Genomic DNA, 57,671 nt, shown 5'->3' with positions numbered 1-57,671 from the left:
AAGCCGCAAAAACTGCGATACCAATATCAGATGTGATCTCTTTTCATCCATCACAAATGAGATTGGTCTCTTGTGAGTATTGAAAATTCCCAGTACATCGTACTTTCCCTGATGATTCGGATACAGCATATACCCACCTTCTTTCGGAAGGTTCTCGTATCCGTAAGCAATCGTTTTGTATCCGGATGACTTGTTCGACCAAGTGATCATCTCGTTTGCAAGAGCATATCTGTCTTCTACGGAATGCTTCTCGATATGCCTAAGCCAAATACTTGACTTAATAAGATAAAAAATAATTCTGTGAACATTGATTATGATTGTGTGATAAAAATTCCGCATCAGTGTGTTTTCTTTTCCTGTAGATTTTTAAAACAAGATCTTTTACCATATTCCATGAATTACTGCACTGTATCTTACATTTCGATATTCATTGTATCATATAATCTTATCTGTTAAAGACTTAAACCCATACTTTTCAAACTCGCTTTTTGCTTTATCCGTATCAATCCTTATCTTGAAATCATCAAGCGACTTATCAAATTCATAGTCCTTTCTGATGGTTGCAAGATCCTTGGATAAAAGAGCCAGCTCCTTATACTGGATCATCGCTTTAAGCGGACTCCTTGTTATTCCAAGCTCCTCTTTCCACATAGAATTAAGAGCCTTCTGTTCTTTGGCATCCGCACAAGCTTCTATCGCTTCGTAGATTTTTTCCATTGTTCCGTATCTTGCAAGAAGCGGCATTGCAGCACTGCTGACGCCTTTAACTCCGGGAATGTTGTCGCTCGTATCACCCTGAATACCCTTTAGATCCGGAATCTGCTCCGGACGAACTCCGTATTCGGAAAGACAAAGAGGTGGAGTGACTTCAAATGCCTTATCGGGTATAGACACCATCTTACTGTTAAATCCGTATTCGGCACCGTACTTGTTCAAAAGCTCATCGGCCGTTTCCTGCTTGGTCTGAATAAGCCACACTCTTGTATAATCATTCACGAGCTGAAGATAATCGTGGTCCTTGGTGATGATATATGAAGGTATCTCTTTCTCAAACCTCGCAGCAACGCTTCCGACAATATCATCAGCCTCATACTGCATGTCATACATTACCTGAAATCCCATATCCTCAAGGAGCTTCTCCATATTCACAAACTGCTCTTTCAGAGGTTCAGGCGTCTCACCGCGATTTCCCTTATAATCGGGGTATTTTTCCCTTCGAAACGTATTCCTCGTCATATCGAAAGCAAACATCATATGCGTCGGTTTCTGCTCCTTTATGATCTTGAGGATCGTGCGCATCATTCCGTACATCGCATTTGTGTACTGCCCCGCGTCATTATGCATTATCTGCGAAAAGAGCTTTTCCTTTTTCACAGGGTCTTTTTCAAACAAAAGAGCCTTCGGAAGGTTGCCGTAATAATTTGTGACCAGCATGGAACTTCCGTCTATAAGAATAAATTTTTGATTTTCACTCATACCAACTGTTTCTCCTTGCGAAGAACCATATCTCCGCTTACTGCTTTTTAGTCCTCATATATTCTCGCACGATACAGACTAAAGTTGCAAGCGTTATAAGTTCCGATAATCTCCACAAGAACGGTTCTCTGAACCAAATCTTTATCTTTCCGCTGTATCCCGCAGGAATTTCTACCCAAAGCTTCTTGTTATCTCCCCTAAATGCTTTAAGCTTTTTTCCGCCCGCTTTAGCGGCATAGTGTCTGTATCCCCAGAGAGGAGCTTCCGCAACAACCGGTTTTTCCGTGGGATTATCAACCTGTGCATAGACGGTAGTTCCGTTTTTTTCAAGTAACTGAGCCGTAGCACCGGAATTTTTCCTTATTATCATATCTTTCTCAGTCATCGGAATGTTTTTTTCAATACCGGGAATACTGAACTCGGCAATCATAACACTATCTATCTCCGCATCATCATACATTGTTATCGGATGCGCTGTATTTACAACATCTTCAAGAAGTGTGTTGCTCTGCATTACACAAGCAAAGCATATGACTGTCATCACAATATATGTCGCATTCTTTTTATCAAGCTTGCATATCGCATTCTTTGCAACTATCGCAAACCAGAAAACCACCATTCCACAGGAAACATCCAAAAAATGCCAGGGAAACTGCAAATTGGCAAGGATTTTATAAAGAACAGGCACATCCTGATAAAGCACAAAGTAAAGTATCGAGTTGGTGCTAAGCAGCACAAAAGCGATACTCAAAGCAAAAACTCTTACATATACAAAGGTTTTTTTCTCAAACTTTCCGGCAATAATAAAGCCGAGCGCTATTGCAAGAACGGCTGCCGAACATATCCCAAGTCCCAAAAAGCCGCCTGTATCAAGATCCATAGCCTGTGAATAGCCAAAGAATGTAACAAGGTCCCTGCCTCTTGCCCAGATCATGTCCGTTATACCGTTTCCGCTCACATTCTTTGATACCATGTAATCTACAAGCGGAACCACAAAATGAAGATTTAAAAGCACGATTGCGAAGGCCGCCTTCAGAAGCGGAATCAAAACATCTTTTTGTAATGTCTTTTCCACAAGTATAAGACAGAATATCGGGATCACAAGTGCCAGGATAAATGTCGAGAGAACATGGCAAGACAGCGTAAGCGTAACTCCGAGCGCAAGATATATATAAGCGTTCTTACTCTTCTTCGCATAGATTTCCCACAGCCCAAGTATCACAAGCGGCAAAAAGGTAAACGCACCAAATTCGCCGACCGTTGCGCCTGAGTAAACGCTGTGAAGTCTGAATCCAATAAGCGTGAAAAGAACCGATGAAGCAAGTCCGGCCTTTTTATCATCAGCTATTTTTCCAAAGGAATAATATGAAATAAATGCTGTCAGCGCATTTGTAAGAACAATATAGAACTTATATCCTGCCTGCAACGTAAACCCAAGATTTACCAATATTGCCGAAGGATAAAGAAGAAGATCTCCGTATCCCACACCTGCCGCGTAGCCATACCCCATATCCCACCCCGGATATATATGCACAGGAAACTGACCGCACTTAAGGCCTTCGCCCAGATATACGATTCGTCTGAGATGGTAAAAAATGTCATCACCAAAATAAAGCTTATCGCTAAGAAGCGGATAGCTCGCAAAAAGAACGGTAAAAAGAAGCACCCCGACAGTAAACGCTTTGTCCTCAAAGAAGCGTTTTGTCTCTTCTCTTTTTACCAAAATAAGATACAGTACAATATCAAGAACCATGAAGAGCAAAAGCAGTTTGACCGTCTCATAGAGTATTGTTTTGCCCCTTAAATATGTGATACGCACTTCATTTGCCAGAACAAAGATGCCGTCTCCGGTTTCATCCCTTTCAGGCCCCATCCTGACTTCAAAATCCGTGCCGTACCTAACCCATGAATTGAAACTGACGTCTGTCTTTGACGCAGGCAAGGCTACCTTATCGCAATAAGCAAGATGAGCAGCCTTTGTATTTGACACATCAAGGCACGCCTGAAGCGTTGTATAACATAAATGCCAGTTTATATCAGCATTTGAACTATAATTCACATAGATGTTATATATACCTTTTTCAAGACGCACCGGTTTGGTAAAAATAAGTGATTGAACTTTATCAGTGTGATCCGCGTATGCTCCGCTCGCACGTTCATATTTATTTGTTTCCGGATTCAAATAGTCAACCTGAAAATCATCCTGAGAAAAAAGGTAGCTCTCACTTCTGTTAAATCTGAAAACATTTATGGCAAGCAATAGCAATTCTACAATGACGATTGCTATAACAAGTTTCTTTTTATTATCAAAAAAAAATTTCATAAATCTCCATCTTTTACTCATACTGGGGTAATCCCCTCATTCATGACTTCTTTCACCGTCGAGCAGATGCATATATAATGCCATCATCATAGGCATAAGATAAAAAATTGCCCACGAATATCTGGGTTGATCCACAATCATCGGCGCAAGAACGATAAACAGCAAAGACAACCACAATGGCAGCATTGCAATACTGTAATATGTCTTTTTCTTGCTTTTCATAAAAAACGAAATCGCAAACATCATGAATACATATACACATAAATTGTTTAAAGTTGAAATGATCGGAAGCTTATTCAAAAATCTGTACATACTACATATAAATACTGCAAAGCCCTGAATCTGCGTGGGCACATGAACATCAAGCTTCTCCATCAAGTCCGGATCTGCAATGGCATTTCCGGTGTGACAACTTTCATTATATACGATATTATCAAAGTCCGGCATAAAGATGTAATAATTCTGATTCCACGTAGCCTCCAAATAGCACTCGGGATGCTTGAAAAACATAAAAAACCACACCTTGAAATATCTCATCATCTGCTGCATATTCTCGGCATGATACCCAGATTTTACATTATCTGAACATTCTACGGTATAATCGTCATATAATGTTTCAAGGTCAAGTATGTCTCCGATAGCTTCTCTCTCTTCATCAGTGAGTTCATCACTGTGATAATAGTAATATCTTGCCGTCTGTTGGAACAGAAGAGAATATGCATCCTGTTGTTGTATTTCCGTAATATTAAATATATTAATAACGCTCTTTTCTATACCGACAGATAAAACCAACGGAACAATGAACAAAAGCAGCATTGATACAACTTTTTTGGACTTCTCCTTTATCACTGAGATCACACAGTATATGACACATGCCAAAACATAGATATGTAGACCGTTTTTTCTGTACAGTGACATAAGTACCGCTCCGATTATCCAACAGCCAATAAGCTTTTTGTCTTCTACAATGCTAAATGCATGTTTTTTTTCTAAAACTATCTTTACAAAGCAGATTCCCCATAGTACGTATCCTATCATATGCGGATAATCCTTGATTGCCCATGCCGCATTTCCCATAAAGTAAGGTGTACATGCATAGAGAAACATAACTGACATTCTGAACCAAGCCGGCATTTTCCATTCCGAAAACAATTTAAGAGTTTGTGCAAGTACGTAAGACATTGCTGCAGCCTGAATCAGTACATACAGAAAGATTCCAATATTTGCGCTGCCAAATATATTCACGCTAAGTTTTGCAAGCAAACCGACACTCACCGTATGTACCACCGGCTGATCTGTAATAAAAGGCAGATATCCGAAAAATTCATTCAACTGTTTCCAGTTATCGGAACTTAGAGCTCCCGGATATCTGAAGATAAGATGAGGCAACCACATCAAAAAGATAAATAAAAAATATTGACCTACATTAAATTTATCAATACATTCCCTGAATTTACCGTTCGGTAAAACAATATCGTTTCTTTTCTCAAACAAAAAATACAGAAGATGTATTGCCGCCAGATATAAATAGTAGAACCCTACAGCAATTATAACGGCTTTTATTATATTGAATTTGGGAACCAGAAGACATGCTAAAGTGTCATTATATCTATAAGCCCTTCCGCCCGTATACATTAAAGCAAAAAAAACAGCAATGACCTTTTCACCGATTACAAATCGCGGACTAAAATCTGTATCTGCCTTTATCTTAAAAACTTTGTTGTATAAAACTAAAATAGCGGCACTGACAACCAATATATAAAACCCATTACCCGCAAACATATCACCTGCTTGTTCGAACAATTCAAAAAACGCGTTAAGAATTGAACTTGAAATATGCGATTCGTAAGGTTCTTTTGTATCCAAGCCTATAAAAAGAGAACAGGCAGAAAAAAAAGCCGCGAATAAACATTCTTTTCTAGATAATATCTTATCATACGGTATCATTTCTTTATTCATCGGATTCCCCTTAAACAATTCTTATTTACACCCTTCCGGATATTATTAACAGAGTACTTATACAAACCACGCATGCTCTATCCGCCTTGGTAATTATACTATAGTAACCAAGTAATGCAAACTTATATTCCGATGCAAAGCACGCAGATTCCGGCATTCCAATTTTTTCTTTATTAAGACTCAAAAACACAGATAAGCGCACTGTTCTTCACTACACTTATCTGTGTCTCATTTTGCATTTATCTTCAACAAAGCCCATTGCTCTTCAATCATCTTGGCGCTCTATATTTCCCCAAATCTGACTTTCGCATAAACCTTTATTGCCTCAACGCATTTCTCAAAGCCAAGCTTACTGCTGTCAAGACAAAGATCGTAGTTCATGGCATCTGTCCACTTGCATCCCGTGTGATGCTCATAGTAGTCAGCCCTGTACTTATCCTCTCTGGCAATGAACTTCTCAAGTTCTTCCCCTTCAAGGCTCTGCACCTTACCGGCCTGCTCCATCAGAAAATCCTGCGGAGCATGAACAAATACGCTTATAACATTATCATAATCTTTAAGAACAAAATTGGCCGCTCTTCCGATTATAACACCACCTGTTGTATCAGCGATCTTTTTGATGGTAGCCGCCTGAAAATTAAAGAGATTGTCAAAAGATGTAAAGTCTTTGCTGTCCGGCCCCAGTATTTCGCCGTTGTAGATATTTGCGGGCATCTTAAAAAAGCCTATTGTTCTACAACGCTCATCGGCATCCAGAAAAAGATCTTCATTTATTCCGCTCTCTTCGGAAGCAAGACGTAAAAGTTCCTTGTTATAATAATTGATTCCAAGTTCTTTGGCCAGCATTTTGCCGACTGTCCTTCCGCCACTTCCATACTGCCTTGCAATAGTGATAACAATGTTCTTCTTCATACGATACCCCCTACACTAAGCTGAATGAAGTCATACTCTCGCTTCGCTCGCCATGACACGTTCGCACTAGCTTCGATAAAACCTCAGCAAGTGCTCTCAGCCTACTCACCAAGATATGCCTTTTTAATCGCTTCATCATTTAAAAGATCGGCTGCGTTTCCTTCTTTTACAATCTTGCCTGTCTCAAGGACATATGCCCTGTTTGCGATTGAAAGAGCTTTTTTTGCATTCTGCTCAACCAAAAGAACCGTCACGCCGTCGTTGTTCACATCTCTTATGATATTGAAAATCTCATTTACAAATATGGGAGAAAGTCCCATTGAGGGCTCATCCATCAGGATAATGTCGGGATGAGACATGAGAGCTCTTCCCATTGCAAGCATCTGCTGCTCACCTCCTGAAAGAGTTCCCGCAAGCTGGCCCGCTCTTTCTTTAAGTCTAGGGAAACGTGTGTAGATCTTCTCAAGTGTCTCCTGAAACTCTGCACTGTTATCTCTGGTATATGCTCCCATCTTAAGGTTCTGGAGAACCGTCATCTCTGCAAATACTCGTCTTCCCTCGGGAACCTGAGCCATTCCCATGGACACAATCTTATGTCCGGGAATCTTGGTTATCTCCTCTCCCTTATATTTTATCAGACCTGCATCCGCTTTGATAAGTCCCGATAACGTATGAAGTATTGTAGTCTTTCCTGCGCCGTTTGCACCGATCAATGCCACAACTTCACCCTTATTTACTTTAAAGGAGATACCCTTTAGAGCCTGGATAACTCCGTAATATACACTTAGATCGTTTACTTCTAAAATTGATTCCATACAATACCTCTAATTTTTTATGGTAAATGCTCTACTCTGGGATATACACTAAGCTCGAAAAAACCTCGCTAAGTGTATCCCCATGGTTCGCACTAGCCTCGATAATACCTCGGCAAGTGCTCTACTCACCAAGATAAGCTTTTATAACCTCGGGATTAGACAAAACTTCTTTTGTTTCGCCCTGGCAGAGAACTTTACCAAAGTTTAGAACGGTAAGTTTCTCGCAGATTCCTGAAACAAGCTTCATATCATGCTCGATAAGAAGAATCGTCATCTCAAATTCTTTTCTTACAAGTGCGATAGTTTCCATGAGTTCTTTTGTCTCGTTGGGATTCATTCCCGCAGCGGGTTCATCGAGAAGAAGGAGCTTTGGATCTGTAGCCATTGCTCTTACAATCTCAAGTTTTCTCTGCTTTCCGTAAGGAAGATTTGATGCAAGAGTATCTCTTTCCCCGTCAAGATCAAATACCTTAAGAAGTCTCATAGCTTCATCATCTATCTGCTTCTCCACTTTTTTATATCTTCCTACATGAAGTATTCCTTCAAGAGTGCTGTATTTGAATCTCTCGGAAAGGCCAACCTTAACGTTATCAATAACAGACATCTGCTTGAAAAGTCTGATGTTCTGGAACGTTCTGGCTATTCCCGCATGATTTATCTCTATCGTATTTTTTCTTGTTATATCTTCGCCATCAAGTTTTATCTTGCCTTCGTTTGGCTTATACACGCCTGTCAGAAGATTGAACACCGTAGTTTTACCGGCACCGTTTGGTCCGATAAGTCCGTAAAGCTCGCCCTTTTCAATCGTCATATTAAAATCGTCAACCGCGCGAAGTCCACCGAAGGAAATGCTCAGATTGGTTACATCTAAAAGTGCCATTATTTCACCACCTTAAACCTTTTTCTTAATACCAAAATTGGCAAATGTTTTCTTTCTCCACTCTATTACCTTAGGTGACCAGTTCACGATCATCATCACAATCAGAACGATTGAATAGATAAGCATTCTATACTTGTTAAGGCCTCTGAGCAGCTCAGGAAGAAGGTACAATATGCAGGCAGCAACGACGCTTCCTCTGATGTTTCCGATTCCTCCGAGAACCACGTATACAAGGATCATAATAGATGCATTGTACCCGAAATACTGAGATGAAGCCGTAAGTGTCGTAATATTATGTGAATAAAGAACTCCTGCAGCACCTGCAATCGCAGCCGAAATGGTAAATGCGAGCATCTTATATCTTGTCACATTGATTCCCGATGCCTCTGCAGCGATGTAATTATCTCTGATTGCCATGATGGCACGTCCGTCTCTTGAATTGATAAGATTGAGCACTACCACAAGTGAAACAAGAAGCATTACTATTCCGATAGTGAAACTTGCATCATGCGGAGTTCCCGTTACACCCATAGCTCCGTTTATAACCATCTCTCCATCTTTCTCAAGATTAAGAGCCATCTGATTTTCCATGGAAAAATGCATTCCCGTGCTATCTACACCTATGTAAAAAGCATTTATTACATTCTTTATGATCTCGCCAAAAGCAAGTGTAACGATCGCGAGATAATCACCTTTAAGCCTGAGTACGGGAATACCTATAAGAAATCCGAACAATGCCGCAAAAGCTATACCTATAACAAATGCGATAAGAAATCTCGGACCGGAAGGTATCTTATCTGCTGTGATCTTTGAAAAAGCAGCGCTTGTGAATGCACCGATGCACATAAATCCGCAGTGTCCGATACTGAGCTCACCCAATATACCGACGCAAAGATTAAGTGCCACTGCGATTATCGCATAGTATGTCATCGGAACCAGAAGTCCCTTGATATGATTTGTAAGATTTCCGGTTGAAGCAAGTGCCTGAACGATAAGGAATGTTGCAACAACGATTCCGTAAGTTATCAAATTGTCTTTTGTCTTTTTGTCTATACGCATAGTCGTCACCTCTTTAAACCTTTTCCTGAATGACTTTACCAAGAATTCCCGTAGGCTTAACAATAAGCACGATTACAAGAATTCCAAAAACTATTGCATCAGACAACTGTGATGAAATATATGTCTTACTGAGAATCTCTACGATTCCGAGTACAATTCCGCCGATCATCGCTCCGGGGATAGAACCTATTCCTCCAAGAACAGCTGCAACAAACGCCTTGATTCCGGGCATCGCTCCGACATAAGGAGACAGATTTGGATATGCGGAACAAAGAAGTGCTCCAGCGACAGCTGCAAGAGCAGAACCGATCGCAAATGTAAGCATGATGGTCTTATTTACATTTATTCCCATTAATGTTGCGGCACCCTTATCCTCCGCAACAGCAAGCATTGCCTGTCCCTGTTTGGTCTTATTGATAAAAAGCTGAAGGCATACAAGTATAATGATACTCACCGCGATAGTAACGATCGTAACACCCTGAATCTTAAGTTCTCCGCCTGCAAAAGAAATTCCCTTCCATGTAATTACAGATGAAAAAGACTTAACGTCAGCACCAAAGATAATAAGTGCAAGATTCTCAAGAAAATAGCTGACGCCTATGGCTGTAATAAGAACTGCCAAAGGAGAAGCTGCTCCTCTAAGCGGTCTGTACGCAATAAACTCCGTTGTAATTCCGAGAAGTGAACACAAGATTATTGAAACTACCACTGCAATGATAATTCCCATAGTAGAATTTCCACCCATTGCTCCGATCACAGAGAATATCACATAACATCCAACCATGATGAAATCACCGTGAGCAAAATTGAGCATCTTGGCTATTCCGTAAACCATGGTATATCCAAGTGCAATGATGGCATAAATACTACCAAGACTAAGTCCGTTGATGAGATAAGTAAGAAAGCTCATCGTATACCTCCAAAAAAATTCCTAATATTTCTTATGATATAAATAATACCACACAAACAAGACTTTTTATCCTGTTCTGTGATATGAAAACGCAGGACACCTTTTGAGGGTATCCTGCGTAGCACTTCACTGTGCAGTTACGCGGATTACGCGTGTTAAACACTTTAATCCTTGTCAATCAGCCTATCATTCTGCTGAAACGTAAGCGCCTTCCTTGATAACAACAGCCTTAGGCTCTTTGTTAGGCTCACCTGAAGCATCCCATGTCATCTTTGATGATGTAAGACCTGATGCCTCGATCTCTGTCATAGCTGCCTTAACAGCCTCACAGATATCTGATGTGCTCATATCGGGAGTTGCGTTTTTAGCTTCAAGTGCCTGCTTGATGATGTATACCGCATCATATGCATCAGCTGCGAACTGGTTGGGAACATCACCATATTTTTCTTTATAGTTCTTAACGAAGTTAACTGTAAGATCGTCCTGAGCGTCAGCTGCGAAAGGTGTAAGAAGCATTACGCCTTCGGCAAGCTTTGTATCAAAATTCTCAACAGAAAGGATTCCGTCCATACCGTCAACACCGAAGAATACAGGTGAGTATCCCATTGTGTTTGCCTGTGTAAGGATAAGCGATGCTGCCTGATAGTAGATAGGAAGGAATACAAGATCTGCACCCGCATCCTTTGCCTTCTGAAGCTGAACTGAGAAATCTGTAGCATTGTCGGCTGTGAAAGCTTCCTCTGAAACAATCTCAAAGTTCTTTCCTGCTGCCTCTTCCTTGAACTTCTGATAAATACCGTTTGAATATACGTCTGAGTTGTCGTAGATTATACCAACCTTAGTTGCGAGGTTGTGATCTGCAATATACTGCGCTGAAGCAATACCCTGGTTAGGATCTGAGAAGCATACACGGAATACGTTGTCGTACTTAACACATTCCTCAGCCGATCCTGAAGGTGTAAGCTGGAACATATTGTCAGCTTTTGTATTTTCTGAAACTGCGATTGAACATGCACTTGTTGTTGAACCTACAAGGATCTGCATGCCCCAGTCTTTAAGAGTATTGTATGCATTTACTGACTTCTCTGCGTTGAGCTCGTCATCTTCTTTGCTATACTCTACCTGATATCCGTTGATACCGCCTGCTGCGTTGATTTCCTCAACTGCAAGCTCCGCTGCGTTACATACAGCATTACCATACACTGCTGCTGCACCTGTAAGAGGTCCTATAGCACCAATCTTGAATGTAGCTCCGCCATCTGCTGAGCTCTCTGTTCCCTGTGCCTGCGCCTGAGTATCAGGTGTCTCTGTGCTTGCTGCATCTGTGCAGCCTGCAAGCATTGATGCTGCCATTACGGAAGCCATAAGCGCACTAACTGCTTTGCTAAACTTCTTCATAATTTTTTCCTCCTAATTACAATACCAAAACCGAAATGTATATTTGTATACAATCTTGTTTTTGTTTTAATTAGGTTAAATTATCATAGAAAAAAAGTCAACACTTTATTTAATTAAAATTTATTCTGTATTCTCTCTTGAGATTCATCTTTTCACCGAACCCTTCATAGGCTAGTGAAACAATAAACGGTTCTCTGTCAGCGGTATACGCATCATAACATGCCACTCCGTCAAGATACACGGTATATCCCGTATCATCCAGGTAATCACGCTCGACTCCGGATTTCAGCACAAGCTTGTGACCTCCGAAGCTCATCTCTACCGGATTCTCACACGGAGAATCTCCTTCCGCAAAGTCGCTTAAGTATACTGTCTCTTTTCCATGAATCTTAACCACATATCTCACATTTTCATCAATCTTCCCGACATCGATCCCGCCGATCCTGCCAAGGAGTGCCACATAAGAACTGTCGTTAAGAAGTCCCCTGTCATTTATCTCAATCACAAAACTTGAATTATCAAAATTCTTGTACTGCGCCGCTCTTCTGATGAAAATATCCTCTCCCGAAACCTTCCTCAAACGGGCATAATATTTATTCGCCTCCGAAAGTCTCTGAGACACATAATCCCTAAATCTGTCGAAATTATTGGGTTCGCCTTCCTCCCTGTAATTTCCGTCACTCCAACGCTCTTTGTCTCTTAGATAAGCTCCCGAGAAACATACATCTTTTTCATATTCATCGAGCATCTTTTGGATTACTTCATCAGACCAGGCATTTTCCCTGAGTTCCTCAAATCTGTCACAACATTTCCTTACAATGTCACTGCTGTTTCCTGCCATTATCTGACCAAGGTAAAGATCCTCAAAAAGAAGATTGTAATGAGGCTCGTGTCCATACTGCAAATAGCCGTTTTTTACATTCGGAACCCACATGTTTCCCCATGTGACATCAAGATCCCACGGACAAATATACGAATAATATCCATCATCCGTCTCCTTGACGCAAAGGTAGTAATTCTTGTAAAGGTTATCATCTCCCTGAATCAGATTGATAAACAGCGTATAATCAATGGCATTGTCTATATCGATACACGCTTCAAGCGCACCCACATCTTCCGAATTTTCCTGTAAATTTTCAAGATAATCCATCAGAAGATTCCATCTCTTTTCCTTAAGATTTCCGTCATCATCATCTGCAGGAACATTTTCTGCGCGCCATCCAAATATTCCGCCGTATTGGTCAAACAACACCCTTGCCGAATCAATACCGACAACTCTTTTATAGAATCCCGTACCTTCATCGTTCTTGGAAATATCGCCCATCTTCTCATCCGGAGTATATCCGAGCGCATAAAGTCCGTTGTACTCCCCGTTTATAAAAAGCTCTAAAAACCTGTATTCCACTCCGGTTGTGATTCCATAGCGATTATTTGTATTGCAGCTGTTGTACCAAAGATTCTGACTGAAAACATTTCTGACTTTCTCAGCATCGTTATAGGCAGGATAAAGAATATAATCATCATCCTTACGCATTCCGAGAAGCGACATATCATTTCCCTGACGATCATCGCCTTCCCCGCGTTGAACCAGTGATAATTTAAGAGGCTTTTTGGGAAATACTTTCGTATTGCCTCCACGGATACGAACAAAACCGTCGGATGACAAATCTCTTGCCCGACACTGCTGCCTGTTATCATATAAGCTCATGCTCATTTCCGTCTCGGATTCCGTTATCTCGCCATCACATTCCAGGTTCATTATCGGCAAAAAAGTACAAACAATCTTGCGGATACAATAACTGCGATCATTATAAAAAATACATCTTATGGGAATATTATTTGCGATCACATCATCTGTGATCTTAGAATCAAGAAAAGCGAATTGCACATCCGCATCGCCCGTCACCTCAACAGAAGGGTCATATGCTTCTTCCTTGTCATCTATAAGAGAATAAAAAAATGTTTTTGCTGCATCATCATAGAAAAGATTCTGCTTATCAAAAGACACTTGAACACTCATGTCATCCGCAAGTGCCCTTGAACCCACTATTTCTTCGAACTTGTTATTGTCAATTATATGGTCAGAATAGTTTTCCACACCTAAATAGTACATAAGAAGCAGAACTACAAGGGAAAAAAAACTAACTGCCATCCAAATGGCCTTTTTTCCAGTCATATCGCCTACCGAATCCTCAAACATTACATATAAAGTACATCAAACCAAATAATAATGCAATATTAGCTTTATTTGCATTGCATTAATCACTTTTGCTTGTTACAATTAGCTAAAGGGGGAATAAAATTATGCTTCAGTTGTCTTACTTGGGGATTGCTTTTGCATTTGTGTTCTACTTAATCTTCGGTATTACCGTAAAATTCATGACTCTGACTGTTTATGAACAGAACAAAGCAAGGCTTGGTATCATCCTCACATCACTGTTTGTTTTCACAGTGTCCAGTTTTTCTTCGGGATTCATACATGTTCAATCAGCCCAATATATTTATGGCATTTTATTCTTTCTTTTTTCGGGAATAGCAATGTTTATATTTGTTTCGCTCGTAGTTGAACTTCATCAGATAAGCACGCGGGCAAAAATGCGCCGTTTCATGCTTCTCTTTGATATAGTCGATCATTACATAAGCGAAGGCAAGACAAACGAGGAAATACTTGATTATCTTATAGTCATTCAGAATCTCTCGGTAAAAGAGGCAACTGATTTTCTCACGTTCATCACAGATCCGACAAATCATGAGTTCTTATCGGACGTAAATGCACAGATCCGCGAAGCTCAGTTGTTAAAGACTTGATTAATTTAATTTCCAAATAAAGTAAAAAAGACCTAAGTCGCAAATGTACTTAGGTCTTTTATTTTGTCTTATCTGTCAGGTCGATATGATTCTGAATTCATCAAACTGTGGGTCTTCCACGAAGTCCATAATGAGATTCAAGGGGGTAAGTCCAATCGCCTCGTGATGAATCTGCTCTCTTATGACCATCTTCTCATAAGCAGAAAGGTCATGAAACTCCGGATGAGTTTTCTCGTATTTCTCATTGAGCTGGTCAAAAAGATTATACTCCGGATCGCCCCACGCAAATACTTCGGCTGTCTTCAAGTTCGGTTTGAACGGAGAATATTGAAGTCGGCTGTTCTCCATAGGAAGTCGCTCCTTTCTCGTCAAAAAACACGGTTGAATACGCTAAGTACACTTTCCACTAAATAATATCATATTTTAGACAAAATTTCATAAATTATTAGATTTTTTTTATTTTTTCCTTTTCTTTTCAACTACTTTTATTTAAAAGCAATCTGTGCAAAATTATAGAATCCGAGATACCAGATATTAAAATCATGAGATCCGTTTAATTCCTGCCATGTAAAGTTCTTTCCTGAAACGAACTGGTTACATGCTGAAGGAAGATTCTTTGCTGCAGCTGATGCACTTTGATAAGCTGTTCCGTCCTGAAGTCCACAGATATTGTAGAAATAGTGGATCGGATACTTATTGTCCTTCAGAATTGATGCTGTCTTATCTGCAGTATTACTTGTAGGTGCAGCTGAAAATGCTCCAAAATATCCAAACAGATCCACGCACTCTCCAAGTCCGATATTGATCGTCTGCATACCGCCCATCGAAAGACCTGCGATAGCTCTGTGATCTCTGTCAGCGTATGTGCTGTAATTAGAGTCAATATATGGGATCAGATCGTTTCTAAGCTCTTTTCCGAATGAATAGAAAGAATCTGTCGATCCGCTCTGTGAAGCTTTTCCATTGGGAGTTACTACGATGAAGGAATCAATATCACCATAGTATGAAAGGTTATCCATAATGGCCTTCACCTGGGAATTGTTGCCTGTCATTCCCCATTCACTCTCATTTCCGCCAATTCCGTGAAGAAGATAGAGTACACTATACTTCTTGTCGGGACTATAGTTTGCGGGGAGGTAAATATTTGCTTTCTTGGTATATGCGTGTCCGTTCGAAGCATCATGGGCTGTATAAGAAATATTCTTAACAGTTCCAGAACCTTCACCGTTTCTTATTGCCGAATACTTTGAAGGAATGCTGTTTGCAATCTTTGCAGTAGGATTGGCATGTGTGTTACCTGTCTGGTTGTTCTGCTTGTTATCTGCCTGTTTCTGATTATCCGACTGCTTATTGTTGTCTGCCTGTTTGTTATTATCATTCTGCTTCTGATTATCTGCCTGCTTATTATTGTTAACCTGCTGACCTGAAACAGGTTCAAATTTCCACTGCTGGTTCTTCTTGCCGTTAGCTCTCCACTGGCATACATTCGCGCCGTCATCGGTCTTATGCTGATATACATCAAGCACTTTTGCACCGCCTGATGACTTTGTTCCTACCGTGTAAACACCACTTGTCTTTGTGGGCTTAATAATAAACTGCTGAGCGTCGTGACCAACCGCATCATAAATCTGAACATTTGTGCCGTCTTTATTTTCTCCGTAAGCTACATCGAGCATGAACTCTCCGAGTGCAGACTTAAGAGTTACATAACCGTCACCCTTGTTCTGAACATACCACTTCTGACCCTTTACGCCTGTACCCTTGCTTACAACAACATTTGTAACCTTCTTTGCGGTATCATTCTTTACTGTAAGATACTTCTGTGAATTGATATCCTTAAGATAATACCATCCGTCCTGAATCTCTCCGGACACATTGTTACTTATCTGATCGTTGCTCGGCTGAGGCTGAGGTGTAGGCTGCGGCTGTGGCTGTGGTGTAGGCTGTGGCTGTGGCTGTGGTGTAGGCTGTGGCTGAGGATTATTCTGTCCGTTGTTATTCTTGTTATCCTTCTTGCCGTTATCTCCGTTCACAGGCTGTGGCTGAGGATTGGTATTTCCACCGGCATTTCCGTTATTTGCCTTCCAACGGTCAAAAGAGAATGAGCCTTTAAATACAAGACAGATATCTTTTGAACCTGATACGCTCTTCACATCACCTGTGAAATCCTTAAACGATCCGCCTGTACCCGAAACATTGATTGTTCCAAGCAGATTGCCCGAAGGAGATCCTTCTCTTACTTCAATACTTCCGTTTCCGTTACTCTGAACAGTTGCTGTAATTGAAGATACACCATTAGAGAAGTTTACACCTTTGATCTTTGTATAATCGCCGTTATCTATATTAGAAACAAAAGCTGTTCCGTTTGAATTACCCTTTACGGAAATTCCTGCCTGAGTGAACATTGTCTCTGCTTCAACCCAGTTATACGGATCAACATTTGGCTTCATCTGAACGCCATTAAGTGACTGCTGAACAGCGTTGATCCTGCCGTTTGATACATTAACCTTATCAATGTGAGTTGTTCTGTATCCGAGGTTATTGCCTACTACTTTGGATTCTACCGTATGAGTATGATATGCCATATAGTAGTTGCCTCTGAACTCAAAAATCTGATGATGGTTATTTCCGTCAGATCCTCTGAATGTTGATGCAGGATTTGCCATGATCTCGCCCTGATGGTTAAAAGGTCCCATAGGGTTATTACTTGTCATAACCTGAATTGTCGCATTTCTGAATCCGTTTCCGCAATTCCAGTTAGAGCAATATGAATAATAATATGTATTACCGATCTTGTTGATACCTGAATCTTCGAAAAGATAAGGAGCATCAATTGTAGCTGCAGTTCCGGATGTACTTACCATGTCTGCGCCGAGTTTTATTACTCTTGCAGTCTTTGGATGAGCGTCCTGTCCCTGAGGTACTCCGCCACCAAAATACAGATATCCTGTTCCGTCGCTGTCTACAAGTACAGCGGGATCGAATAACCACTCCACGTTACAGTTGGGAGTTGATTTAGTTATAAGAGCGTGTCCGATAGGATCTTTCCAGGGGCCTGTAGGGCTGTCCGCTGTAAGAACACCGATTCCGCTTGCATTATTTGCAAAATATAAAAAGAACTTATCTTTTCCGTTGATCTTCTTTGAACAGATCGTCGGTGCCCATGAATTGCTTGCCCATCTGGCTGCACCGTTTCCTCCTGCGATGTTAAATGCTCCGTGATCCGTCCAGTTCACAAGATCCTTAGAAGAATAGCAATTAAGCTGATTGATCTTCTGATATGTATTTTTATTATTTCCGGCAAACTCCTGAGAGTCGTTTGTTGTATAAATATATACCGTATCGTTATAAACAAGTACACCGGGATCCGCGCCGTAACTCTGTGTTACGAGCGGATTGTTTTCATTATCGCCTTTGACGTAGCTTCCCCTTTCAACGCCTGCGGCCTCCACCGTTACGGCAGAACCTGCAACCAGCGTGCACATCATTGCTACGCCAATCATTCTTTTTATTGACTTAACCATAAAACCTCTCAATACTTTTTTGAAAAAAATCTATAACCATTTACTGTGCAGGTTCAAAAACCCATTGCTGATTTGCATTGCCGTTGTGCTTCCACTGGCATACATTTGTGCCGTCGGATGTCTTGTGCTGATATACATCAAGATTCTTTGTTCCCTTTGATGCTTTTGTAGCGACTATATAAACTCCGCTCTTCTTTGTAGGCTTAAGCATGAACTGCTGTGCATCATGTCCTACCGCATCATAAATCTGTACATTTGTGCCGTTCTTATCTTCTCCGTACACAACATCAAGCATGAACTCTCCAAGTCCTGACTTAAGTGTGATATATCCGTCACCCTTATTCTGAACATACCATTTCTGACCCTTGGCTCCTGTACCCTTTTCAATCTGTACATTAGTCGTCTTCTTTGCCTTGTCATTCTTTACCGTAAGATACTTCTGAGAATTAACATCCTTCAGATAGTACCATCCATCCTGAACACCTGATGCCGCATTGTTGCTTGTCTGATTGCCGCTCGGCTGAGGCTGTGGCTGTGGTGTGGGCTGTGGCTGAGGCTGTGGCTGCGGTTGAGGATTTGTCTGTCCGTTATTTCCGTTATTGTTGTTATTGCTATTATTATTTTTGTTATCCGGCTGAGGCTGAGGTTGAGGCTGTGGCTGAGGCTGTGGCTGTGGTTGAGGCTGCGGCTGTACACTGCCGGGCTGGCCGATCACTTCCGTATATGCCTGAATAACCTTGTTATAAGCCTGCTTGGGCTGTCCCGGTGAAGAGAACAACAATGGCTTTGAGTTATTGATCCATGTTGTCTGATCTGACAATCCCCACCATGTAATACCTGTAACGTTTCCGCCGTTTTTCTTTATCTGATTTATCTTCTTAAAGAGATCGTAAGAGTAGTTGGCCATATCGCCGTCACCCTTATTTGTAATATCAAGCTCTGTTACCTGTACTTCAAATCCTGACTTAAGGAATGAATTCATGGCATTTATATATGTGTCAACCGAAGGGTAATTTGTTCCGAGATGTGACTGCATACCTACACCTGCACAAACTTTTTTACCCTGATTTATATAATTAACAAGAGTTGTAACCTTCTGTACTTCCTGATATGTGTTGAAGTCGTTGTAGAAAAGCTTAACCGAATTTGTAAGCTTGTAATGCTCAAGTGTTTCATAAGCATAGTTAAATGCCTTCTTTACATAAGAAGCATTTGTTCTGTTATTTCCGTAAACTGCTTCCCAACCTGAGTTGTTTGCATGGATTACTTCGTTTGCAACATCCCATGCATAAACGCATCCGCCATACTGGCTTGAATATACATGATTCATAACCGTCTTAACATACATCTCAAGACGTGCATCCATAGTCTGCTGATTTACGAATCCGTTGTTTCCACCGTAATTACTTCTGAAAAACCATGACGGAGTCTGAGAATGCCACACAAGTGTATGCGCTCTCATACCAAGACCGTTTTGGCTACAGATTTTCATTACTTCATCAATTGTTCCGAAATTAATCTGGGGTACGTTTGATTCACGATAGCCGTCAGGAATATAATATCCCTTGCTCTTTGCCTCTGATACTGAGATCAGTCTTGGAGAACCACCAAGCAAAGCATCCGGCTTCATCTCGTTCTCGAGTGTGATAGAATTATAATGTTTCTTAAGAATGTTTAACTGATTTCCATCCCTTAACTGATACAAATTAATACATGTTCCTGAATGTCCATATGTACTGCCATATGTATTCAAAAGTGTTGCGTCTGCAGCCTGTGCATCTACCGTAGATCCGGCTACGCACATTGAAAAAGCACACACAAACGCCATAACTTTGGCAACTACGCCATTAATACTTTTTACCTTCATAGCATCCTCCCGTTAATAATATGTTAAACCCATTCCCCATAGGGTAAATTTATTGTAACATATTATTTCACAAAGAGGTATCCAAAAATTGCTAATTATTTATCATAAAGTGCTGGTAATTGTGCACAACACGCTTTTTCGTATTTTACTCGCCTCATATTTAGCAAACTTTAATGTAACATTTTGCCCTTTTCTAAGACTATAGCCTAATCCACCCACACAGTGTAATCGTGGTCCAGAACGTAAACCATATATCTGCCAATTTCGCAAGAATCTACAATAACCGGATTTCTTTCCTTTAAAAATGCATCAAAATCAAACTTCGCACTTTCTGAAACCAAATAAACGGTCGCTCCGTCTGTGCTCTTAGTCGGTGGATACCAGGTAACATCGGAAAGCCACTTACATCCTTCCATGTCCTTCATGTTATTCACAGCTCTGATTTTTACTGCATTATTGGATATAACAGTTATAGTATTGGCATTATCAAATATAGTATACCCATACTCATAGCCCTTATCCTGCATCCATTCGGCTATTTTCATTTCATCAGAATTACTACTGTTATCTCCTGCAATCAATTCTGTATAATAATATCTGCCGGCCATGATTCCTAAAATAACTACCATTACCGCAACAAGAGCAGAAACCTTTATCTTTGCAATATATTGCCGATATACCAGTTTCATAAATAATCCAACTCCGGTAGCAAGTATAAAAAATTCCGGAAAGAAATATCTGGGCGCCACTTCTCTTACTGTAAATGTAAGTGCCAAAACTACCATCGTGATCACTGCAACAGGTACCAAAGTTCCCCACAAAATAATGTTGTTATCCTCATCAACATCATTATCTGATTTAACCGTTTTCTTATATATATTTATCAGGGCAAGTAAATATCCAATAACCGCAAATGCGCATAAGCACCAAACAACTGCAGGCACAACACCAAAGTATACAATCGATCCCATAGCAGGCCACACTTCGGTAACAAATTTTTCGCCGGCTCGTCTTATATTTCGCCCACTATCAGTTCCATAAGCAGCTGAAAGCATAGGAATACCGACAGAAATTACAGCAGTACAGAAAAACAATGCCAATAAGTGCCACTCAAACGTCTTCTTCCTTATCACTGACCATAATTGTCTGACTATCTCTACTCCAAGAAGAGGCAGATAGCAAAAAACCGAAGCATGAATAGCCTCCATACCATTTATTGTTGCAAGAAGCAAGGATATTACCCAAATCCAAATTGAAAGTTTTCCCTCTTTAAGGCCTTTATTATAGAATATCAGCATAAGGTATAACGAAATAAAGTAAAATATATAATAATCAGCCCATAAAAATAACGCACTCTGAAGTTCCGATTCAACATTAAAAACTGAGAAAAGCACTATGAGCACAGTAAAAATCTCGTACCAGCCAAATTCTAATTGCCTAAAATACACGATCATAAGTCCAATAAGAATCATCATAAACAAACTACATGCGATTCCTATAGACAAATTCATATTCCCGGTAATCTTATAAAAGACCGCTCCAATATTAGGTGCACTTACTAATTTGTCACCGGTTGAAGAAACCCACGTATCCGGTGTATCAAATGAATTATCAGCGATTTCTGTAGTAATCAGCGCCTCAGATGCCAGATCGGCATCCATCCTCGAAGTGTAATGAAAAATATTCACATTTACATGTATACCAACTAAAATCAGCAAAACTATCCCAGTTATAATAGTCAGGACACGATTTGTTAAATTTTCTATTTTCATATATATCTCCCGGCACCTCACTGTATTTTTTCAGAACAATCCTTCAAATCCCTGAGTCTTGTATATTTCCTTGTAATACTTGACTTCATCCTTTATTATCGAGTCAATCTGCCTCATTCCGAGGAGCTCAACGGGTGCTTTATCATCCGTCATTATATTGCTTCCTGCCTCGTATGACACACAATTATCTTCGACAACCTCCATCATTGCACGAAGCCTCTCATCACCTTCAAGTTTGCTGTTTTCTGCAAATCTGCTCATAAACTCCGGATTATCCGTAGCAAACAGTTCTTTGTTTGTAGAACCTGTAACCTTTACCGTAGCAACATTGTCAAACACCGAAGAAATGGTATCTGCAAGATATCTGTTGATCGTAGACTCGTTATCATCGCTGTACATGTTCATATTAACAACCATGACTCCGCCCGGATTAAGATGATCTTTTACCATATTAAAAAATTCCGTCGATGACATCTGAAAAGGAATCGTAATATCCTGATATGCATCGACCATTATGACATCATATTTCTTGTCAATTGCCGCAAGATATGCTCTTCCGTCATAGGTTGTGACCTTTACTTTTTCAGGGAGCTCAAAGTATTTATGTGCAAGATTCGTGATCTTATCATCAATCTCAACACCTTCAACATTAACGTTGTCAAAATATTTGAGTATCTGAGTCGCATATGTTCCGGTTCCCATTCCAAGGACCAGGATTTCTGCATCTTCTCCTGCCGCCGCTTTCTCTTTTATCCCGCTCATGTAGGGCGCAGCCAAAGCATAATCATAGTACATTCCGGTAAGTTCACCGCTCTTTATATGAATTGACTGAACTCCGAAGAGAACATTTGTCGACAAAATCACACTGTAAGGATCTTCTTTTACCTGAAGATAATTGTAAACAGACTCACCCTCATAAGTCAGGTCATTTTCCCAAAAAGCAAATGAGGTGCTGTGTCCGAAAAAAAGGCATACTACAAAAATGATAAGCCCTGCTGCTGTTTTCACAGTCACTTTTTTACCCGTGCTGACAAAAAAAGCAATGCAGAGCGCGATCAATATTCCCGCAAAAATCAGAAATGTTATCGATGTTCCCACAGCAGGGATTGTAACAAATGTCGGCACAAAAGTTCCGATGATACTTCCGACTGTATTGAACGCGCCGAGAGTTCCGATAATTTTGCCGTTGTCATCAAGAGACTCCGTAGTATACTTTGCAAGCGAAGGTGTTACGGTTCCAAGAAGAAAAAGAGGGAACACAAACACGATCATACATGTCGCAAATGCGGCAATAACAAGGAAATTGCTGTTGACTGCAAATATTACAGCCGCCGAAATAGCGATTATTATATACTTACCGAGAACAGGAATCGCAGCAATCCAGATAGCAGCTATAAGAATTCTCTTATATAACTTATCCGGAGACGGATCCTTGTCTGCAGCCTTGCCGCCGTAGATATTTCCAAGCGCCATGGCTATCATTATCGTTCCGATTATAATTGTCCACACAATCTGTGATGAACTAAAATACGGTGCAAGAAGCCTGCTCGCTCCAAGCTCTACCGCCATAACAGACATTCCCGCAAAGAACTCTGTCATATACAAAAACATTTTGTTGTTTAAGATTGATTTTTTCTCCATATCTTTTTCTTCCATTACTTTTATTTATTTGATGCAATTTGTGTTTTCCAAACCTTTTTTCATCCGTATTGGAGTATATCATTATAACGGCAAAACGAAAACATTTTTCACAATACAAATTATCACAATGTAAATTATCGTTGAAAAAAGCGTTGTAACATTCATAAGAACTATGCTTCGTTTTATATCATCAGGTTCTATGATGCGAGTTTCATCCCCGATAAATTGTTTGTCATGAATCTTCCCAAAGTAGCTGGCAGGCCCCGCAAGTTTAAGTCCGAGAGCACCCGCGCACACACTCTCGCACTGGGCAGAATTTGGGCTTGCATGGTTGTACCTGTCCCTTATAAATATGCTTATCGCGCCCTTAGTGCTGTATCCGGTAAATGTATTACCATCTTTATCAGCGCCGCATCCATCTGAGTTCTTTGCACCAAAAGCTCTCCCAAGTACCTCCAAAGCGGCTGTCCCTGCGATCATAAAAGCCGCGCTTAATCTCGCCGGAACATATGCAAAAACATCATCTGTTTTCGCAGCGAATCTTCCAAAATACATATACCTTTCATTTTTGTATCCGATCATGGAATCCATTGTGCTGACCGCCTTATAAATAAATGAAAGAACAGGTCCTCCAAGCATCTGATAAAAAAGAGGACAGATCACGCCGTCATTTGTATTCTCCGCAACCGTCTCAACGGCAGCCTTTGTAATACCTTTGTCATCAAGGCTTTGCGTATCTCTTCCGACGATCATCGATACTGCCTTTCTTGCCCCTTCTACATCGCCTTTTGAAAGCGGTGCATAAACTGCAAGTGCCGCATCCCTAAGGCTCTTTGCCGCAATGCACTGCCAGCACATAACAATCATTACCGCAAGCAAAAGATATGTATTTATCCTGTAAGCAATATAGCAGATTCCAAAAGAAACGATGCCCGTAACAGACGTAACTCCGAGCACTTCCACAATTCCAAGTACAAAACCTTTGGCAGAAGACTCACGTTCACCTCTTCGAAGCACTCTCTCCAAAAGCTCGATAAGCTTTCCGATGATCTGCACCGGATGCAGTAAAAAAGCAGGGTCTCCCACTATCAAGTCTACAAATATCCCCGCTAAAACCTCCACAGGTATGTAGTTATAATAAACTTTCAAAAAATCTATCATATATCCGTTCCAAGCCAAATCGTCAAAGTCTCAGTACCCTAACAATACACATACGCACACTGTAAGAGCAATCGCGGTTTCAGCAAGACACAGAAACCATCCTGCCGCATCACCAGTGATCCCGCCAAGTTCCTTTCCTGTCCTTACTTTGTAGTACCAAAAAACAGCAAGTGCCGCGCAAACCGCGCAACCGCCGCAAATTCCTCCGATCAGTATCATTGCTATCGAAACTACAAGTGCTTCTTTTACCAATATAGACAGACACCGCTTTTTGTCAGCGCCCTCAGCAAAGCTATAGAGCGTTCCCTCATTCTTTGCACAAGGGAAACTTACAACAGATATTCCGCTGAGTGCCCTTGACAGGATAAATCCAAGCCCGATAATCAAAAAGCCCTCTCCATCCGCAAAGAAAAGCGACGAATCCACAGGACTTTTTCTATCCGCTATGATACTCACAGACGCAAGATATACCGCGGCGAGCGTCATAACACGAATGACCGCAAACGCACCGATATGCGGGTCCTTTAAAATCTCAAGTTTTTTCTCCCTATCCGCATAGGACGAAAAAGCATCGCTGCAATCCATGTATCCGTCAACATGGATTCCGCCTGTGATAACAACAATTGCCGCCATCATGAAAAGCCCCGTCGGAACACTTCCTATTCCCCAAAATACACCAAGACATCTTATCCCATAAGTAACAGCAAGCAAAACAGCACCTATCAGCGGAAAAAAGACAATACTGTATTTCATATCCTCTTTCTCCCACGTAAACTGTGGCATCGGGATTTTGGAATACATTGAAAATGCTATGGCAAAAGACCTAAGTAAACTTTTCATCCTATTTTTTCCCCTATTCCGCAGATTACTCTGTAAACGTCTCTGTTCTTTGCAAGTGCCTGCATAAATCTTCCCGCATCCTCGCGCCATTTTCTGTCAGTTGCATCCACAGGAACAATTCCGCAGGTTATGTCTTCGCAAATGACTATCGCATTTTTGGAAAAAAGCTCCGCAAGCTCCTCTGCGTTCTTATCGGTCCCGCGAGCAAGGCGCTCTGCATGATAATAAATCTTGTAACCGCCGGGAACTGCCCCGCTTATATTATTAGAGTTCTCTTCCTGTTTAAAAGAGTAAATATCTTCATCTTTGACTTCTCCGACAATACTCTTTGCAAAATCCAGCTTTCCCTGGCCTGCGCCGCCTACTATCAGAATTCCGCGATTTTCCTTATCGCTCATTTCACTTACCTCTTTGGTATCCGTACTTTTATGAACCATCCGCTTTCCGGCGCACATCTCTGTAACCTCATCCGCGATCGATGCGACTTCCCGTTCAATTAACGCAAGCCCCTCACGGTATGAATCGGTGCTCGCATCATATATTGCGGCATCACTGTATATCCCGTCGCTCACAAATACAAGATTATAGCCTTTTTCTTTGCACAAAATCCTGATATCTTCACATATTCTTGCTGCCGCATCGCGGTCTTCGATAAAAGTGCCGTCTTTATCTGTTCGAAACATCTCATTTGCAAGAAGCGCCGTGAGACTGTCCACAAGAAACGTAGCTTTTTCAGGATGTTCTGCCATATCGGCGGCCTTACCCGAACCTACGGCTCTAATAAATTTCTCTTTTTCCGTGCTAAGTCGTTTTATATCCCTTGCGATCTCTATGGTCTCATAGCCTAGTCCCGCTCTGTTTTCGACATGTTTTCTTATGCGCTCGTCATCCTCTTTACCTGTAGATCTCATTGTCGCAACATAGTAAAGCCCGCCGCCCGACTTTTCTCTCAGACTGCAAGCAATATCCTGCGCAATGTCTGATTTACCGTTTTTGCATCCGCCCGTCAAAAGAACTATCATCTTTATCTGATTCCTTCCAAATACGAATCATCAATTCCGCCGCCTTCAAATGTGGCCATATTGTTCATCATTGCGCACGCGCCCTCTATCACTTCGAAAGCAAGAACGCATCCGCTACCCTCGCCAAGTCCCATATTCAGATCAAGGTAAGAGCTTAGTCCCAGCTCTTTCATCGCAAGCATATATCCCGGTTCCGTAGATACATGTGACGGAAAAAGATAATCCGCAACCGCTGGGCACAGCTTTACCGCAAGAAGCGCCGCAACCGCAGAAATATATCCGTCTATCACAGCACCCTTTCCCGCATATGCCGCACCTATAAACGCACCGCACATCGCCGCAATATCAAGCCCTCCAACTTTGGACAAAACATCCGTTATCGCCTCGAAATCACCTGCGTACTCACAGCCCTGACCTTCAAGTTTATGTGTAAAAAGAGCTCTTTTTATAACTTTCTTCTTATTATCATAGGCCTCATCACTTATTCCGGCGCCGCGCCCCGTAAGGCTGTCGCTGTCTACTCCCGTTATCGCAGACAAAACCGCCGCCGAAGTAGTGGTATTTCCAATACCCATCTCCCCGATACCTACGAGATTGATATCTTCGTACTCTTCCTCGTCTTCTCTTCCGATCGCGATCTCTATTCCCGTCAGTATCGCGCATAAACACTCATCTCTGCTCATGGCAGGTTCGCATGCGATATTTCCGGTTCCTTTTCTTATCTTTTTATCTATTATAGGTGCCTTTTTCCCATCAACAGTAAGCGGAAACTTAGTCGCAACTCCGACATCCACAACCGCAACTTCAACACCAAAATGCTTTGCAAGCGCCGACATCCCGGTTATTCCCGACGTCATATTGACCGCCTGGCTCGCAGTCACGGAAATAGGCGCGGATGCGACACCTTCTTTTGTCACACCGTTATCGGCGCAAAAAACCAGAATTTTTTTGCTTCCGATCCTGTTCTTAACACGCCCTGTTATCCCCGCGAGCTTAATTGCGATATCTTCAAGTTTTCCCAAGCTGCGAGGCGGCTTAATAAGGGCATCGTCGTACTCTTTTGACGCGATCATCGCTTTTTCGTCAGCTCTTCCGACACCGGCTATGTATTTTTTTATTATTTTCTCTGTATTCCCTGTCATACGTTTATTTTACACACATAAGTAATGTTGTAAAAGTATCAAAAAAACCTTTATACTTAATCATGGAGGATCAATGATGACTTACACCACTTACGAACACGGCGGTATTTTTGATAAAAACTGCAAGATAAAATACGATTTCAGCGTGAATGTGAACCCGCTCGGAATGCCCGAAAAAGTAAGACATGACATTACAGAACACATCTCGCTTTTGGAAAAATATCCCAATTTAAGCGACTGTTCTCTGCTTGCAAAATTGTCTGCATATCACAACATTCCCGAAGAATACTTCGTCATGGGAAACGGCGCATCAGAGATAATAACTCTTTTGGTTCAGGCTATCCTTCCGCGTGGTGCCGTGCTTCCCGTTCCTACTTTTTCAGGGTACAAAAAAGCTCTTGCATCAAGGAACTGCCGTGTAAAGGAGTTCAATCTTAGAAGTGACAACAACTTCAAGCTCACAGACGACTTTTTGTCATACGTAAAAAAAGCCGGCACCGTGGACATGATTTTTCTCTGCAATCCCAATAACCCCACCGGCGCGCTTATTCCTTACGATACAATAAAAAAAGTTGCCGATTTCTGCGAAAATTTCGGCATTTATCTTGTAATCGACGAATGTTTCATGGGTTTTGTTCCGGGCGAAAAAAAGACGAGCGCGATCTCACTTATAAAAGATCACCCTCATCTTATTATCATAGATGCTTTCACCAAGTTATACTGCCTTCCCGGAATAAGGCTTGGTTTCTGCATATGTTCTAATCCGCGCATATTATCCGGATTAAACTCATTAAAGCCTGAGTGGAATATCTCAAGTCTCGCTCTGCTTGCAGGCGAAAAGTCCCTGTCGGAAAACGAGTATGTACACAGATCGATAGAACTCATAACCACGGAAAGAGATTTCCTGTCAAAAGAGCTGAAATCACTCGGATTTACCGTTTTTGACAGCGACACAAATTTCATTTTGACAAGACTTCCGCTCACTCTTTTAACTTCATCACATTCACATCTCGCAGGAAGCATGCTTGCAGATAAACTCGCAAGAGAACACGGAATCCTTGTCAGAAACTGCGCAAACTTCAGTGGCCTCGACAACTCCTATTTCCGCATCGCTGTGCGAAACCACGAAGAGAATGTGGCTCTTATAGATACACTGAAAGAATATGTTTGATGCTTATGCTTCCTTTTTCACTTTCGGAAAAACAGTCTCTCCGACAACCCAGAGAGTATCTCCTTTTCTCTTTCTTCCAAGCAAAACGATCACAACTATTCCGACAGCAATGATCACCGACGAAAGGACTGTTCCTTCAATTCCAAATCCTACATTGTACGCAAAGCTGTTTGTAGCAGAAGCTGCATCAAGTTTAAAGATTGAAAAATCAAAAACAAGTCCGCTGTTCGGAAGGCCCAGAACTATACTCTGCATGTAGTTCCAACCTGTATGAACGGCAATCGCCATCCACATGCTCTCATAATAATAGATCATAAGGGCCATAAATACTCCGAACAGAACAATATTTAAAAATCCGAGGAATGAAACTTCCGGATTTAAAAGATGCAGAACTCCGAATACCAGCGCATTTCCTATTATCGCAACCCACGGTGATCTGAACGATCTTCTCAGCCTTTGATACAGAAATCCTCTGCACAGTAATTCTTCGCTACCTGACTGAAAAAAAACTGTAATCAAAACAACAAACACTTTGAAAAACTGAAACCTGTTAAAATAAATGGCTATATCTTTGTTGAGTATCGCAACGATTGCGCAAAAAACGTTCATTCCGCCGCCCACAAGCAGTCCAAGAAGAAAAAAAAGTACCGTATTTCCCTTATATTTTTTCCAAAACGTCTTAAGAACAGGTCTGTCAAACTTAACCAGCAACAGGTATCCGATCAAAACGATCCATGATCCGATAGTCCGACCGTAACTACTGACCGCTTCATTAAACGCAAGATCTTCAAATCCCATAATCGGGGAGATCAATACATTGAACAATAACTGACCTGCAATCTCTCCCGCAAGCATAAGCACAAAAAACACCACCGGAAGAATCAGCAGAAAATCATACCACCTGTAGTAGTCATTATGAATCTTATAGAAAAAAGCCTTAAACTTCTCCATGTTGCCCCTCCATTTTCTTTTATCTGTCCAATTAAACATAATATGCCGACGAAATCGAGTCAATAAAAAAACATCCTTCGTTACCTTATAACAGATACATCCATATCTGCATATTCCTCAGTAAGAGAAAAAATTGTATTCACGCCTTCAGTGACATACACTTTTTTGTCCTCGGTAACCATGATAAGGTCAAATGCCGCGATCCCTTTATTACCTGTCGAATACTCCTTATAAAATTTCTCGGCTTTTTCTTCTCCCATTACGAAAAGAGCTGTTGAGAGGCCGTCACAGACCGTTCCGTTTCTTCCAACAACAGTAACCGAGGCAAGGCCGCTCCTTGCAGGCTTTCCCGTATTGGGATCAAGAATATGCCAGTATTTTTCCCCATTTTCTTCAAAAAATCTCTCATATCCCCCGGAAGTTATAACAGCCATATCACTTGTCTCTATAACACCAAGCACTCCGCTCTTACTGTCTTCAAACGGACTTTTGATCGCAACCCTCCACAGATCTCCGTCAGGCTTTGTTCCTATGCACTCAACATTTCCACCAAGATTTATAAGGCCCGATGTCACTCCTTTTTCTCTAAAAAACTCAGCAAGATACGATCCTGTGTAGCCTTTAACCACGCTTCCAAGATCAAGCTGCATGTTGTCGTCTATTCTGACGCTACACTCTTTTTCACCTGCGTAGTCCACATCGATCTTACTGTGATCGACATTTGCAATCAGTTCTTTTATTTCATCATCCGAAGGAACCCTGAACTGCCCTGTAGTAAAGCCCCAGGCCTTAAGAACGGGGTAAACCGATATATCAAGGCTTCCGTCTGTCGCCTCGCATACTTTCAGCGCATCCTGTAAGATCTTTGTTCCATCTTCGGACAATGTGGCACTCTTTTCCTTATTAAGCCGTCCGATCTCACTGTCCTCTTTTGTGACGGAAAGTTCATCTTCTATATTTCTTATACGTTTCTCAGCTTCGGCAAGCAGCGCTTCATCGCCTTGTATTTCAATCTGCATAACGGTATCCATCGCAAAGATTGTTGATGTATTTATTTTATTTTTTGCCCCGCACCCTGTAATAAAAAGCGAGACCATACCGGCTGTCATCGCAATACTCACAAGCTTTTTCTTTGCAGTGCATGTTGTTTTTCTTTCAATATATCTTCTGTTTTCTTTGTTATTTATTCTTTTGTTCATTCTTCCACTCTACTTCTAATCTGTGATTTTTATGATAGTTTGCTTCTATTGTCCGATATCGTTAGCACCTGAGTCAATATAATCTCAACTTTTCACTACTGATAATTTTTATTTATTTCCCAAATTCTTTTCTAATCTTGTATAATGCATTCATACCGATCGAGGAGAAAACAAAAACATCGGTATCGAGGAGGATATGAAATTTATGAAAAAGAGAGTAATTACAAGTTTGGTCTTAACAGCAGCACTTGCTTTCGGAGCACTTACAGGCTGCGGATCAAAAGCAGAGTCACAGACTACAGAGGCTCCTGCAACAGAAGAAGCTACACAGGCTGAAGCAAAAGCTGATTCAGCATCTGACACAGACAAGAAGATCACTGTAGGAGCAACACCCGTTCCTCACGCTGAGATTCTTGATAATATCGTAAAGGAAGTTCTTGCAAAAGACGGATGGACACTTGAGACAGTTGTATTCCAGGACTACGTACTTCCCAATACTTCACTTGAAGCAGGTGAGATTGATGCCAACTACTTCCAGACACTTGGTTATCTTGACCAGCAGAACAAAGACGCAGGTCTTCACCTTACAGCAGTAGCAGGAATTCACATTGAGCCGATGGGTATCTATTCAGAGAAATATACTAAGATTGATGAGATTCCCGACGGTGCAGAGATCGGTATTCCAAACGATCCCGACAACGGTGCAAGAGCACTTGACCTTCTTGTTCAGAAGGGACTTCTTACATCAAAGGGTGCTTTTGGTGAAGATGCAAGCTACACAGAGGATTCTCTTTCAAAAGATAAGGACGCTAACCCTCACGGATATAAGATCACACCTCTTGAGGCAGCTAACCTTCCTCTTTCACTTCCCGATCTTGACGCGGCAGCCATCAACGGAAACTACGCTCTTGAAGCAGACCTTCCGGCTAAGCATCCCGCACTTGATATCGAGGAATTTGACGATGAGACAACAGTAAAGAGAACGAACTTCCTTGTAGTTAAGGACGGTTCTCAGGATTCTGAAAAGATCAAAGCTCTTGTAGCAGCACTTAAATCAGACGAAGTTAAATCATATATTGAAGAGACATACAAGGGAGCAGTAATTCCTTCATTTATTGATCCCCAGTAAACCATTTTAAAAGCCAATAACGTATATGATATACGAAGTGCTCCGTTTCTTCGAAACTCTCGCACTTCTACAAACATTCGGAAAACGCTAATTTACTACGTAAATTGCTAATTCCTCATGTTTGTTAGGGCCGTTAGGTCAAAAAGCTTAACATGCAAGCATGTACGCTTTTTGACTTTCCGCCCCCATATCATACAAATCCTACCTTTCATATATCAAACCTTTTAGATATGACACGTCTCCTTGCCAGTGACGTGTCATATTTGATATTTAGAGGCAGTAATGTAATAATAGATTAGCGCCGGGAACGCTTATAGAATTTTCCTAATATAATAAGACAGGTGGTCTTACTATCTATGATACAAATTAAGAATGTCAAAAAAACTTTCAACAAAACCGAGGTACTTAAAGGTGTAAATATCGACATCGAAAAAGGTGAGATATTCGGAATCATCGGTCAGAGTGGTGCCGGTAAATCCACTCTTCTTCGTTGCATAAACGGCCTTGAATCTTATGATGAAGGCGCGATCGTTGTTGACGATGTAACCGTCGACATCAAGAACAAAAAAGTTCTTCGAAATCTTCAAAAGAGAATGGGCATGATATTTCAGGGTTTTAACCTCCTTGAAAGACTCGACGTATATCACAACGTTGCTCTTCCCATGAAATTCTGGGGAATTCCCACAAACACTCCGGAAGCAAAAGAAAAAATCCTTAATCTTATAAAACTCGTCGGCCTTGAAGAAAAAGTACATTCAAAGCCAAAGGAACTCTCAGGCGGTCAGAAGCAGCGTGTCGCAATAGCAAGGGCACTTGCGCTCGATCCCGATTTTCTTTTGTGCGACGAAGCAACAAGCGCACTCGATCCGGAGATTACAAAGGGCATCTTAGCTCTTTTACAAAAGATAAATAAAGAAATGGGCATCACGATCATAATCGTCACTCATCAGATGGAAGTCGTTAAGCAGATCTGCCAGAAGGTTGCATTTCTTAGCGGCGGCAAAGTGCTTGCAATAGGCAAACCTGAACAGCTCTTTGTATGGCCCAAGGAACAGGAAATGCGTGAGTTCCTCCGCGAAGAAAGTGACAAGCTTCCCTCAACGGGAGTCAATTTAAAGCTCTTTTTCTTCGGAGAAGGCAATCAGCGCCCTATCGTAACCGAGATGGCAAGGGAGCTTCAGACAAACTTCAACATTTGCTGGGCCAAGCTTGAAGACTTCAGGGAGGACGTCTACGGAAGCCTCGTCCTTAATATGGATGAAAAAGATCTCGAAAAAGCATGTGCTTTTCTTGACAGCAAAAACGTAACCTGGGAGGTAATCAAATAATGTCGGGAATTTTATCTGATGCAGGCATGAGCTCTGTTATAATGACTGCCTTTAAACAAACTTTATACATGGTATTCTGGTCAACACTTTTTTCGGTGATAATAGGATTTATCCCCGCCATAATACTGACACTTACAGCTCCTGACGGACTTAAGCCAAACAAGATCGTATATGAGATCTTAAGCTTTTTGGTAAACGTATTCAGAAGCTTCCCCTTTATCATCCTTCTTGTAATACTTATTCCGTTTACAAGAGCGGTTGTCGGAAAATCAATCGGAACAACGGCATCGATCGTTCCTCTTACGGTATCGGCAATTCCCTATATCGCAAGAGTGTTTGAGACAAGCCTTCGCGAGACCAATCCCGGAGTTATCGAAGCCGCAAGATCTTTTGGCGCTTCAAACTTCCAGATCCTTATGCGCGTTTATGTAAAAGAATCTATTCCGAGAATGCTAAACGGTGTGATACTTCTTATCATCTCACTTATCGGCTACTCCGCAATGGCAGGAACTGTCGGAGGCGGCGGTATCGGTGATATAGCGATCCGCTACGGCTACCAGCAATACAAGACTGAATATCTTGTCGTTTGTTCAGTTGTACTTATAGCATTTGTTCAGTTCATTCAGATGCTTGGTAATTACATGTACAAAAAAATGAGCTAAATCACGGATTAAATTGGGACAGTGAAGGTTTTTTCCACCATCACTGTCCCATCAAATATAGACTTACATAAAAACATTTCGCCAGCGCGCGAGCGTTGTTGCGAAAAAAGTTTCTACCATTAAAGGACCGACTCATGAGTAAGCTTGATTTGATGAATCTCGGAGAACTGTATAGAGAGCTTAGAACTGCTCGCGGACTGAAGATGAAGGATATTGCCGGCAAAAATATTTCACAATCTCAACTGTCAAAATTTGAGACCGGCCAAACAATGCTTTCAGCCGACAAATTGCTTGTCGCAATTTCTTCAATTCATATGAGTTTTTCGGAATTTGAACATGCATACAACCAATATGAGAACAGCCCTTTTTTTCGCCATTCAAAAGAAATCTCCGATCTTCATTCAGCCAAAGATATTGATGGGTTAAATAAGCTTCTAAAAAATTATGATAAAAGCTCTGAAGCCTATGATATTTATAATCAGCTCAACAGATTGGTTATAAAATGTGCTGTCTATGACCTGGATTCAACAAATACAATATGCAAAGAAGACATTGAACTGCTGACCAAATACCTATATAGCATTGAAAACTGGACAGAATACGAGTTGTATATTTTCGGCAACACGCTACACATATTATCCGAAAGCGACCTTATTTTCCTGGGAAAAGCATTTATTGAGCGCGCTTCATTGTATCTATCAATTCCCAATAATAAATTTCATACCCAGTTAGTCCTTCTGAACATCATCATAACTTTGTTATACAAAAAACAAGGATATTACGCAGATTACTTTATGAAACATTTGGATAAAATCCTCACTTACCAAGATATGTTTGCAAAGACAATACTTATCTTTTTGCAGAAAGTTCTTGATTATCAAGAAAAAAGAGTAACTGATACTAAGAATCTGGAAGAATACATTTCTCTTATAAAAGCAACCGGGCATGACGAAGTTGCTGCATTTCTTCAGGAAAACTTAGATGCTTTCATAAGTATCTCATAAATAACAACTAATCTTCTTGCAATTCTTTTTTGCCAACGCTAAACATATGACAAGTAAAATTATCGAGTAAATAATAATGCCCCAATAGGCATAATTTATATTAAAAGTCGCCAACATAGGAAACAACAGACTCGTAACAGGCGGTGCTATAACAAGCAATGCATTAATACATGTAATGATCCCGCCAATTCTTTCTACCGGATAGCGATTTACCACTTCCGCAGAAAAGCGCGGTGCCACAATACCCAGCAAAAATGCAATACAGCTATTGGCTATCATGATTATCCATATGCTATCGATCACAAAACCAACACCGACAAATAATATCATCACATCTGACAAAATATTGATATTGAAAATTGAATGTCTTTTAAAAAATTTGGTCGTCATAGCATTTCCAAATATCATAAATACAGTAATTATCCCGGATAACAAAGATATCTTTACCGGATTACTCAAACTCATCATCTCATTGTTTGTGTTTATAAATAGCGCAAAAACAGGTGTCAAGCCTCCAAAAAATCCATTTAACATTGCCAATTGGATCAGGTTCCCCAATAAAACATTATCAGAGCAAAACGATCTTATATTATCCTTAACTGCCGAGAACATATTTCCATTCTCAAGCGTTTTTATCTTCTCTTCATGTCCTTTTAAAGACGGACCGACTCCCAAATACATAATTGCAACCAACATAAAAACAGCTGCATTTATAAATGCCAAAGAACTTTCTCTGAAATATGCCAATAATGATGCACCTATAAATGTTGCCAGCACACTTACCAGTTGCGTTCCCAAGCTCACAATTCCTTGTGCCTGTTCCATATCTTTTGCTTGTACTAAGATTTTTGTAAATGGCGAAAATAGTGCCGAAGCATAATTCCCACTTATATCGGACAAAAAATTCAATCCGGCTGCAAATAATACCAAGATCAATGTCGGCGAATTCCTGAAAATCAATCCAATCCCAATATACATAGCCATTCTGAAATAAGAACAAAAAACCAATAATCTCACTTTATTCTTTTGCTTATCGGCAACAACTCCAAGAAATAAACTGAGCAAAATCGGAAGTGTCTCTGAAGCAGACACGATCATAACCGCTATGCCACCGCTTGGCAATGAAGTTGCTATCGTAAGCATAGCCGTATAAAATAATCTGTCTCCTACTTTTGATACAAGATTAATTCCGGCCAACTTTGAAAAAAGCTTATTATTCCTTATAAATTCAATCATCTTCTCGCCTTTACCCCACTATATATTTACCGCAAGCGGCTGAGCTTGTGCCCTTTTTCCTTTAAAACTGAATATAGTGTAGCACCGCAAAAATTGTTTTCTTCAAATATTCATATGTGAATATTTTAGGAAATTAAAAAATCGGGGAAGATGTAGATAATTGTCTTATCTACATCCTCCCCGATTGCCGTTATAGTTATATTGTTTTTGTTAATTATATTGTTTTAGTTTCTCAATAAAGGTCTGAGCCATATCGCTGAGGTCACTGCCCTTTCGAATGATATAGCCAAGCGTTAATGTCTCTTCTTCCTTGAGTTTTATGTGATGAATCTCGGAAGTATTAAGACTTTCACCAAGCATGGCTGCACCTACCGCATAACCGTTAAGGCCAAGCATAAGTTCTACGGATGTAGCTCTTTCATTGGTGCTTATCACTTTCTTATAATCATAGGTTGCAAGCGCTTCCTCTCTGTAATAGAAGGATGTGTTGTCGCCCTGATCGAATACCATGCACGGATAATCCTGCAGATCTTCGAGTGAAATCTCATCTCTGTCTGCAAGAGGATGATCTTTTCTGAGATATACGTAAGTCTCTCTTGTAAAGAGTTCATGAAATTCAAGAGATGCATCCGCAAAAATCTTTTTGAACATGTTTCTGTTAAATTCGCTGAGCGCAATAACTCCGACTTCACTTCTAAGACTCTTAAGATCGTCTATGACTTCACTTGTCTGAGTTTCTCTTACAGAGAACTGATACTCCTCAAGATCGTATTCTTTTACTGTATCAATAAACGCATTTACAGCAACAGTGTAATGCTGCATGGAAACTGAGAATGTAGGCTTATCGACTTTGGCATTTATGTACTTGTCTTCAATTTTCTCAAACTGCTCAACCGCGCTTCTTGCATAAGCAATAAACGCGCCGCCTGCAACAGTTGTCACGACGCCGTTATGAACTCTCTGAAAAATCTGGATTCCAAGTTCATTCTCAAGGTCTCTTACCGCACTTGAAAGTCCCGGCTGTGAAACATAAAGTCTGTCAGCCGCCTTTCTCATTGAGCACTCCTCATCAATCGCAATTACATATTTAAGCTGCAAAATAGTCATATGCATAATCTCCAAAATGAATTTTTATACATAATAACATATTTTTGCATTTACTCAAATCACATACTCATCCTGAGGAATGATTCTTGATAAAAACTGCCTTGTACGCTCTTCTTTCGGCCTATAAAAAATTTCTCCGGGCTTTCCTTCTTCAACCACGACTCCGCCGTCCATAAATATAACTCTGTCTGCGACATCCTCTGCAAAAGACATCTCGTGTGTCACAACGATCATGGTTATTCCCGTCTTTGCCACTTTCTTGATAACTTCAAGAGTCTCACCCACAAGTTCGGGATCAAGGGCAGATGTGGGCTCATCAAAAAGGATCACTTCAGGCTTTAGAGCCACAGCCCTTGCTATTCCTACTCTCTGCTGCTGTCCGCCGGATAGCTGTGATGGATAAGAATCTTTCTTTTCAAGCATCCCAACATTTTGAAGGACTTCCTCTGCAATCTGCTGCGCTTCGTGCTTACTCTTTTTCTGAACCTGAACAAGTCCTTCCATTACATTCTGAAGAACAGTCTTGTGAGCAAACAGTCCGTAGTTCTGGAACACAAAGCCTGTATGTCTTCTCATGTACAGAATATCTTTTTTCTTGGGGTTCTTAAAATTTATGATCTTATCGGAAAACTTCATGGTTCCGCTGTCGGCCTTCTCAAGAAAATTTATACTCCGAAGAAGCGTAGTCTTTCCGGAGCCGCTTGGCCCCAGTATTACTACCACTTCTCCGTCATCTACTTTTATCGAAACATCCTTAAGAACTTCCTGTTTCCCAAAGGATTTTTTTACACCTGTAAGTTCTATCATCGCCGCACCTCCTCTGTTCCAAACACAATGTCATTGTGTGCATTAATATGCTCATATTTCCTATGCTTTCAGCCTGTCGCCACTTGCTTTAAATATTTTCCGCTGTTTTTCTCAGCCAGGTATCCTATCACCTCTATACCGATTCCTATAAGCCAGTATACAAGCGCTGCTGCCACATATCCTTCAAGATAACTGTAATACAAAAGGCTTGGCAAAAGAGCTCCTGTCATGATCTCAATGACTGAGATAGCGCTCACAAGATTGGATGCCTTCAATAGTCCTATCAGAGAATTCTGTAAACCCGGAAGTAATATTGGCACCATTTGAGGATAGATAACTCTTGTAAGTGTCTTGAACTTGCCAAGACCTATACTGTAGCCCGCTTCAAATTGCACCTTGTCTATTCCTCTGAAAGCACCTCTTACGCTCTCACTTACAGAACAGCTTGTCCCAAGGATAAGTACAAAATAACCTATTATGATCGGATCAACTTCGCTGATGGGCACTGTAATGTGAAGTACATTTGCCACATCTGCATAGCATGTCATAAATATGATGTTATACAAAAGAATTGCCACCATAGTGGGTAGTCCCAGATATACAGTCACAAACACCGCAAAGATCTGTGAAAGAACAGGTACCTTGTAATACCTTATCGTCGCTATGATTGTTCCAAGAACCAGACTTACAACAAAGGTGATTGCAGTAAGTTTGATGGTTACCGGAGCATAGGCTAGTGCTGACACAAGAGACTCCCAAAAACTTGATACACTAAAACTCATATCCCAACTCCTTAAACAAGTTTAACCTCTCCACCGCTCAGTTTCTTTTCTATTAGAAGAAAAGCTCCTTTTAACAGTAAGCTAAACGCAATATATATAAGTGCTGCCGCAACATACCCTTCAATAGTGTGGCCGGACGCCGCACCAATTGTCTTAGCTCTTCCCAAAAGATCTACGACTCCAAGCATAAATACAAGTGATGTATTCTGAAAAACTCCTATGAGGTCAACGCCATAATGCGGAATTGCCACCTTAAAAGCTTGCGGGAGCACAATCCTTACAAAGGTTTGTGCCCCCGTCATTCCTATAGAATATCCTGCTTCCGACTGAACCGCAGGTACAGATGTTATGGCTCCTCTAAATATCTCTCCAAGGAAAGCCCCCTCATTCAGAATAATCGCTATTTCTACAAATATCACGGGTTCAAGTCTGTTTAGATTGATCCCGAAAAGATTTAAAAATACTGTGCCGAGTACTATTGGGATTCCGTAAAACGCGATCATCATCTGCACCAGGAGCGGCGTACCCCTCATAAAGGATATATACAATCCCAGTAAACCGCTTACCACAGGTACTCTATGTAATCTAAGCACTGCTACAAATACGGCCAGTAAAGTGCCAAGAAGCATTGACCAAAAAACAATGTGAAGATTAACAGGTAAACTTGAAATCACTTTAGGAAAGACATGTATAAATCTTTCAATACTAAAATAATTTCCCATATCTATTTATTCCTCTTCTGTAACGTCGTATCCAACCCACTTAATTGCAAGCTCAGAAAGCTTTCCGTTTTCCTTAAGTGTCTTAAGAGCTCCGTCTACCGCATCTCTAAGTTCTGTCTCATCCTTGCGATACAGATAATAAGTCTTTGAATTGTTGATGGGTTCGCCTACAGACTTAAGCCATTCTTTTCCGTCATCGCTGAAGTTAGTATTCATCTTGATAACATCGCTCTTCTTAAGTACGGATGCTCTTGCTGCTCCTGACTTAAGTGCAGCAGCTGCTTCTTCATCTGAGCTACCCTCTGAGGTTACAAGAACAACTTCCTGCCCCGGATGCTCCTCGTTCCACTTTGTAAGGATCTGAGTTGTGGCACTTGTTGAACCACCGGTTCTGATCTTCTCACCTGTAAGGTCTTCAAGGCTTTTAGCGTTATCATCTATAAGAACTGCAAGGTAAGTGATATATGATGTGTAAGACTCTCCTGAGAAAAGATATTTCTCTTCCCTCTCAGGTGTGTACTCATACTGATGTGCTGCAAGATCAATCTTTCCTGATTCAAGTGAAAGAACCAGCTGATCGAATGCCATTGACTGATACTCAAATTCATACTGAGGAAGTAGCTCGTCGATTTCCTTTAGTACGTCATACTCATAACCAACAGCATCTCCGTTTTCATCTATATAGCAGTAAGGATTGTAATTGGTTCCCGATCCTATAACTATCTTCTGCACCTGCCCGCTTCCTTCGCTCTGTGCTTCGCCTTCTATATTATCTTCTGCTGCCTTTACTTCAGTATCAGCTCCCTGTGATGCCTTTCCGCATCCTACTGCAGATAACATCATTGCGCCTACAAGCACTCCCGATAACAGAATATTTTTAATTGTTCTTTTTTTCATAATCGTCTCCTCTAGCTAACCTGAAATCAAAAGTTCACATGAGAAAACCGGAGATTACTGGTCCGCCTAATGGTGACGAACCACTAACCTCCGGTTGTCCGGTCAGTAAACAAATGAGTTTGCTTTATGTATTCGCTTTTGTTGAACTTAATATACAATAGCCTCCCTATTAGCACAATTACGCTAAACTTTAGGGAGGCTATAACTAAAAGTTATTATCGGAATGTTACTTCTTTATTTATCCCAGCCAAGGGCTGCTCTCTTGTCTTTCATATCCTGCACGATTTGTTTTGCAAGTGCGACAGGATCCGTGTTTACATTCATTGTTGAGCCAAGGAGCTCTTTTGTACCATATTTCAAGAACTCAATTACATTCTTTGATCCAAAGATCGGAGCCTCAACACAGTGATATGAGCTTATGCCGTTTAGTCTAAAGCCGAGCGCTGCGTCGATTCCCTTTTCATTGCCCCACTCGGGAGATGAGAATGCAAACGGAAGCTCATAAAGGTTCTTTCCAAGTACGCCTGCAATTCCCGCAAATATGCCTGTAGAGCGCGTATTATCTATGCACTCTCCGACATGCCATACGGGCGGAAGGTCGGGCTCAAGAAATTCTCTTAAGGATTCTCCTGCCTTTTCTTTTCCAGAAACCGCACAGTAACCAAGCTTCATCAGCGGGAAAGATGCACATCCGTTGGTAATGATAAGAACGTTATTCTTAAGAAGTTCATCGGCCACATCAATAATGCACTTCTCATAAAGAACCTTGGGGTTGTTGCATCCGACCATATTTACCACGCCGAGGATCTGTCCTGATTTAATTGCTTCGGCAAGAGGTTTCATACTTCCGAATCTTTTGTGAACATACTCAACAGAGAATCCGACCTCTGCTTCAACCTCATACGGAGGAATATATACGGGCATTCCTTTTCTGATCTCAAAGCTTTCGATGGCACGTCTTACAATTTTCTCTGCAAGTTCTTTAGTCTGTCCTATATTGCTGTGGTGATGATCGTACTCATATCTCTCGGCGCCGGGGAGACGTGCGGAATCACTTGTCGTAACCACAACAGTCTTAAAGCACTTGGCAACATCCATGATCGAGGGGAATACGTCCTGAACATCCGCAACCCACAGATCGAGGGCTCCCGTTCCAAGTACAAGTTCTGCAGAAACGGCATTTGAGAGCGGAATAACACCGCTGTCTCTGTACATTGCAGAAAGTCCCGAACAGCAGATACCGTAAAATCTGATACCCTTTGCACCTTTGGATTTGGCAAGTTCGATAAGGTCATCTCTTTTTCCTGCCGCAACAATCTGGCTTACAAGTGTAGGAAGATGGCCGTGTACCGCAATATTCACATATCCTTTCTCAAGCGCACCGATATTGACCTTGGATGTAACTCTGTCGCCGACGCCAAACAGTGCATCGGTCGCAATTCCAGCTCCGACAACACCCGAAAAAGTAAAAGCAAGTCCGCATCTGAGGAATTGCTGCATAATACTCTTCCAGTCACCATCCGTTGCACATCCCGACTTATGATATGCTTCAAAAACTTCATGATATGCACTAATGGGAAGAATATCCAGATCCTCCCATACCTTTTGTCTCTCGGGAAGTGCACATGCCTTTATTGTCTTATAGTCATCGGGAACGCTTCTTGACATATCCTCAAGTAATGCATCCGCAAGATCTTTTGCAACATTTTTAAGCTGCCTGTTCTTTTGCTTTATTCCGAAAGCTTCCGCCGTGCTTCTTATCTTTTGCTCGCCGAGAATAGGAATATCAAGTTCACCCTCAGCAACTTTTTTCAAAGTAAGCATGACTTCTCTTGCATGCATACCGTGCTGGGCCGCTCCCGAAGCCGCTGAACGAAGCAGATTTCTTGCAACGATAAGATCTGCATCCGCACCGCAGACACCTCTCTGTGCCTTCGCTGTTATATGACAAGGTCCCATGTTGCAGATCTTACAACATGTTCCGCTAAGTCCGAACGCACACTGAGGCTTTTGAGCATCAAATCTGTCAAAAGCCGTATCTATTCCAATCTGCTCCATCCTAAGGATCATCTCCCTTACAGCCGGATCGGGTGTATTGTCAATTACATCCTGCTTTGACGGAAATGTCTTTCTGTATTCCGCTACAGCACTCATATAATCTTTTGTAAAATCCTCGGGACTGCTCTCTCCGCCATGATCGCTAGCCTTAAGTGTCACTGTCGGAATGCCGTGCTCATCAAAGCCGATCAGATTTCTGTGTGAATGAATGTGTTCAAGACCGTTTTTGCCATGATGATGGTGATGTTCGTGTTCATGTTCATGTGAATGTGTGTGGCTCATTTTCCCCTACCTTAAATCGTATATTCAATATCTTCCTCTACCTTCATTTGCAATAGATCGAAGATCTTGTCTCTTATAAGCAAAAAGTCTCCGCTTGTTCTGTCTCTGAAATGGTGGATTGGAACTGTTATAACACCATTTACTTTGCCGGGATTGGGTGTCATTACAACAATCCTGTCAGCCAGATAAACAGCTTCTTCAATATCATGGGTTACAAAGATGATTGTTTTCTTTTGTTTTTTGCAAATATCCAATATATCATCCTGAAGCTTCATTCTGGTAATTGCATCAAGCGCTCCGAAAGGCTCATCCATAAAAATAATATCGGGTTCTACCGCAAGCGCTCTTGCTATTGCAACTCGCTGTTTCATTCCTCCGGAAAGCTGCCTCGGAAAACTGTCCGCAAAGTTCTCAAGCTTAACCAGTTTGAGATACTCTTTGGCGATCTCTTTTCTCTTATCTTTATCAATCCCTTTTGATTCAAGACCAAGCTCTACGTTCTTGATGACCGTGCGCCACGGAAGAAGGCCGTAGTTCTGGAAGATGGTCACGTTCTTTGTACTTGGCGCAGTTACTTCATTTCCGTCTATCGTAATGCTTCCGTGATTTACGGGATCAAAACCTGCAACGGCATTGAGAAGCGTACTTTTTCCACATCCCGAAGGTCCAAGGAGACAGATAAATTCACCTTTTTCAATATCAAGATTTACATCCGACAAAGCCGTAAATTCTTTGCCGTTTTGTATGAAGGTTTTCCCTGCATTTTCTATATGAATGTATGACATTACTGCTCTCCTCCCCAGGCTTTGAGAATTCTTTTTTCAAGTAGTCCGATAAGAAAATCAAGTAACAGACCTATAAGTCCTATTACAAGAATTGTCGCCAAAAGAATGTCCGCTCTGATATTGTTTCTCGCATCAATGATCTGAAAGCCAAGTCCCGACTGCGCGCCTACCATCTCACCCGCAACAAGGAATATCCATGCGCTTCCGAGTGCAAGATGAACGGCATTGGCAATCTGGGGAAAAGCCGCAGGAAAAATAACTTTCCACATAAGCTGCGGTTGTCTGATACCAAAATTATCAGCAACTCTGAAATACATATCATCAATCTTATTTACCGCAGATACCGTAGACAGCAGTACGGGGAAAAAAGCCGCTATAAAAATAATAACTATCGCGGGAAGATCTCCTATTCCAAACAGCAGCACCACAAAAGGCATCCATGCTGTCGGTGATATCGGTCTTAAAAGCTGAAGTGACGGATTCACATATTTAAAAACTTTAGGCAGGCTCCCTAAGATAAGTCCCAGAAAAACCGCTGTAATAACCGATAATCCGTAGCCTATCACGAATCTGTACATACTTGCGGCTATAGAAGCAATAAGCGTTCCGTCCTCTATCATTTCAAAAAGAGCTTCAATTGCCATTAAGGGTGACGGAAACAAAGCCGAACTGTAATCACTTAACCAAAAAGCCAACTGCCAAATTCCGAGTAAGATAAGTATTGATACAACAACGTATTTAAGAGAAAGTATTTTTTTCATCATGTCCCCTTGCCTTAATTAAAAGTCAGTCTTTACAAAATCGGAGTATGCGGGCGGATTGTCGGAAAGTCCGTATTCTTTAACCTTTTCTGTAAGCTTGTTATATTGTTCCTCTGTAATATCAAGATCATCATAGGAAATCCATTTAAGCGAAGTTTCAAGTACATCATCTTTCTGCTTCAGATATTTACCTGCAACCGCTTTAGCCGTATCGGCATCGAGATTATTTCCCGCTGTCTTATATCCCTCCACAAATGCCTTGGCTGTATCAGATTTTTTATCTATAAAATCATCTGTCAAAACAAGTGCGCAGCATACGGAATCCTCCCATAATTCTTCGGATGTATACAGGACTTTTGCCTTTCCGGTGGAAACGCCTACCGCTCCAAAAGGCTCCGCTACGCAGTATCCGTCTATTGTTCCTGTAACCAATGCCGAAGGCATCTCTGTAGGTGCAAGTTCCACAACATTTATGTCATCGATTGTAAGTCCGTTCTTTGCAAGTGCATCATTTACCAGAATATTATGTGATGACTGGCGATGAGGAATGGCAATTGTTCTTCCTTTAAGATCGGCGCCGTCTTTTACATCATTTGAAACGACGATGACATTTCCGTCCTTATGTCCGAGTGCAACAGCTTTGATACCAACGCCCTCAGCCTTTGACTTCATGGCAAGCTCTATAAGAACCGATGCTCCGTCAACATTTCCCGAATTGAGTGCATCAAGAAGTTCCGGCCATGATCCGTACTTAACAAGTTCAACATTCACTTTCTCGTTGTTTGCAAGTTCCTCTGCTTCTTCAAGTACAGCAAGTGAATGTGTTATGGGAAGATATGCTATCTTCACGGTTTCTTCTGCCTTGACATCTCCTCCTGCCTTAGCGCTTGCGTTACCGGCATTTCCACATCCTGACAGCGCAAGTACCGTTCCTATCAGTAATGTCAGTAATAGATGTTTTTTCATAATAACTATCCTCCACTATAATATCGTTTTACCCACTAGGTCAATAGGTATTTTATATTTACTGAATAATAACACATACAGATATCATAGAAAAGTAAAGAATGCTTATAGCATTAGATAATTACAGGTTATTGTCAAAAAGGGCGTGGTGCATATTTATACACCACGCCCTTTAAATCACTATTTAATTAAGGTTTTTAGTTTATAAAGATTTTCACTGATTAACTTTGTTGCTTTAGAATCTAAATGTCTCCTTAGGTCCGAGATATGAAGGCAAAAGCTCCTCACCGGCTTTATTTATTACGAGCTTCTGAACAACAAAGTTTGGATCTACCGCATAAACATTTATTTCATTGATTCCGGCTTTAAGTTTCAAGCAGACTTCCACAACTCTCTTGTTTTCTGTAACTACCAAAGACCAGTACGGATTTCCGTCGCCAACCGCAAAATCAGACTCTATCATATTAATTTTCTGCATCTTTTCGCCATTTGCGCCGATTCCAAAGAATATCACATTATCCCTTGAATACGGGTTGCTCGGGTTGACATACAACTTAACTTTGTAATCACCCTCTGAAGGCACTTTCACTTTGTAAGTGAGCTTCGGACAATCTTTTTCATCAGTTCCGAAAATAATATCCTGAGGATATGCCTTAACAGCATCAAGCCCTCTGCTGTAGTCTTCTATAACTTTAAATCCGCCTTTGGCTGAATCGGTCTTATCCGTATAGTTTGCTGCATCGATCGATATATAATTCATGAGACCAAGTTTGCCCGGCCATGTTCTCTTATGAAGCGGTGCATCTATCATCTTCTCATTCATATCAAGTGTCTTACCAAGCCAATAGAACGTACCGTCGGCTTTTTCTCCGCATCCGATATCAGCCGTCGTATTTACGGGAAGCTTTATTACTACATTGCCGTCAGAACAGTGAATGCAGATTTCGGGTGTGACATTTGTCTTTTCATACTTTTCTCTGTCGAGTCTTATCTTTAAGGCTTTGAGCGTATAGGGCTTTACAACGCCCTCTTCCTCAGATATCTCAAAGAACGGATTGGGATTTTCAACCTTGTAACTGCAATCAACTCTTCCCGCAGTCGAAAGTATAAGTTCCGCTTCATCATTCGAAGGATTGAGGAACGCATCAACAGCTCCCACGTGGCCTGTCCAGAACTTGCCTTCCGTGTAGAAATCAGATCCCTTTACCGACACGATCAGTCTTTCTTTGTTTGCAGGCTCAAAAGTATGTACTACCGGATACTTGCAGCCTTCTTCGCACCAGTCATTAAATCCTATGTGCTCTGAAAGTCCCATTCCGTACCACTTTCCGTCTTCAATCGTATGAAGTTCATCTACGATTTTTCTGTCATATGCGATGCACTCATCTATTTTCTTTCCAAGAGTCATGGCATAAGTGCTTCCCTGTTCCGCAAAACCGTGATTCAAAGTGGTAAGAAGCCACATTCTCTGAACATTAAGATTTGCGGTAAGCGGAAGCCATATAAGTTCATAAAAAACAAATCTCGTATTGCCTTCAAGCTTATTTAAAAGAGCATCGGCATCAGCCATGAGCTTTTCGGTTTCCGCAAGTGTATCAAATGCTTCATTATACGCAAAAGGCGCATAAACCTTGTCGTTCATTGCTTCGGTTCTTCTGCTTGATGTTATCCTTGTATAGCCTTCAAGAAGCTCTTCACACTTTTTCATATCGGAAGCAGCAAGCTTACCCTTGAAATTACTCTCAACTATGAGCTTTGTGTATTCTTTGGCACTATCCGGATTTGAAGTTCCAAAGCGGTCAAAGTCATATGCCAGATCAAGGAAGTATCCCAGAGGATATTCATTACTGAAGATATCTCCGACATTGACGATCCAAAGGTCTCTTATTCCGAAATCATAAGCTGTCGTCATCTGCTCCCATACTTTGGAAAGGTGCGATGTATTGAACCATTCAAATGACACCGGAAGACCATGATAGTCGAAGTGATAATACATTCCGTAACCGCCCTTATGATTTCTCATCTCTTCTGTGGGAACGGTTCTTAAATTTCCGTGGTTATCATCGCAGAGCATAAGTGTTACGCCCTCCAATTCAGGATCGTCCATGAGTCCCTTCGTATTCTCATCGCCGTAGAAATAGGGCTCTACTTCCTTATAGAGTGCCAACATCCTCGGAACTTCGTCGAGGTTTTCATTTAAATTTTCTTTTATAAGCCTGTTCTGAGTCGCAAGAACTTTCCTTAAAAGATCGATGTTGTCCTTTAAAGTCGCCTCCTCGCCCATGATCGCGGTATCGGCTTCACCTCTCATACCGACGGTAATGACATTCTCAAACTTTCCGCTTCTCTTAAGGCCGTCTTCCCAAAAGCGTGTTATGCCTTCCTCGTTGGTAAGGAAATTCCATGCATCGCCGTATATAGAATCTTTTCCTCTCAAATACTTATATTCTTCTCCCTGCCTTAAGCACGGCTCGTGATGGCTCATTCCCATTATCACGCCAAGTTCATCGGCAAGAATTGCATTATCAAGTCCCGGTCCGTCGTCGGGGAATATTGCCGACCACATCGCAGGCCACAGATAATTGCCCTTAAGTCTTAACAACAGTTCAAAAACATGTTCATATACTTTGGCATTAAAACCGCCGAATCTCTTATTGCAGAAGTTTCCGAAAGCCGGCCACTCGTCATTAATAAAAAATCCTCTGAACTTTACAGAAGGCTCTTTAGAGATCATGCAATAATCGGAAGGAATGCTGAATTCGGTCATTCCTGCAGGTTTTACATCAAGCCAGTCAATAAACGGCGATACACCAAGCATCTCCGACAGCTTGAACATACCGTATATGGCGCCGCGCTTATCACTTCCCGTAATAACAAGCGCATCCTCAATAACTTCAATCTTATAAACTTCGCGCTTACCTTCAATATCTGTTGTATCAACCCCAAGCTCTGCTATCAGTGCATCTCCGACAATTCCGACATATATGGGGCTGTCTGCTGTCCTTTCCTCAAGAAGCTTTGGTGCGCTCCCAAAAACCGCCTCCATATCTCCCGATAATTTCGCCGCAATCTTCTTTATACCGCTCAACGCATCTTTATCACATATAATAGCGTTTTCACCCTTTTCAATCTTAGCTTTGGAAATAACAAAATCCATAAATAGTCCATCCTTTCAGTAACATATATATCTTCTATCATAGCCTTCACATTCATATTTGTCAGTAAATATATTTTAAGAAATTTTCATTTATTTTTTATCATTATTACATTTATTAAATGGATAATATATATAGGGTTTGGTTTACATAAAAGCGAATCGTCATGAAAAGGGGTATGTATGAAAAATTTTAAAGAACCAATTATTGTCTCTGTTCTGATACTAAGTCTTTTTTTCTCCGGATGCGGAAAAGAATCATCGGATGAAGCAGAAAATTCTGAAAGTACATCTGCTGAAAAACTGACCGTCTTAAATACCAAAAGCGAAGTTGCAAATCAAATGAAATCCCTCGCGGATAAGTATACGCAGGAAACCGGTGTCCCCGTCGAAGTTCTTGGTGTCGATGCGGGTGCAGATGTTCAGGCGATGCTCAAAGGTTACTATCTGTCAGATCAGATGCCTGATATTATTTCATGCGAAGCTTCCGGATTTTCCAACTGGGAGGGACTGCTGGTCGATCTAAGCGATCAGGATTGGACAAATCGGACAGATGCTGAATTTGTCGATCCAACCTATGGTACATTGGGATTTCCTTTTACCACGGAAGCGATCGGTCTTGCATATAATGCAGACATCCTATCTAAATGCGGTGTGGATCCGTCTTCCATAACAGGTCCCGATTCTATGAGAGCCGCTTTCGAAAAAATAGATGCCAAAAAGGATGAACTTGGCTTAAGAGCTGTTATCGGGTATTTTACCGAACCGGAAAATCTTGGATGGTCCGCCGGAAATCATATTTTTGGCGCATATATCGACTCGGGACTTGCCAGAGACGATACTACTTATATCGATCTTTTGAATGATGGCGGCAAGCTTGATGAATCAAGATTTATGGACTATGCTGCCATGATAGGTCTTTTCAATCAATATTCAGATCAGGAGCTTCTTACAAACGGAGCTTACGCCGATCAGGTATCAAACTTCTCTTCCGGAAAATATGCGTTTATCACTCAAGGATCATGGATAGGCGCAACAATGACAGGTGATAACTCAAGTGAATATGCCTCAGCCGGAAACTTCAAAGTCGGAATGATTCCTTACGCTTTTCAGGAAGGAATGGATACTATACTTACGAGCGCTCCGTCATGGTGGGCTGTTTCCAAAGAAGGTAATGTGGAAGGTGCAAAAGCATTTCTTCAATGGTGCTCCGAATCCACAGCACAGAAAATTCTTGTTGAAGAAGCAGGTTTCGTAAGTCCTTTTACCGACTGCACATTCGTAGCCTCCGATCCTTTTGCTCCTGTTATAGCAGAATATATTTCATCAGGTAAAACGTCCAACTGGCACTGGATGGATATGCCTTCGGGACTCGGACAAAGAGGTCTGTCTTTTGCCTTCCGGAAATACGCTTCGGGCGAAGTTGACGCCGGCGGTTTCATGAATGAGATCAAATCTATTGCAACCAAATGGTACGAATCACTTTAAGGAGGAGGTCGAAACATGAAGTCAAACACCACTGTAATCGTAAAAAAGAAAGATTCCATCGTTTTCCAGCTGTCTGCCTTGAACTTACTTATGCTTGTATCATTTCTCGTTGTTATGTTCATGGTCATGTCGGCCATGAAAACTTCAACAACAAGCAGTATCAACATGTTTGATTCAATGATGGATCTTACAACACATGAAGCCAAGCTTAAATCAGATGTAATGAACCTGTACGATCAGACAACGGGTTATATATCAGCAAGTGCCGCCGAAACACAGGCCGCACTTTTACCACAGATTGAAGTCGCCAAAAAAGACATCGCCGATGATATTGAAATACTGAAAACGAATTTTGCTCAGTATAACGATGATGAGGCTACTGCTCAACTTGATGAGATCTCATCACAATATCAAAGGCTCACAGCTCTTATTGATTCCGCCATCGCCAAAAGTGATGCCGGTGACCGCGATTCAGCATATACAATCTTGTTCGATAAGGCAGAAATACAGAAAATCGCTATTTTCCACTCATCAAAGGCTCTTGACCTTGCCATTGCCAAATCTTCAAACGAAACCACTTCCACAATGAATTCTTTGTTCAAACGAGGAAGTTATGTTGGAATTATCGGTGCTCTTGTGATGTTGCTTCTCATTGCATTCAACTTCGTTATAAGTTTCGAGAACATCGTGAAGAAGATCAAGCGTATAAGTGATGAAGTCAATACCATCATCAGTAATATAGAGGAAAGTAACGGCGATCTTACCGCCAGGATAAAGACAAAAACTCACTCGGAGCTTTTATATATTACAACAGGAATAAATCACTTTATTGAAACTCTTCAGGGAATTATGAAAGATGTAAAAAACGGATCTCATGTCCTTGCAAGTTCATCAGAGAAAGTAGTTTCAGAGCTTCGCCTTGCCGATGACAATGTCACCAATACTTCTGCCGCACTTGAAGAACTTTCCGCAAATATGGAAACTGTTGCAGGTACCGTTTCTTCAATTAATGACCGTGTGGAAGATGTTAAATCAGCTGCTCAGGAAATCACAGAACAGGCTCTTTCCGGAACCGAGACCGCAAGCACCATTAAAAATGAGGCGAATGAAGTTAAGTCCCGCGTAAATCAGAAAAAGATTGCCGCAAGCGAACATGTTTCAAAGCTCTCGGAAGTACTGACAAAATCTGTTCAGGATTCTGAAAAAGTCAGCCAGATCAATGAACTTACAAATGTAATCCTTGATATAGCCAAACACACAAATCTTCTGGCGCTGAATGCATCCATTGAAGCGGCAAGAGCGGGTGAAGCAGGAAAGGGCTTCTCTGTAGTTGCTACCGAGATAAGCACTCTTGCCGAAAACAGCCGCATGACAGCCGCAAATATTCAGGAAATAAGCTCAGAAGTAACCGCAGCGGTTCGACGACTTGCGGAAAACGCACAGTCAACACTTGATTATATCAACGGTACTGTTCTCGGAGATTATGATGATTTTGTCGAAACAGGTGAAAAATATGAACACACGGCAGATATAATGAGCGATTCGTTCGCGGCCTTTGACAATAAAGCATCTCACCTTAACGAGATCATGCAAGAAATGGTTGAATCTGTAAGGATGATTACCGAATCAATAAAAGAAAGCTCTATCGCCATCTCGTCATCTGCCGAAAGTTCATCTGAGATTGTCGGAGGAATAAAGAAAATTTCCGAAGCCATCAATGAAAATAACGATATTACCGAGCAACTGAATACCACGACTCAAAAATTCAAATCTCTGTAAGCATAATGTCTATTTAAATAAAAATAAGAACCTATTAACCGTAATATGTGCTAATAGGTTCTTATTTTTTTCTTTCTTATTCTCTTCTTAAACTGATATGATTATCAATCTTATCAAAATAAGCAGCGATCTTTGCAAGTGCTTCATCGACACTGCAATCAACATCAAAGCCTGCGATAGCTTTCTTTTCAAGCTGCTTCTGAGCCTGAAAGCCGATCTTTTGGCAAACGAGGCTTCTGCAGTCTGCGATGAGTTCAACCTTCTTGGAAGCTCCGCCTGCACCGCCGCAGCCACCGCCGGAATTGCCACCACAACCTGCAGTCTGTCCGCCACAGCCGGAGCCCTGTCCGTCTTGTCCGCATCCTTCGGCTGCCTGTTCTGCGGTTTCTTCTTCCGCAAATTCTCTGTATTCTTTTTCTTTATATTCGGTTCCCTCTACTTCGTAGATGTGGAAACCTTTAGCTGCACCAAAGCCAAGGTCTACAACCTTGGCATCTGATGTTGCGACAGCAATCAAATACGACATCGCATTACCTCTTTAGTTAAATCTCTGAGAAGCTACGGTATAGATATCCTCTATAAGTCTGATACCGCCTTCATATCCTACGATTGCATCATTTAGAACTATCTTGTCCTTAACGGGCCATGAGATATTAAGGAAGTTACCCTTGAGGTCCTCAGTTACCTCTTTGTCGTAGTAACCACCGAGAACAAGCGGGTATCCATGATAATCATGGCTCTTTATCTGCTCATGGATCTTGTAGCTGTCAGTCTCAAATACAACTTCGGCTTCAATACCATAGTTAAGCTTCTTGAACTCTTCTGTTATAGCTTCTCTGTATTCCTTCGGAGTATCATCTGTGATGAACTGTTTTGCAGGAACAAGTCCCAGATCGTTTGTAAGGAACTTTGTGATTCCAAGTGCATACTGAGCGTCCGCTACAACTGAGAACTGCTTGTTGATAACACGGTTCTCAAGGAAAAGATCCGCAAATCTCTCGATAAGGTAGTAATAATAGCTTTCATGCTCTGTTATTACAGCTTCAACCTTATTTTCATCAACTCCCGCAAACTTTCCTACTTCGCGAAGGAACTTACTTGTTTCAAATGCTCCGATAGGAAGTGTGTTGTAGTGAAGATAAGGAATACCGAGCTTTTTCTCCATCTTCTTTACATTCTTAACAGAAACCCAGGGAGAAATGAGAAGGTTAAACTCAGCTGAAGCGATCTTATCAATATTCGCTATTCCTCTCTGATATCCGAAGATAGTGTTGGGTGTAAGTCCAAGCTCTTTAATGAGCTTTTCAAGTTCTCTTAAATTTCCGAGCCAGTAAAGATCCTGATAAGGAACGTCAGCCCAGATATTTACAAGACCCTTCTCCTTCTTATCAGTCTTTTTTGTATACTGATCTATGATCGCATCGATTATCTGCTCGTGTCCCCTATAATTGTTTCCCTTAAATCCCGCTGTCGGAGCATAAATTACAGGTTTGTCCGCATCTGCAAATTCAGATACGACTTCACCCGAATCATCACCTACGATCTCAGGAATACAACCTGTAAGAACCACATAGAGGTCTGCATCAATGACCTTAAGCGAATTCTCGATTGTTGAATGAAGCTTTTTTACACCGCCGAATACAACGTCTTTTTCGTTGATACTGGTACAGGGGAAAATATTTGGTGAAAAATATCCGCTGCTTCCGTTTCCGTCGGAAAGCTTCTGCGCACATCCCGGTCCCGAGTGAAGGATCGGAATGGCTCTCTCTATTGCCTGCACTGTCTGCATCGCCCCCAGTGCACACTTATATCTTTGTTTATCAAGTAACTTTGCCATTTATATCAGCCTCCGTGAATCATTTGTTATCATTAACAAGGAATTCTCCTACGTTCTGTTTGTACCACCAATCCGTATAAGGAAGCTTTGTCCTCTTTGCAAGGTTCTTCTCAAAGCTTCTGTTCCTGATGCTGTCAAGAATGGAATATGCAAACTCCAGAGTATGCTTGTAACCGAAGATCATATACTCATCGGCAACATATACTGAAGGTGTACCATTTTTGATAGCCCATACGGTTGAACCCGGATGTCTTGAAAGATACAAGTCGGGCTGATATTTATTGAGAATGTTCATAACCTCGAAGTTCTGCTGATCTGCAACACTTGCCTCGAAATCAATGTCATTGTCAAGAAGGTACTTCATTGAAGGCGGAACGTCTCCATTCTCATACTTCTTGTCATAATGCCAAGCAAGAGCCCATACGACCTCAATTCCGAGTTCATTAAGGACACGAGATACTTCGAAAGTATAACCGGGTCCCATGCCGAGTACTGCTCTAAGTCCCTTGAGTTCTTTCTTGACTTCTTCAATCTTGGGAAGATAGATTGCACGCTGCTCTTCAATGTACTTCTCGATCTTCTCACTTCTTCCGGTAACTTTACCGATCTCACGAAGCCATGCTTCGAATCCTACGATACCGCACTGGTTGATGCTTCTTACATAAGGAACACCAAACTTTTCTTCAAGTACGTTTCCTAGATAGTTTCCGAGTGTTCCGCAGATACATGTTGTGGCAACAGCTTCCGAAATATGTGAAAGCTCTTCAACAGTTGAGTTACAGTAAAGGAATGTAGGCTCGAGATCAAAGTTCTTGAACATCTCTATGATTTCAGGTCTTGCACTCTCATAGAAGTTCTTGAAGTTGATCTTGTTGCTCTTAACGCCTTCTCTCGGAGGCTGAACGATTGACTGAAGAACCGCATGGTCTGCGATATCAAAACCGGTTGCCCAGATTCTTGACTTGAATCCTTCGCAGTGAACCGCAACGATAGGCACATCGATCTCTTCTTTTAACTCATCGACGATACTGTCGATATCCTCACCGATGATACCTGTTGCACAGGAACTTGAAACAAAAATTGCCTTTGGGCTATATCTTTTGTTTACTTCAACGATGATGTTGCGAAGCGTAGATGTAGAGCCAAATATCGTATCATTCTCGTTCATATCGGTTCCGACGTAAACAGTGTTATTTGTCACACCACGTTTTTTGGCCATAACCTTATCAAGGTAATATGTACCTGCTGCCGCAACGGAACATCCCGCAGGACCGTGATGAATAATAGCAATATCTCTTATGGCAGAGAGCTGACCAAGTGCACAGCTTGAAAGACATGAGCTAGACTGCGAAAAGCATCTTGAACAACCTTTCAAAGTTCCACACTCACTCTGGCTTGCAAGATCCTTGAGTGAACCGATGTAGCCTGTAATAGATCCGATACGGTTCTCTCTTGTAGCTACATTGGAGTTATTTAAATTTGTTGCCATTTTATCTTTTTCTCCTATTTAAAGTATGGATTAATCATCATTCCTTAATTTTCTGTTGCAAAAAGATTTGTTGAAAGATATCTGAGTCCTGTATCAGGGAAAATTGCAACAATCTTCTTTCCTGCATTTTCAGGTCTCTGCGCAAGCTTCTTTGCTGCATAAAGAGCTGCTCCCGATGATGTACCTATAAGGATACCGTCGTTTGCCGCAACTTCTCTTGCTGCTTCAAATGCTTCAAGAGCCTCAACTTCGATGTATTCGTCATAAATCTTTCTGTCAAGTGTTGAAGGAATGAGATTTTCAGCAACACCTTCAAAAGGATGTACTCCCGTGATCTCTTCTTCAGGCTGATTCTTATCCTTATCGGGAAGTGAATTGGGTCCGGGCTGAACACCTACAACCTTTACGTTAGGATTCTTTTCCTTGAGGTAAGCACCTGTTCCTGAGATTGTTCCGCCTGTTCCTACGCATGCAACGAGGATATCAACCTCTCCGTCTGTATCCTCCCAGATCTCAGGTCCTGTTGTTCTCTTATGTACTGCAGGATTTGCAGGGTTAGAACACTGATCGAGGAATACAACATTCTCTTCCTTATCAAGAACCTGTTCCTTGAGTGCCTTGATTGCAGCAACGAAGTCGCCGCCTGTCTCCTCAAGAACCTTAGCGATAACAGGCTCATCACCAAGCTTAATTGTCTTTCCGCCAAATGCCTGGATTACCTGGAATCTCTCCTTACTAACCTGATCCTGAATATAAACTCTGAAAGGATATCCCTTTGCAGCCGCTATTGCTGCAAGTCCGATACCTGTATTTCCGCTTGTTGTCTCAACAACAGTGTCGCCGGGCTTAAGTTTTCCGCTCTTCTCGGCTTCTTCAATCATTGAAAGGGCAATTCTGTCCTTTACGCTCTGATTGGGATTAAAATATTCAAGCTTACCGATAACCGTTGCCTTTAAATCGTGATGTTTTTCGAATCCTGAAAGCTCAAGAAGAGGTGTTCTTCCAACGAGCTCTGTAATTGACTTATATACGTTTGACATACCATAATCCTCCTAGTGATCAAATTTTGTAGTCGTCTGAAAGTTCCATCATTCCGTACTCCATGAGGATTTCCTCAAGTCTTTCCTGAGTCATGGGTGTGGGAATTACGAAATCTTTATTCTCAATAACTGCCTGTGCCAGGTTTCTATACTCCTGAGCCTGGTTTGAATCGGGCTTGTACTCGATAACCGTCTTCTTGTTGATCTCAGCGTGCTGAACTACGTTATCTCTGGGGACGAAGTAAAGAAGCTTAGTTCCGAGCTCTTTTGAAAATGCTCTTAAGAGGTCAAGCTCTCTGTCAACGTTTCTTGAGTTACAGATGATACCGCCAAGTCTTACTCCACCTGTTCTTGCATATCTCTGAATACCCTTTGAGATGTTGTTTGCGGCATAAAGAGCCATCATCTCGCCACTTGCTACGATATAGATCTCTTTTGCCTTACCTTCACGAATTGGCATTGCGAAACCACCGCAGACAACGTCACCAAGTACGTCATAGAATACATAATCAAGATCTTCTGTATATGCGCCGAGATTCTCAAGCATGTTGATAGATGTGATGATACCTCTTCCCGCACATCCTACACCGGGCTCGGGTCCGCCTGACTCAACGCACTTTGTACCGCCAAAACCTTCCTTCATGATACGATCAAGTGAGATATCCTCACCTTCTTCTCTGATAGTGTCAAGAACCGTCTTCTGAGCAAGTCCTCCAAGAAGAAGTCTTGTTGAATCCGCTTTGGGATCGCAACCAACAACCATTACTTTCTTACCGTGCTCAACAAGTCCTGCTGTAAGATTCTGTGTTGTTGTAGACTTTCCGATTCCTCCTTTTCCGTAAATTGCAATCTGCCTAAGTTCTGCCATTTTTTCTTTCTCCTCATTTCTTCTTATTTTTTACCCTTAAAACAGGCAATAAAAAAAGGCATGCGAAAAATGATCAAATAGATCAAATTCACAAAACCTCCGGTTGTCCGGTCAGCTTCATTACTGTCCTTTTATGTTGTTGTTCATTTCCTGAAGTAATTTAAGATATCCGTCAAGTTTCCTTATCGCTTCCGAAACCGGCCCGGGCATTTCAAATGCCGCAATACCTCGTTCTTCAAGCTCTCCTCTTGCTCCGTCTCCAATTCTGGCTGCCAGAACAAAATTACAATCGGAAACTCCGTCTACTCCTCTTTTTAATTCAGCAGCATCATGATGTCCGCCCATACAAACGGGGTTCACAAATCGCTGTTCAATCTCTTCATAATCACCGTTTTCATCGACATCTACTATAAGGAAGCTCTCAGCTCTTCCAAAGTGCTGGTCCACAAATCGGTTGTCCGTAGATGCGAGTGCAACTCTGTAAACTGCTTTATCCATGTGAAAAAGTGTTCCTTACATTTAATCTGCTCTGATATACGAGCTTACTGTACTCTGATACGCCGGGTACTCCTACTGCGTCGGCTCTGCAGTGTGCGCAGTGTCTGAATACCTTGATATACTGTTCCGCATCGCTCCTTGCTTTTTCAATCTGCTCACAAG

At 41.4% G+C, this 57,671-nt stretch carries 48 protein-coding genes (2 of these 48 cut by a window edge); 8 read left to right on the top strand and 40 right to left on the bottom strand.

What is annotated here, in order from left to right; genetic code table 11:
• The 11 genes from BLP87_RS06795 to BLP87_RS06745 form a co-directional block, all read right to left on the bottom strand.
• Positions 1 to 339: the 5' end (the start) of a lysophospholipid acyltransferase family protein gene (locus tag BLP87_RS06795; RefSeq protein ID WP_074462009.1), read on the bottom strand. The gene continues 387 nt to the left of window position 1, outside the view; only the first 339 of its 726 coding nucleotides appear in the window; it begins with the start codon at positions 337 to 339; its stop codon lies beyond the left edge, outside the window.
• Between the two features lie 96 nt (positions 340 to 435).
• Positions 436 to 1,476: a 5'-3' exonuclease gene (locus BLP87_RS06790; RefSeq protein ID WP_074462008.1), complete on the bottom strand. Its 1,041-nt coding sequence runs from the start codon at positions 1,474 to 1,476 to the stop codon at positions 436 to 438.
• Between the two features lie 37 nt (positions 1,477 to 1,513).
• Complete coding sequence (locus BLP87_RS06785) at positions 1,514 to 3,820, bottom strand: glycosyltransferase family protein (protein WP_074462007.1); 2,307 nt, start codon at positions 3,818 to 3,820, stop codon at positions 1,514 to 1,516.
• Positions 3,821 to 3,835: 15 nt separating this feature from the next.
• Entirely contained in the window at positions 3,836 to 5,758 is a 1,923-nt protein-coding gene (locus tag BLP87_RS06780) for a DUF6020 family protein (RefSeq protein WP_074462006.1), read from the bottom strand.
• Positions 5,759 to 6,040: 282 nt separating this feature from the next.
• On the bottom strand, positions 6,041 to 6,670 hold the full coding sequence (locus tag BLP87_RS06775) for a cytidylate kinase-like family protein (RefSeq protein WP_074462005.1): 630 nt from the start codon (positions 6,668 to 6,670) through the stop codon (positions 6,041 to 6,043).
• A gap of 101 nt (positions 6,671 to 6,771) precedes the next feature.
• Positions 6,772 to 7,485, bottom strand: coding sequence for an ABC transporter ATP-binding protein (locus BLP87_RS06770; RefSeq protein ID WP_074462004.1), 714 nt, complete (start codon positions 7,483 to 7,485; stop codon positions 6,772 to 6,774).
• Positions 7,486 to 7,606: 121 nt separating this feature from the next.
• Positions 7,607 to 8,365, bottom strand: coding sequence for an ABC transporter ATP-binding protein (locus tag BLP87_RS06765; RefSeq protein WP_026667453.1), 759 nt, complete (start codon positions 8,363 to 8,365; stop codon positions 7,607 to 7,609).
• Between the two features lie 12 nt (positions 8,366 to 8,377).
• Complete coding sequence (locus BLP87_RS06760) at positions 8,378 to 9,424, bottom strand: branched-chain amino acid ABC transporter permease (protein ID WP_074462003.1); 1,047 nt, start codon at positions 9,422 to 9,424, stop codon at positions 8,378 to 8,380.
• Positions 9,425 to 9,437: 13 nt separating this feature from the next.
• Positions 9,438 to 10,334, bottom strand: coding sequence for a branched-chain amino acid ABC transporter permease (locus BLP87_RS06755; RefSeq protein ID WP_074462002.1), 897 nt, complete (start codon positions 10,332 to 10,334; stop codon positions 9,438 to 9,440).
• Between the two features lie 186 nt (positions 10,335 to 10,520).
• Complete coding sequence (locus BLP87_RS06750) at positions 10,521 to 11,732, bottom strand: ABC transporter substrate-binding protein (protein WP_074462001.1); 1,212 nt, start codon at positions 11,730 to 11,732, stop codon at positions 10,521 to 10,523.
• Positions 11,733 to 11,841: 109 nt separating this feature from the next.
• The gene (locus BLP87_RS06745) at positions 11,842 to 13,884 is read right to left on the bottom strand and encodes a CotH kinase family protein (protein ID WP_074462000.1); all 2,043 of its coding nucleotides are present in this window, start codon (positions 13,882 to 13,884) and stop codon (positions 11,842 to 11,844) included.
• A gap of 152 nt (positions 13,885 to 14,036) precedes the next feature.
• On the opposite strand from BLP87_RS06745, the gene BLP87_RS06740 reads away from it, so the two are divergent.
• On the top strand, positions 14,037 to 14,540 hold the full coding sequence (locus BLP87_RS06740; RefSeq protein ID WP_074461999.1) for a hypothetical protein: 504 nt from the start codon (positions 14,037 to 14,039) through the stop codon (positions 14,538 to 14,540).
• Positions 14,541 to 14,615: 75 nt separating this feature from the next.
• Here the strand turns inward: BLP87_RS06740 and BLP87_RS06735 are convergent, their stop codons facing one another.
• From BLP87_RS06735 to cobT, 9 genes are all read right to left on the bottom strand, one after another.
• Positions 14,616 to 14,888, bottom strand: a complete 273-nt coding sequence (locus tag BLP87_RS06735) for a hypothetical protein (protein WP_074461998.1) — start codon at positions 14,886 to 14,888, stop codon at positions 14,616 to 14,618.
• Positions 14,889 to 15,025: 137 nt separating this feature from the next.
• Positions 15,026 to 18,064: a family 43 glycosylhydrolase gene (locus BLP87_RS06730; protein WP_074461997.1), complete on the bottom strand. Its 3,039-nt coding sequence runs from the start codon at positions 18,062 to 18,064 to the stop codon at positions 15,026 to 15,028.
• 40 nt (positions 18,065 to 18,104) lie between these two features.
• Positions 18,105 to 19,931 carry an endo-1,4-beta-xylanase gene (locus BLP87_RS06725; protein WP_074461996.1) on the bottom strand — a complete coding sequence of 609 codons (1,827 nt, stop codon included), beginning with the start codon at positions 19,929 to 19,931 and terminating at the stop codon, positions 18,105 to 18,107.
• A 206-nt stretch (positions 19,932 to 20,137) separates the two neighbouring features.
• Positions 20,138 to 21,703 (bottom strand): hypothetical protein, encoded by a 1,566-nt coding sequence (locus BLP87_RS06720; RefSeq protein ID WP_074461995.1) that lies wholly within the window; start codon positions 21,701 to 21,703, stop codon positions 20,138 to 20,140.
• A 30-nt stretch (positions 21,704 to 21,733) separates the two neighbouring features.
• The gene (locus tag BLP87_RS06715; RefSeq protein ID WP_074462049.1) at positions 21,734 to 23,344 is read right to left on the bottom strand and encodes a spermidine synthase; all 1,611 of its coding nucleotides are present in this window, start codon (positions 23,342 to 23,344) and stop codon (positions 21,734 to 21,736) included.
• Between the two features lie 81 nt (positions 23,345 to 23,425).
• On the bottom strand, positions 23,426 to 24,505 hold the full coding sequence (gene cbiB / locus BLP87_RS06710; protein WP_074462048.1) for an adenosylcobinamide-phosphate synthase CbiB: 1,080 nt from the start codon (positions 24,503 to 24,505) through the stop codon (positions 23,426 to 23,428).
• Between the two features lie 30 nt (positions 24,506 to 24,535).
• Positions 24,536 to 25,345: an adenosylcobinamide-GDP ribazoletransferase gene (locus BLP87_RS06705; protein WP_074461994.1), complete on the bottom strand. Its 810-nt coding sequence runs from the start codon at positions 25,343 to 25,345 to the stop codon at positions 24,536 to 24,538.
• Complete coding sequence (locus tag BLP87_RS06700; protein ID WP_074461993.1) at positions 25,342 to 26,367, bottom strand: bifunctional adenosylcobinamide kinase/adenosylcobinamide-phosphate guanylyltransferase; 1,026 nt, start codon at positions 26,365 to 26,367, stop codon at positions 25,342 to 25,344. Before BLP87_RS06700 ends, BLP87_RS06705 begins: the two co-directional genes overlap by 4 nt.
• Before the next feature lie 2 nt (positions 26,368 to 26,369).
• On the bottom strand, positions 26,370 to 27,509 hold the full coding sequence (cobT, locus tag BLP87_RS06695) for a nicotinate-nucleotide--dimethylbenzimidazole phosphoribosyltransferase (RefSeq protein ID WP_074461992.1): 1,140 nt from the start codon (positions 27,507 to 27,509) through the stop codon (positions 26,370 to 26,372).
• Positions 27,510 to 27,582: 73 nt separating this feature from the next.
• On the opposite strand from cobT, the gene BLP87_RS06690 reads away from it, so the two are divergent.
• Complete coding sequence (locus tag BLP87_RS06690; protein WP_083334513.1) at positions 27,583 to 28,680, top strand: pyridoxal phosphate-dependent aminotransferase; 1,098 nt, start codon at positions 27,583 to 27,585, stop codon at positions 28,678 to 28,680.
• 3 nt (positions 28,681 to 28,683) lie between these two features.
• Here BLP87_RS06690 and BLP87_RS06685 read toward each other — a convergent pair whose 3' ends face one another.
• Entirely contained in the window at positions 28,684 to 29,631 is a 948-nt protein-coding gene (locus tag BLP87_RS06685; protein ID WP_074461990.1) for a CPBP family intramembrane glutamic endopeptidase, read from the bottom strand.
• Between the two features lie 80 nt (positions 29,632 to 29,711).
• Complete coding sequence (locus tag BLP87_RS06680) at positions 29,712 to 30,830, bottom strand: FAD:protein FMN transferase (protein ID WP_242871823.1); 1,119 nt, start codon at positions 30,828 to 30,830, stop codon at positions 29,712 to 29,714.
• A 205-nt stretch (positions 30,831 to 31,035) separates the two neighbouring features.
• Between BLP87_RS06680 and BLP87_RS06675 the strand changes: the two genes are divergently transcribed.
• The 4 genes from BLP87_RS06675 (at position 31,036) to BLP87_RS06660 (ending at position 34,953) form a co-directional block, all read left to right on the top strand.
• Positions 31,036 to 31,959, top strand: a complete 924-nt coding sequence (locus BLP87_RS06675) for a MetQ/NlpA family ABC transporter substrate-binding protein (protein ID WP_074461989.1) — start codon at positions 31,036 to 31,038, stop codon at positions 31,957 to 31,959.
• 356 nt (positions 31,960 to 32,315) lie between these two features.
• Positions 32,316 to 33,287: a methionine ABC transporter ATP-binding protein gene (locus BLP87_RS06670; RefSeq protein WP_026655899.1), complete on the top strand. Its 972-nt coding sequence runs from the start codon at positions 32,316 to 32,318 to the stop codon at positions 33,285 to 33,287.
• Positions 33,287 to 33,949, top strand: a complete 663-nt coding sequence (locus tag BLP87_RS06665; RefSeq protein ID WP_330390005.1) for a methionine ABC transporter permease — start codon at positions 33,287 to 33,289, stop codon at positions 33,947 to 33,949. Before BLP87_RS06670 ends, BLP87_RS06665 begins: the two co-directional genes overlap by 1 nt.
• A 134-nt stretch (positions 33,950 to 34,083) precedes the next feature.
• Positions 34,084 to 34,953, top strand: a complete 870-nt coding sequence (locus BLP87_RS06660; RefSeq protein WP_074461988.1) for a helix-turn-helix domain-containing protein — start codon at positions 34,084 to 34,086, stop codon at positions 34,951 to 34,953.
• Here BLP87_RS06660 and BLP87_RS06655 read toward each other — a convergent pair.
• The 11 genes from BLP87_RS06655 to BLP87_RS06605 form a co-directional block, all read right to left on the bottom strand.
• A complete protein-coding gene (locus BLP87_RS06655) occupies positions 34,948 to 36,189 on the bottom strand; it encodes an MFS transporter (RefSeq protein ID WP_074461987.1) in 1,242 nt (413 codons plus the stop codon). The genes BLP87_RS06660 and BLP87_RS06655 overlap by 6 nt on opposite strands.
• 210 nt (positions 36,190 to 36,399) lie before the next feature.
• Positions 36,400 to 37,296: a LysR family transcriptional regulator gene (locus BLP87_RS06650; RefSeq protein WP_074461986.1), complete on the bottom strand. Its 897-nt coding sequence runs from the start codon at positions 37,294 to 37,296 to the stop codon at positions 36,400 to 36,402.
• A gap of 54 nt (positions 37,297 to 37,350) precedes the next feature.
• Positions 37,351 to 38,103: an amino acid ABC transporter ATP-binding protein gene (locus BLP87_RS06645; protein ID WP_074461985.1), complete on the bottom strand. Its 753-nt coding sequence runs from the start codon at positions 38,101 to 38,103 to the stop codon at positions 37,351 to 37,353.
• Positions 38,104 to 38,171: 68 nt separating this feature from the next.
• Positions 38,172 to 38,885 (bottom strand): ABC transporter permease subunit, encoded by a 714-nt coding sequence (locus tag BLP87_RS06640; RefSeq protein ID WP_074461984.1) that lies wholly within the window; start codon positions 38,883 to 38,885, stop codon positions 38,172 to 38,174.
• Between the two features lie 11 nt (positions 38,886 to 38,896).
• A complete protein-coding gene (locus BLP87_RS06635; RefSeq protein WP_026655904.1) occupies positions 38,897 to 39,607 on the bottom strand; it encodes an amino acid ABC transporter permease in 711 nt (236 codons plus the stop codon).
• A gap of 6 nt (positions 39,608 to 39,613) precedes the next feature.
• Entirely contained in the window at positions 39,614 to 40,504 is an 891-nt protein-coding gene (locus BLP87_RS06630) for a transporter substrate-binding domain-containing protein (protein ID WP_026655905.1), read from the bottom strand.
• 234 nt (positions 40,505 to 40,738) lie between these two features.
• Entirely contained in the window at positions 40,739 to 42,844 is a 2,106-nt protein-coding gene (gene cooS, locus BLP87_RS06625) for an anaerobic carbon-monoxide dehydrogenase catalytic subunit (protein WP_074461983.1), read from the bottom strand.
• An 11-nt stretch (positions 42,845 to 42,855) separates the two neighbouring features.
• The gene (locus tag BLP87_RS06620; RefSeq protein ID WP_074461982.1) at positions 42,856 to 43,629 is read right to left on the bottom strand and encodes an ABC transporter ATP-binding protein; all 774 of its coding nucleotides are present in this window, start codon (positions 43,627 to 43,629) and stop codon (positions 42,856 to 42,858) included.
• Positions 43,629 to 44,390 carry an ABC transporter permease gene (locus BLP87_RS06615; RefSeq protein ID WP_074461981.1) on the bottom strand — a complete coding sequence of 254 codons (762 nt, stop codon included), beginning with the start codon at positions 44,388 to 44,390 and terminating at the stop codon, positions 43,629 to 43,631. Before BLP87_RS06615 ends, BLP87_RS06620 begins: the two co-directional genes overlap by 1 nt.
• An 18-nt stretch (positions 44,391 to 44,408) precedes the next feature.
• Positions 44,409 to 45,356: an ABC transporter substrate-binding protein gene (locus BLP87_RS06610; protein ID WP_074461980.1), complete on the bottom strand. Its 948-nt coding sequence runs from the start codon at positions 45,354 to 45,356 to the stop codon at positions 44,409 to 44,411.
• Between the two features lie 235 nt (positions 45,357 to 45,591).
• Entirely contained in the window at positions 45,592 to 48,513 is a 2,922-nt protein-coding gene (locus BLP87_RS06605; RefSeq protein WP_074461979.1) for a glycosyl hydrolase 115 family protein, read from the bottom strand.
• A 180-nt stretch (positions 48,514 to 48,693) separates the two neighbouring features.
• On the opposite strand from BLP87_RS06605, the gene BLP87_RS06600 reads away from it, so the two are divergent.
• Positions 48,694 to 49,998, top strand: coding sequence for an ABC transporter substrate-binding protein (locus BLP87_RS06600; protein ID WP_074461978.1), 1,305 nt, complete (start codon positions 48,694 to 48,696; stop codon positions 49,996 to 49,998).
• Between the two features lie 15 nt (positions 49,999 to 50,013).
• Complete coding sequence (locus tag BLP87_RS06595; protein WP_074461977.1) at positions 50,014 to 51,777, top strand: methyl-accepting chemotaxis protein; 1,764 nt, start codon at positions 50,014 to 50,016, stop codon at positions 51,775 to 51,777.
• Positions 51,778 to 51,853: 76 nt separating this feature from the next.
• Here BLP87_RS06595 and BLP87_RS06590 read toward each other — a convergent pair whose 3' ends face one another.
• The 7 genes from BLP87_RS06590 to BLP87_RS06560 form a co-directional block, all read right to left on the bottom strand.
• Complete coding sequence (locus tag BLP87_RS06590) at positions 51,854 to 52,303, bottom strand: NifB/NifX family molybdenum-iron cluster-binding protein (RefSeq protein ID WP_074461976.1); 450 nt, start codon at positions 52,301 to 52,303, stop codon at positions 51,854 to 51,856.
• Positions 52,304 to 52,315: 12 nt separating this feature from the next.
• Positions 52,316 to 53,614 carry a nitrogenase component 1 gene (locus BLP87_RS06585; protein ID WP_074461975.1) on the bottom strand — a complete coding sequence of 433 codons (1,299 nt, stop codon included), beginning with the start codon at positions 53,612 to 53,614 and terminating at the stop codon, positions 52,316 to 52,318.
• A 19-nt stretch (positions 53,615 to 53,633) separates the two neighbouring features.
• Entirely contained in the window at positions 53,634 to 55,103 is a 1,470-nt protein-coding gene (locus BLP87_RS06580) for a nitrogenase component 1 (protein ID WP_074461974.1), read from the bottom strand.
• A 44-nt stretch (positions 55,104 to 55,147) separates the two neighbouring features.
• On the bottom strand, positions 55,148 to 56,143 hold the full coding sequence (locus BLP87_RS06575) for a PLP-dependent cysteine synthase family protein (protein WP_026655911.1): 996 nt from the start codon (positions 56,141 to 56,143) through the stop codon (positions 55,148 to 55,150).
• 19 nt (positions 56,144 to 56,162) lie between these two features.
• Entirely contained in the window at positions 56,163 to 57,011 is an 849-nt protein-coding gene (gene nifH, locus BLP87_RS06570; RefSeq protein WP_026655912.1) for a nitrogenase iron protein, read from the bottom strand.
• A 120-nt stretch (positions 57,012 to 57,131) separates the two neighbouring features.
• Entirely contained in the window at positions 57,132 to 57,509 is a 378-nt protein-coding gene (locus BLP87_RS06565) for a NifB/NifX family molybdenum-iron cluster-binding protein (protein ID WP_026655913.1), read from the bottom strand.
• Positions 57,502 to 57,671, bottom strand: partial view of a radical SAM protein gene (locus BLP87_RS06560; RefSeq protein ID WP_026655914.1) — the final stretch only. Its footprint extends 703 nt past the window's final position; only the last 170 of its 873 coding nucleotides appear in the window; its start codon lies beyond the right edge, outside the window; it ends in the stop codon at positions 57,502 to 57,504. The genes BLP87_RS06565 and BLP87_RS06560 overlap by 8 nt, the downstream gene beginning before the upstream one ends.

Origin of the sequence: Butyrivibrio hungatei, from assembly GCF_900101605.1 — a bacterium.
GTDB lineage: Bacteria > Bacillota > Clostridia > Lachnospirales > Lachnospiraceae > Butyrivibrio > Butyrivibrio hungatei_B.
This window is presented reverse-complemented; position numbering and strand designations above follow the sequence as displayed.

Excerpts from the sequence above, each read along its gene's own strand:
- BLP87_RS06790 (WP_074462008.1), bottom strand. The coding sequence starts at position 1,476 with ATGAGTGAAAATCAAAAATTTATTCTTATAGACGGAAGTTCCATGCTG.
- BLP87_RS06785 (WP_074462007.1), bottom strand. The coding sequence starts at position 3,820 with ATGAGTAAAAGATGGAGATTTATGAAATTTTTTTTTGATAATAAAAAG.
- BLP87_RS06780 (WP_074462006.1), bottom strand. The coding sequence starts at position 5,758 with ATGAATAAAGAAATGATACCGTATGATAAGATATTATCTAGAAAAGAA.
- BLP87_RS06775 (WP_074462005.1), bottom strand. The coding sequence starts at position 6,670 with ATGAAGAAGAACATTGTTATCACTATTGCAAGGCAGTATGGAAGTGGC.
- BLP87_RS06770 (WP_074462004.1), bottom strand. The coding sequence starts at position 7,485 with ATGGAATCAATTTTAGAAGTAAACGATCTAAGTGTATATTACGGAGTT.
- BLP87_RS06765 (WP_026667453.1), bottom strand. The coding sequence starts at position 8,365 with ATGGCACTTTTAGATGTAACCAATCTGAGCATTTCCTTCGGTGGACTT.
- BLP87_RS06760 (WP_074462003.1), bottom strand. The coding sequence starts at position 9,424 with ATGCGTATAGACAAAAAGACAAAAGACAATTTGATAACTTACGGAATC.
- BLP87_RS06755 (WP_074462002.1), bottom strand. The coding sequence starts at position 10,334 with ATGAGCTTTCTTACTTATCTCATCAACGGACTTAGTCTTGGTAGTATT.
- BLP87_RS06750 (WP_074462001.1), bottom strand. The coding sequence starts at position 11,732 with ATGAAGAAGTTTAGCAAAGCAGTTAGTGCGCTTATGGCTTCCGTAATG.
- BLP87_RS06745 (WP_074462000.1), bottom strand. The coding sequence starts at position 13,884 with ATGGCAGTTAGTTTTTTTTCCCTTGTAGTTCTGCTTCTTATGTACTAT.
- BLP87_RS06740 (WP_074461999.1), top strand. The coding sequence starts at position 14,037 with ATGCTTCAGTTGTCTTACTTGGGGATTGCTTTTGCATTTGTGTTCTAC.
- BLP87_RS06735 (WP_074461998.1), bottom strand. The coding sequence starts at position 14,888 with ATGGAGAACAGCCGACTTCAATATTCTCCGTTCAAACCGAACTTGAAG.
- BLP87_RS06730 (WP_074461997.1), bottom strand. The coding sequence starts at position 18,064 with ATGGTTAAGTCAATAAAAAGAATGATTGGCGTAGCAATGATGTGCACG.
- BLP87_RS06725 (WP_074461996.1), bottom strand. The coding sequence starts at position 19,931 with ATGAAGGTAAAAAGTATTAATGGCGTAGTTGCCAAAGTTATGGCGTTT.
- BLP87_RS06720 (WP_074461995.1), bottom strand. The coding sequence starts at position 21,703 with ATGAAAATAGAAAATTTAACAAATCGTGTCCTGACTATTATAACTGGG.
- BLP87_RS06715 (WP_074462049.1), bottom strand. The coding sequence starts at position 23,344 with ATGGAGAAAAAATCAATCTTAAACAACAAAATGTTTTTGTATATGACA.
- cbiB (WP_074462048.1), bottom strand. The coding sequence starts at position 24,505 with ATGATAGATTTTTTGAAAGTTTATTATAACTACATACCTGTGGAGGTT.
- BLP87_RS06705 (WP_074461994.1), bottom strand. The coding sequence starts at position 25,345 with ATGAAAAGTTTACTTAGGTCTTTTGCCATAGCATTTTCAATGTATTCC.
- BLP87_RS06700 (WP_074461993.1), bottom strand. The coding sequence starts at position 26,367 with ATGATAGTTCTTTTGACGGGCGGATGCAAAAACGGTAAATCAGACATT.
- cobT (WP_074461992.1), bottom strand. The coding sequence starts at position 27,509 with ATGACAGGGAATACAGAGAAAATAATAAAAAAATACATAGCCGGTGTC.
- BLP87_RS06690 (WP_083334513.1), top strand. The coding sequence starts at position 27,583 with ATGATGACTTACACCACTTACGAACACGGCGGTATTTTTGATAAAAAC.
- BLP87_RS06685 (WP_074461990.1), bottom strand. The coding sequence starts at position 29,631 with ATGGAGAAGTTTAAGGCTTTTTTCTATAAGATTCATAATGACTACTAC.
- BLP87_RS06680 (WP_242871823.1), bottom strand. The coding sequence starts at position 30,830 with ATGAACAAAAGAATAAATAACAAAGAAAACAGAAGATATATTGAAAGA.
- BLP87_RS06675 (WP_074461989.1), top strand. The coding sequence starts at position 31,036 with ATGAAAAAGAGAGTAATTACAAGTTTGGTCTTAACAGCAGCACTTGCT.
- BLP87_RS06670 (WP_026655899.1), top strand. The coding sequence starts at position 32,316 with ATGATACAAATTAAGAATGTCAAAAAAACTTTCAACAAAACCGAGGTA.
- BLP87_RS06665 (WP_330390005.1), top strand. The coding sequence starts at position 33,287 with ATGTCGGGAATTTTATCTGATGCAGGCATGAGCTCTGTTATAATGACT.
- BLP87_RS06660 (WP_074461988.1), top strand. The coding sequence starts at position 34,084 with ATGAGTAAGCTTGATTTGATGAATCTCGGAGAACTGTATAGAGAGCTT.
- BLP87_RS06655 (WP_074461987.1), bottom strand. The coding sequence starts at position 36,189 with ATGATTGAATTTATAAGGAATAATAAGCTTTTTTCAAAGTTGGCCGGA.
- BLP87_RS06650 (WP_074461986.1), bottom strand. The coding sequence starts at position 37,296 with ATGACTATTTTGCAGCTTAAATATGTAATTGCGATTGATGAGGAGTGC.
- BLP87_RS06645 (WP_074461985.1), bottom strand. The coding sequence starts at position 38,103 with ATGATAGAACTTACAGGTGTAAAAAAATCCTTTGGGAAACAGGAAGTT.
- BLP87_RS06640 (WP_074461984.1), bottom strand. The coding sequence starts at position 38,885 with ATGAGTTTTAGTGTATCAAGTTTTTGGGAGTCTCTTGTGTCAGCACTA.
- BLP87_RS06635 (WP_026655904.1), bottom strand. The coding sequence starts at position 39,607 with ATGGGAAATTATTTTAGTATTGAAAGATTTATACATGTCTTTCCTAAA.
- BLP87_RS06630 (WP_026655905.1), bottom strand. The coding sequence starts at position 40,504 with ATGAAAAAAAGAACAATTAAAAATATTCTGTTATCGGGAGTGCTTGTA.
- cooS (WP_074461983.1), bottom strand. The coding sequence starts at position 42,844 with ATGAGCCACACACATTCACATGAACATGAACACGAACATCACCATCAT.
- BLP87_RS06620 (WP_074461982.1), bottom strand. The coding sequence starts at position 43,629 with ATGTCATACATTCATATAGAAAATGCAGGGAAAACCTTCATACAAAAC.
- BLP87_RS06615 (WP_074461981.1), bottom strand. The coding sequence starts at position 44,390 with ATGAAAAAAATACTTTCTCTTAAATACGTTGTTGTATCAATACTTATC.
- BLP87_RS06610 (WP_074461980.1), bottom strand. The coding sequence starts at position 45,356 with ATGAAAAAACATCTATTACTGACATTACTGATAGGAACGGTACTTGCG.
- BLP87_RS06605 (WP_074461979.1), bottom strand. The coding sequence starts at position 48,513 with ATGGATTTTGTTATTTCCAAAGCTAAGATTGAAAAGGGTGAAAACGCT.
- BLP87_RS06600 (WP_074461978.1), top strand. The coding sequence starts at position 48,694 with ATGAAAAATTTTAAAGAACCAATTATTGTCTCTGTTCTGATACTAAGT.
- BLP87_RS06595 (WP_074461977.1), top strand. The coding sequence starts at position 50,014 with ATGAAGTCAAACACCACTGTAATCGTAAAAAAGAAAGATTCCATCGTT.
- BLP87_RS06590 (WP_074461976.1), bottom strand. The coding sequence starts at position 52,303 with ATGTCGTATTTGATTGCTGTCGCAACATCAGATGCCAAGGTTGTAGAC.
- BLP87_RS06585 (WP_074461975.1), bottom strand. The coding sequence starts at position 53,614 with ATGGCAAAGTTACTTGATAAACAAAGATATAAGTGTGCACTGGGGGCG.
- BLP87_RS06580 (WP_074461974.1), bottom strand. The coding sequence starts at position 55,103 with ATGGCAACAAATTTAAATAACTCCAATGTAGCTACAAGAGAGAACCGT.
- BLP87_RS06575 (WP_026655911.1), bottom strand. The coding sequence starts at position 56,143 with ATGTCAAACGTATATAAGTCAATTACAGAGCTCGTTGGAAGAACACCT.
- nifH (WP_026655912.1), bottom strand. The coding sequence starts at position 57,011 with ATGGCAGAACTTAGGCAGATTGCAATTTACGGAAAAGGAGGAATCGGA.
- BLP87_RS06565 (WP_026655913.1), bottom strand. The coding sequence starts at position 57,509 with ATGGATAAAGCAGTTTACAGAGTTGCACTCGCATCTACGGACAACCGA.